This is a genomic window from Prevotella sp. TF12-30, from assembly GCF_003436715.1.
Lineage (GTDB): Bacteria > Bacteroidota > Bacteroidia > Bacteroidales > Bacteroidaceae > Prevotella > Prevotella copri_A.
This window is the reverse complement of record NZ_QSQJ01000007.1, coordinates 61,410-114,142: the sequence shown is the minus strand read 5'-3', so window position 1 is coordinate 114,142 and position 52,733 is coordinate 61,410. Positions and strand designations below refer to the sequence as shown.

At 40.1% G+C, this 52,733-nt stretch carries 43 protein-coding genes and 4 pseudogenes (1 of these 47 only partly in view); 11 read left to right on the top strand and 36 right to left on the bottom strand.

The window, feature by feature from the left end:
• Positions 1–96: 96 nt before the first annotated feature.
• A complete protein-coding gene (locus DXD25_RS04765; RefSeq protein ID WP_117662011.1) occupies positions 97–1,404 on the bottom strand; it encodes a carcinine hydrolase/isopenicillin-N N-acyltransferase family protein in 1,308 nt (435 codons plus the stop codon).
• 254 nt (positions 1,405–1,658) lie between these two features.
• Here DXD25_RS04765 and DXD25_RS04760 point away from each other — a divergent pair, with 254 nt between their 5' ends.
• The 3 genes from DXD25_RS04760 (at position 1,659) to DXD25_RS04750 (ending at position 4,464) form a co-directional block, all read left to right on the top strand.
• Complete coding sequence (locus tag DXD25_RS04760; protein ID WP_147327849.1) at positions 1,659–2,666, top strand: hypothetical protein; 1,008 nt, start codon at positions 1,659–1,661, stop codon at positions 2,664–2,666.
• Positions 2,663–3,157: a 3'-5' exonuclease gene (locus tag DXD25_RS04755; protein WP_117662009.1), complete on the top strand. Its 495-nt coding sequence runs from the start codon at positions 2,663–2,665 to the stop codon at positions 3,155–3,157. The genes DXD25_RS04760 and DXD25_RS04755 overlap by 4 nt, the downstream gene beginning before the upstream one ends.
• A gap of 134 nt (positions 3,158–3,291) precedes the next feature.
• Positions 3,292–4,464: an ATP-binding protein gene (locus DXD25_RS04750; RefSeq protein ID WP_117662008.1), complete on the top strand. Its 1,173-nt coding sequence runs from the start codon at positions 3,292–3,294 to the stop codon at positions 4,462–4,464.
• Positions 4,465–4,690: 226 nt separating this feature from the next.
• Here DXD25_RS04750 and DXD25_RS04745 read toward each other — a convergent pair whose 3' ends face one another.
• The 23 genes from DXD25_RS04745 to DXD25_RS04640 form a co-directional block, all read right to left on the bottom strand.
• Positions 4,691–5,671 (bottom strand): ADP-ribosylglycohydrolase family protein, encoded by a 981-nt coding sequence (locus DXD25_RS04745; RefSeq protein ID WP_187360432.1) that lies wholly within the window; start codon positions 5,669–5,671, stop codon positions 4,691–4,693.
• Between the two features lie 97 nt (positions 5,672–5,768).
• Positions 5,769–6,677, bottom strand: coding sequence for an ADP-ribosylglycohydrolase family protein (locus DXD25_RS04740; RefSeq protein ID WP_233522188.1), 909 nt, complete (start codon positions 6,675–6,677; stop codon positions 5,769–5,771).
• Positions 6,678–6,679: 2 nt separating this feature from the next.
• The gene (locus tag DXD25_RS16930; protein WP_167639501.1) at positions 6,680–6,844 is read right to left on the bottom strand and encodes a hypothetical protein; all 165 of its coding nucleotides are present in this window, start codon (positions 6,842–6,844) and stop codon (positions 6,680–6,682) included.
• 80 nt (positions 6,845–6,924) lie between these two features.
• Positions 6,925–9,774, bottom strand: coding sequence for a cation-translocating P-type ATPase (locus tag DXD25_RS04735; protein ID WP_117662007.1), 2,850 nt, complete (start codon positions 9,772–9,774; stop codon positions 6,925–6,927).
• A 110-nt stretch (positions 9,775–9,884) separates the two neighbouring features.
• Positions 9,885–10,592 (bottom strand): hypothetical protein, encoded by a 708-nt coding sequence (locus tag DXD25_RS04730; RefSeq protein ID WP_117662006.1) that lies wholly within the window; start codon positions 10,590–10,592, stop codon positions 9,885–9,887.
• Between the two features lie 12 nt (positions 10,593–10,604).
• On the bottom strand, positions 10,605–11,396 hold the full coding sequence (locus tag DXD25_RS04725) for a hypothetical protein (RefSeq protein WP_117662005.1): 792 nt from the start codon (positions 11,394–11,396) through the stop codon (positions 10,605–10,607).
• Between the two features lie 53 nt (positions 11,397–11,449).
• Entirely contained in the window at positions 11,450–11,728 is a 279-nt protein-coding gene (locus DXD25_RS16925; RefSeq protein ID WP_182384325.1) for a hypothetical protein, read from the bottom strand.
• A gap of 264 nt (positions 11,729–11,992) precedes the next feature.
• Positions 11,993–12,961 (bottom strand): DUF4407 domain-containing protein, encoded by a 969-nt coding sequence (locus DXD25_RS04715; protein WP_117662004.1) that lies wholly within the window; start codon positions 12,959–12,961, stop codon positions 11,993–11,995.
• Positions 12,962–12,991: 30 nt separating this feature from the next.
• Complete coding sequence (locus DXD25_RS04710) at positions 12,992–13,618, bottom strand: hypothetical protein (protein WP_117662003.1); 627 nt, start codon at positions 13,616–13,618, stop codon at positions 12,992–12,994.
• A 144-nt stretch (positions 13,619–13,762) separates the two neighbouring features.
• A complete protein-coding gene (locus DXD25_RS04705; protein ID WP_117662002.1) occupies positions 13,763–14,794 on the bottom strand; it encodes a PrsW family glutamic-type intramembrane protease in 1,032 nt (343 codons plus the stop codon).
• A 158-nt stretch (positions 14,795–14,952) separates the two neighbouring features.
• On the bottom strand, positions 14,953–16,428 hold the full coding sequence (locus DXD25_RS04700; protein ID WP_117662001.1) for a helix-hairpin-helix domain-containing protein: 1,476 nt from the start codon (positions 16,426–16,428) through the stop codon (positions 14,953–14,955).
• An 11-nt stretch (positions 16,429–16,439) separates the two neighbouring features.
• Complete coding sequence (locus DXD25_RS04695; protein WP_117662000.1) at positions 16,440–17,876, bottom strand: PP2C family serine/threonine-protein phosphatase; 1,437 nt, start codon at positions 17,874–17,876, stop codon at positions 16,440–16,442.
• A 4-nt stretch (positions 17,877–17,880) separates the two neighbouring features.
• Positions 17,881–18,933, bottom strand: coding sequence for a TerY-C metal binding domain-containing protein (locus tag DXD25_RS04690; RefSeq protein WP_117661999.1), 1,053 nt, complete (start codon positions 18,931–18,933; stop codon positions 17,881–17,883).
• A gap of 13 nt (positions 18,934–18,946) precedes the next feature.
• The gene (locus tag DXD25_RS04685; protein ID WP_117661998.1) at positions 18,947–19,612 is read right to left on the bottom strand and encodes an AIM24 family protein; all 666 of its coding nucleotides are present in this window, start codon (positions 19,610–19,612) and stop codon (positions 18,947–18,949) included.
• A 6-nt stretch (positions 19,613–19,618) separates the two neighbouring features.
• Complete coding sequence (locus DXD25_RS04680) at positions 19,619–20,257, bottom strand: VWA domain-containing protein (protein ID WP_117661997.1); 639 nt, start codon at positions 20,255–20,257, stop codon at positions 19,619–19,621.
• Between the two features lie 63 nt (positions 20,258–20,320).
• Positions 20,321–20,959, bottom strand: a complete 639-nt coding sequence (locus DXD25_RS04675; RefSeq protein ID WP_089543818.1) for a VWA domain-containing protein — start codon at positions 20,957–20,959, stop codon at positions 20,321–20,323.
• Between the two features lie 12 nt (positions 20,960–20,971).
• Entirely contained in the window at positions 20,972–21,637 is a 666-nt protein-coding gene (locus DXD25_RS04670; RefSeq protein WP_089543856.1) for a TerD family protein, read from the bottom strand.
• 19 nt (positions 21,638–21,656) lie between these two features.
• Positions 21,657–22,298, bottom strand: coding sequence for a stress protein (locus DXD25_RS04665; RefSeq protein WP_089543819.1), 642 nt, complete (start codon positions 22,296–22,298; stop codon positions 21,657–21,659).
• Positions 22,299–22,300: 2 nt separating this feature from the next.
• Positions 22,301–22,942 carry a TerD family protein gene (locus DXD25_RS04660; protein ID WP_089543820.1) on the bottom strand — a complete coding sequence of 214 codons (642 nt, stop codon included), beginning with the start codon at positions 22,940–22,942 and terminating at the stop codon, positions 22,301–22,303.
• A 6-nt stretch (positions 22,943–22,948) separates the two neighbouring features.
• Positions 22,949–23,521, bottom strand: a complete 573-nt coding sequence (locus DXD25_RS04655; protein WP_089543821.1) for a TerD family protein — start codon at positions 23,519–23,521, stop codon at positions 22,949–22,951.
• A 132-nt stretch (positions 23,522–23,653) separates the two neighbouring features.
• Positions 23,654–25,048: a hypothetical protein gene (locus DXD25_RS04650; protein WP_147327848.1), complete on the bottom strand. Its 1,395-nt coding sequence runs from the start codon at positions 25,046–25,048 to the stop codon at positions 23,654–23,656.
• A gap of 899 nt (positions 25,049–25,947) precedes the next feature.
• Positions 25,948–26,091 (bottom strand): hypothetical protein, encoded by a 144-nt coding sequence (locus DXD25_RS16620; RefSeq protein WP_158556290.1) that lies wholly within the window; start codon positions 26,089–26,091, stop codon positions 25,948–25,950.
• A complete protein-coding gene (locus DXD25_RS04640) occupies positions 26,076–27,638 on the bottom strand; it encodes an ATP-binding protein (RefSeq protein WP_117661994.1) in 1,563 nt (520 codons plus the stop codon). The genes DXD25_RS16620 and DXD25_RS04640 overlap by 16 nt, the downstream gene beginning before the upstream one ends.
• 431 nt (positions 27,639–28,069) lie before the next feature.
• Here DXD25_RS04640 and DXD25_RS04635 point away from each other — a divergent pair, with 431 nt between their 5' ends.
• Both DXD25_RS04635 and DXD25_RS04630 read left to right on the top strand, forming a co-directional pair.
• Positions 28,070–28,525 carry a DUF6078 family protein gene (locus DXD25_RS04635; RefSeq protein ID WP_117661993.1) on the top strand — a complete coding sequence of 152 codons (456 nt, stop codon included), beginning with the start codon at positions 28,070–28,072 and terminating at the stop codon, positions 28,523–28,525.
• Positions 28,526–28,882: 357 nt separating this feature from the next.
• Complete coding sequence (locus DXD25_RS04630; RefSeq protein WP_117661992.1) at positions 28,883–30,775, top strand: VapE domain-containing protein; 1,893 nt, start codon at positions 28,883–28,885, stop codon at positions 30,773–30,775.
• Between the two features lie 170 nt (positions 30,776–30,945).
• Here the strand turns inward: DXD25_RS04630 and nhaD are convergent, their stop codons facing one another.
• From nhaD to DXD25_RS04605, 5 genes and pseudogenes are all read right to left on the bottom strand, one after another.
• A complete protein-coding gene (nhaD, locus tag DXD25_RS04625; RefSeq protein ID WP_117661991.1) occupies positions 30,946–32,316 on the bottom strand; it encodes a sodium:proton antiporter NhaD in 1,371 nt (456 codons plus the stop codon).
• 202 nt (positions 32,317–32,518) lie between these two features.
• Complete coding sequence (locus tag DXD25_RS04620; protein WP_117661990.1) at positions 32,519–33,187, bottom strand: hypothetical protein; 669 nt, start codon at positions 33,185–33,187, stop codon at positions 32,519–32,521.
• 25 nt (positions 33,188–33,212) lie between these two features.
• Complete coding sequence (locus tag DXD25_RS04615) at positions 33,213–33,818, bottom strand: hypothetical protein (protein WP_117661989.1); 606 nt, start codon at positions 33,816–33,818, stop codon at positions 33,213–33,215.
• Between the two features lie 27 nt (positions 33,819–33,845).
• Complete coding sequence (locus DXD25_RS04610) at positions 33,846–34,592, bottom strand: PD-(D/E)XK nuclease family protein (protein ID WP_117661988.1); 747 nt, start codon at positions 34,590–34,592, stop codon at positions 33,846–33,848.
• Between the two features lie 383 nt (positions 34,593–34,975).
• A pseudogene (locus DXD25_RS04605) lies at positions 34,976–35,242 on the bottom strand (IS1380 family transposase); the annotation flags it as partial.
• On the opposite strand from DXD25_RS04605, the pseudogene DXD25_RS04600 reads away from it, so the two are divergent.
• The 3 genes and pseudogenes from DXD25_RS04600 to DXD25_RS04590 all read left to right on the top strand — a co-directional run.
• Positions 35,214–35,618, top strand: a pseudogene (locus DXD25_RS04600) (sigma-70 family RNA polymerase sigma factor); the annotation flags it as partial. The pseudogenes DXD25_RS04605 and DXD25_RS04600 overlap by 29 nt on opposite strands.
• Positions 35,619–35,662: 44 nt before the next feature.
• Complete coding sequence (locus DXD25_RS04595) at positions 35,663–37,600, top strand: DUF262 domain-containing protein (protein ID WP_117661986.1); 1,938 nt, start codon at positions 35,663–35,665, stop codon at positions 37,598–37,600.
• A 5-nt stretch (positions 37,601–37,605) separates the two neighbouring features.
• A complete protein-coding gene (locus DXD25_RS04590) occupies positions 37,606–39,996 on the top strand; it encodes a DUF262 domain-containing protein (RefSeq protein ID WP_117661985.1) in 2,391 nt (796 codons plus the stop codon).
• A 277-nt stretch (positions 39,997–40,273) separates the two neighbouring features.
• Here the strand turns inward: DXD25_RS04590 and DXD25_RS04585 are convergent.
• Positions 40,274–40,953: pseudogene (locus DXD25_RS04585) on the bottom strand (hypothetical protein); the annotation flags it as partial.
• A 211-nt stretch (positions 40,954–41,164) separates the two neighbouring features.
• Between DXD25_RS04585 and DXD25_RS04580 the strand changes: the two are divergent.
• Positions 41,165–42,073 carry a YafY family protein gene (locus DXD25_RS04580; protein ID WP_117661984.1) on the top strand — a complete coding sequence of 303 codons (909 nt, stop codon included), beginning with the start codon at positions 41,165–41,167 and terminating at the stop codon, positions 42,071–42,073.
• A 121-nt stretch (positions 42,074–42,194) separates the two neighbouring features.
• On the opposite strand, the gene DXD25_RS04575 is transcribed toward DXD25_RS04580, so the two are convergent.
• Entirely contained in the window at positions 42,195–43,868 is a 1,674-nt protein-coding gene (locus DXD25_RS04575) for an ATP-binding protein (RefSeq protein ID WP_233522187.1), read from the bottom strand.
• Between the two features lie 245 nt (positions 43,869–44,113).
• Here DXD25_RS04575 and DXD25_RS04570 point away from each other — a divergent pair, with 245 nt between their 5' ends.
• Complete coding sequence (locus DXD25_RS04570) at positions 44,114–45,031, top strand: hypothetical protein (RefSeq protein ID WP_147327847.1); 918 nt, start codon at positions 44,114–44,116, stop codon at positions 45,029–45,031.
• A gap of 75 nt (positions 45,032–45,106) precedes the next feature.
• Here DXD25_RS04570 and DXD25_RS04565 read toward each other — a convergent pair whose 3' ends face one another.
• Complete coding sequence (locus DXD25_RS04565; protein ID WP_117661981.1) at positions 45,107–45,925, bottom strand: carboxypeptidase-like regulatory domain-containing protein; 819 nt, start codon at positions 45,923–45,925, stop codon at positions 45,107–45,109.
• A 557-nt stretch (positions 45,926–46,482) separates the two neighbouring features.
• Here DXD25_RS04565 and DXD25_RS04555 point away from each other — a divergent pair.
• The gene (locus tag DXD25_RS04555; RefSeq protein WP_117661979.1) at positions 46,483–48,462 is read left to right on the top strand and encodes an SUMF1/EgtB/PvdO family nonheme iron enzyme; all 1,980 of its coding nucleotides are present in this window, start codon (positions 46,483–46,485) and stop codon (positions 48,460–48,462) included.
• Positions 48,463–48,499: 37 nt separating this feature from the next.
• Here the strand turns inward: DXD25_RS04555 and DXD25_RS04550 are convergent.
• The 4 genes and pseudogenes from DXD25_RS04550 to DXD25_RS04530 all read right to left on the bottom strand — a co-directional run.
• A pseudogene (locus tag DXD25_RS04550) lies at positions 48,500–48,781 on the bottom strand (PD-(D/E)XK nuclease domain-containing protein); the annotation flags it as partial.
• Between the two features lie 180 nt (positions 48,782–48,961).
• Entirely contained in the window at positions 48,962–49,594 is a 633-nt protein-coding gene (locus DXD25_RS04545) for a nitroreductase family protein (protein WP_117661977.1), read from the bottom strand.
• 396 nt (positions 49,595–49,990) lie between these two features.
• On the bottom strand, positions 49,991–51,676 hold the full coding sequence (locus DXD25_RS04535) for a RagB/SusD family nutrient uptake outer membrane protein (protein ID WP_117661975.1): 1,686 nt from the start codon (positions 51,674–51,676) through the stop codon (positions 49,991–49,993).
• A 24-nt stretch (positions 51,677–51,700) separates the two neighbouring features.
• On the bottom strand, positions 51,701–52,733 hold the final stretch of the coding sequence (locus DXD25_RS04530) for a TonB-dependent receptor (RefSeq protein ID WP_233522186.1). Its footprint extends 1,991 nt past the window's final position; the window shows 1,033 of its 3,024 coding nt (coding positions 1,992–3,024); its start codon lies beyond the right edge, outside the window; the stop codon is at positions 51,701–51,703.

The window sequence follows — 52,733 nt, the reverse complement described above, 5'->3', positions numbered from 1 at the left end:
TCATTTTCAATCGATTACATAAGAATTAACAGAGTATTGATTTTAAAGAATTAAATGATTAAAGAATTCACTGGCAGCCTTATCAAGATTTTCTGCCTATTTTAAGTTGAACGTAAATTTATTCTTATAGTCTCGATTCACACAGACCGTAGCCTTGCGCTGAGAAAGATTATACACCACCGACCACTGGGTATGGCTCGTAGGATTGCCCGGAGTTTCTGCCTGACTCACGCCATTGAGCAGATTCATGGCTCCTTCCTCAGACAACTGATTGTTGTTCTGCTTGATGACGAATTCCATCATATCATAGCGGGTCTTGCCGTGGTTCGAGAGCTTCGGACCTTTATCAGAACATGCCATGGTTTCAGATACATAGAAGTTGCTGGCATAGCGCTTTTCTATCACCTCGCGGGTGTTTGGTAAAATGTCAGGATATTTAAAATAAGTCTTGCCATCCTCACCCGTATATTCATCGTCTATGTAAATCTTGCTCTGATGCTCCTTGTCATACACGAATTCTACGATGGCATAACGGCCCGTGGCATCTGCCATGTAAAAATGATAGTTGCCGTCGTTATCCGGTATCCAGAGGTCATATCCGTCCAGAATCTTGAGAGCTTCATCCACAGTTCTGGCATGATCCAACATCATGCGCAAGGCAACGGTTGTAGTCAATTTCTTTCCCGTACTAGCCTGCTGGGTCGGTTTGCCGTCGAGATGGAGCACGGAAACGGCAAAGCCAGCCTCGTTCATACCGTCCATCAGGAGATATGGGAATGCCATGATATAGGATAGGTCTTGCGTCTTATTCTTCTCAAACTCAGCCTTGTTATATAGAATGTAATGCCAGAGATCCTGTCGGTAACCTATCCAGTAGGCATCCACCATACTGATGGATTTCAGTCCGCCTTCGGGTGCCGTGCGAACCAGGGCAGCTGCTATCGGTTCGTTATCATGGGAGTAATCAAAGTTGCGCCCCATCAGATAATCGCCCGTATCGGGTGTCGTCACGGCAAAGGCACTGCAGCCTGCATCCAGCTTAACCCTTGCCTTGAGCCAGGATGGCGTCTTGTCGCAGAGGGTTTTCAATACGGCACCAATCAGATGGGTGTTGTCGGTGAGATTGAATCCTGATATGGTAGGGAGTTTATAATCCTCCGTATAGTCAAGATAGAAGAATCTTCCGTCTTTCAAGTCCTGGATAGACCTTACCATCTCCAGTTTCTTGGCATCGGTCAGCAGACTGGCCGGTACGTCCTGATAGTGAGCCTGGTTGTATACTTCTTCAGGGTCATCATCGCTGCACGAAGACACCATAACCATGAAGAAGGTAAAGCAGAAAGTTAAGCATGCAAACATTAGCCACTGAATGCGCTTGCTGTTGAAAGTATTGTTTCTTTTCATAATTAGTGATATTTAAAAGATGAATGATTCATTTTATTTTTCGATGCAAAAGTAATGGAAAATAAGGTTCGATATGGGAAAAAATAACCTGAAAAATACTGATTTTTTAGGAAAACGGGAAAAAATAACCTCAAAAACCGTCAAAATCACAGATTTTTATTATCTTTGCACAATAATAAAGCAATGCCAAGCAAAGCAATGCAAGGTTATGCTAAGCAATTCATCTATCAATAATGAATATATCCCTACGGAGTATGAAAGCAAAGAACTCAATAAGAACCAAGTTACGCAGGTTGGAATTCTCCTTGCTGAAGAGGGAATCCAATTACCTCGATCGCCAGCGCCAGTGGCTTCTGGTATGTTTTGCCGTGATGCTTTATCTAGGCATCCTGTCTAATATCCTGGGGTTGTCGGGAGCCTTCGATCCATTTTTTACAGCATCTAACATCGTCTTTCTGGTAGTTGTGGTGTCCTCGTTCGCTGCCTATCTCTTGGGTAAGATAGGGGTGGTGAAAGGGATAACCTTCCTTGCAGTAGCAACCCAGGTTTTCATAGGCATGGATATTCTGTATAGTGCCTTCGTGCCTACATTGAAAGATAATACGATGGTAATTCTCATCAACATGCTCATTCTTGCCGGCAACATGTTTTTCTCGCTGGCAGCTTATCAGGCTCGTCTTACCCGCTGGCTGGTAGGCATAGCCTTGGGAGTTTATCTAGTCTGTGTGATAGTTACGGGCAATGAATCGCTGCGTAATTATTTCTTTATGATGCTGTTGATACTGCTGTTTATCAGTGTGCTGAGTCTGGGCATTGCCCGAAATGGCGAGTATCTGGTAAATGCCAATAAAATATTGCAGCGAGAAGAGAAGGAACTGCTCCAGGTGTTGAGAATCAACAAGAAGCAGATTAAGGCATACGTGGCATTGGCCAAGGAGCGGCATGATGTGAAGCAGACCGAGCATTTGCTGGATTTGCTGGGTGAGGCATCGCAGAAGAATGTGATAGATAATGTATTGCAGTATATTCAGACCCGGGAATTGAGCAAGCAGAATCTGGAGCGTGTTTTTCCGGAATTGAGTTCATCTGAAAGGGAAATCTGTTATCTCATCCTGCAGAATAAGAAGTTGAGTGAAATCGGTATCCTGCTCAATAAGACAGAATCCAATATCACCACCCAGCGTGGCAATATCCGAAAGAAGCTGGGGATGAATCCTTCTGATAATCTGCAGAAGGTATTGGAAAAGAGGATAAGGGAATGAAAGATTTTGCAGCAATAGATTTCGAAACGGCCAACCAGCAGCGTACAAGCGTCTGCTCGGTGGGCATTGTGATAGTGAGGGATGGTGAAATAGCAGACAGTTACTACAGCCTCATCAAGCCCGAACCGGAGTATTACTCTTATTGGAACACCCGGGTTCACGGGTTAACTCTTGAAGACACGATGAATGCGGATGTCTTCCCGAAAGTCTGGGCAGAGATAGCGCCCAAGATAGAGGGGCTGCCCCTGGTAGCCCACAACGCCCCCTTCGACGAAGGATGCCTGAAGGCCGTATTCCAGATGTATCAGATGGAATATCCCGGCTACGAATTCCATTGCACCTGCCGTGCTTCCCGAAGAAAGCTGGGCACTCTCCTCCCCAACCATCAGCTCCAGACCGTAGCCGCCTATTGCGGTTACGATCTTACCATGCACCACAATGCCCTGGCAGATGCCGAAGCCTGTGCCTGGATAGCAAGAGAGCTTCTATAAGCCAAATAGAGAAATTTGTGGTGTTTTTACCACAAATTTCTCGTATATTTGTAGGAAATTTACCACAAATTTCGTATATTTGCACCAAAAATGCTAAAAAGCATTCAAATAAATGAATTAATAACAGAAGAAATATGGAATTATTGAAGCAATTATCCGACAATCTCATCAAACGTACAGACACCCGATACGTAAGATATATGTATCATCAGATTCCATGGAAGAATCGGATGACAGCCCTTGTGGGACCTCGTGGCGTGGGTAAGACCACACTCCTCTTGCAGTACATCAAGCAGAATCTCAAGTTGAAGGACACCCTATATGTGAGTGCCGAATCCATCTATTTCGCCAATCATACACTCTTTGAAACTGCAATGAAGTTCAATCAACTTGGCGGCAAGCATTTCTTTATCGACGAAATACATAAATATAAAGGATGGGCAACGGAGCTGAAGATGATATACGATAATCTGCCCGACCTGCAAGTAGTGTTTACAGGATCATCAGTGCTTGACATCTATCAGGGAACCGCCGACTTAAGCCGTCGTGTCCTCGTCTATAAAATGCAAGGTCTGTCGTTTAGAGAATATATTGGCATGAAACTAGGAATCGACCTACCAGCCTACACATTGGAGCAAATCGTTAATCATGAGGTAGAGTTGCCGATAGAGATAGACCATCCCCTATCCCTCTTCAACGAATATCTGCGCCAGGGGTACTATCCTTTTTATGAAGACGAGGGCTATAAGATGCGCTTAAACCAGGTAGTAAGCATAACATTGGAAACCGACATTCCCCAATATGCCAACTACACAGTAACCATATCGAGGAAATTGAAGGAACTGATGCAGGTGATAGCAGACAGTGTGCCATTCAAGCCTAACATGAGCACCATCGCAACAATCATCAAGGCAGACCGCGGCTTGCTTCCCGACTACTTTGAACTTATGGAAAAGGCAGGTCTCATCGCCCAACTCCACGATTCACCAAAGGGAGTAAGAGGTCTGGGAAAGGTTGAAAAAGTATATCTCGACAATACAAACCTCTCTTTCGCCCTCACATCTGAAACTCCCGATATAGGAAATCAACGTGAGACCTTTTTCTTTAATCAGATGAGAGTGAACCATACCGTTTACAATTCTCCCATCTCTGATTTTCTGATAGACGGCAAGACCTTTGAGATAGGTGGCAAGAAGAAAGGTCAGAAGCAGATAACCGAGGCAGAAGAGGGATATATCGTAAAAGATGATATTGAAACCGGTTTCGGCAATATCATTCCTCTCTGGACATTCGGAATGAATTATTAGTCAACAGCAGGAGGCTACAGAAACTAAACAGCAGACAAATGCTGAACAAGAAATCACAAGAGAGTTCTGTAGAGATCAATTGAGTTCATTTTGCAGACGACATATTTAAGAAATTAATAGGGAAAGCGTAGAATCCTGCTGGCAGTGATGCCAGCAGGATTCTGCGCTTTTTGAAACAAAAACATACATATGGATTTCTAAAGAACAAGCCAAAAGTTTAAATCTATTAAACATTCCCGTTTTTTGTCATTAATGACACTTTTCGGGAATGACGATGATTATAAAAGTAGAGATCCTGCACCTTGTTATGGAGCATAGAAGCATAGAGAAGGCCACTTTTCCATTCTTCAGGAATTTGGTCTATTCCAAATTTAGCACCCAGGATAGCTCCTGCTACTGCTGCATTGGTATCCGCATCTCCGCCTGATAAAACAATCTTCAGGATACCCTCTTTGTACGAGGTTGCATGCCAATAAGCCCATAGGGCTGCCCCTAAAGTTCTTAGCGTATATCCCATACTCTTTTCATCATCCAGACACAAAGAATCCAGACCTTCATGATATGCCAAGTCAACAAATGGAACAATTCGTTCATCATATTGTTTGGCAATGCCAATCACCTCTTCATAATCCAATATCCTGTCTTCAAAGACAAGAGCATGTATGATAGAAGAAACGATAACGCAAGAGCCCACACAGCGTGGATCAAAATGAGTTAGCTTACAGATATTCTCAGCATTACTAGTCACATTTTCCTTCAGAAGCCCTACCACAGAAGTTCTCATAACAGCCCCATTAGCTGCAGCTTTTTTCTTTCCCATTTTCCAGATAATCTCTGCAGCCTTCTGTGGATTCGAAGTATAGTCGCCAAGAGCCATTACATTATAAGTATGCCGACCAATTCCCATGCCTCCGTTCATCATCCATTCTTTAAACCTTCTGGCAATATCAAGAATATCTACCTTTTGACAAGCCACAAAGGAATCTAAGATACACAGCATCATGTCGGTATCATCAGTCCAGTCGCCTCTTTGCCAACGACGACGATGATCATCCTGCACGATTTGAGAATAGTCCTCAATCCCATTAGGATAGAAACGATCCACCTCTTGCTTGGACATAAACTCAGTGCTCAGCCCCAAAGCATCTCCTACAGCTTGTCCAAAGATTGTGCCGAGGAATCTTTCTTTCATAGTTTCATTTTCCATATTTTTTCTATTCATACAACCAACCAATCGTAAAATCATCCATATCTAGCAATAGTGCTGTGCCGATTACACAGCTCCACTTTTTTAACGACAACACTTATTCCCTTTCATGCTCCTTCAGATACAAATTAAACTCATTAAGAATCTGACGAAGATTATCATCAAGCACATTATTATATACACAATAAGCCAGTTCTTTTGGCATTTCCATCCCTCTTGTAGCAACAGCTATTCCTCCAGCCATACACGCCATAGTATCTGCATCACCGCCAAGAGAGATGGCATTACGGATAGCCGAAGTATAACTATCAGCTTCTAGATATGAGATGATAGATTCAGGAACACTCGACTGACAACTAACCTTAAATCCATAATCGGGACGTATTTCTGCAAGAGTACGGTGAAGATTGTACCCTTCAAAATGAGCCTCAACGTAATCGCATATTTGCTTCTTGTCTTTTCCTTGACGAGCCAGGAAGATACAAGCAGCTATAGCCTGCGCCCCCTTTATCCCTTCAGGATGGTTATGAGTCACCTCTGCAGAAATCTTAGCAAGCTGTAAAGCCTCATCCAATGTCTTGGCATAAAAGCCACATGGACTTACTCGCATGGCAGAACCGTTGCCATAGCTGTTGTAAGGTTCCGTTTTCCTACTAATAATCCACCGCAAGAACTTCTTCCCATAGCCAACAAACATATACTTCCGTCCCAATTCTTTCATACACTCCACGAGCTTCTCATAAGTATGTTCAGGATCAATCGTCAGCCATTTTGCAACAGCCAAGGTCATAACCGTATCATCCGTAAAACGAGGCTCTTTGTATATATCGAAGTCCCCATGCTTTACTGGATGAAATTCATACGCAGCCCCGAAGCAATCGCCAGCGATAGCTCCAATGATACCAGTTGTAGGAAAGGGCAATTCTGCCCTCCCCTTTGTCTTGAGTTTCCCCATTTTACGTAAAAATGCACTGCATGAATCCGATAAACTCTTTAGTAACACCATGATTATTTTCCAAACAATGCTTTCAGAACCATCTTACCAATTTTTCTTTCCAATCCTGCCTTTGAGGTTGGAATACCTGTCTCACGAGCAAACTTCTGTTTTGCTTGCGTGATACCTAAAGCCCGATTTAAGGAGAATGACACCCCTGGTATTTTAAACTTAGACATATCTTTATAAATTTTAGAAATTGATAAAAAAGAGTTGCGCCTTCTATCTTAAAGAATAACGCAACTCCTTCTATTTTATTTTAGATTTTCTTTAGCAAACTCCAAATTTCACGAATCCAAAGCACAAGTGAAGAACCAACGATGATGATTACCCAATCCTCAAACTTCAAACCAGTTACATTGAAGAAATTCTGCAAACCAGGAATCTCAACCATAGCAATCTGGCCAACCAGGATGATAATTGCAATAATCAACAAGCCCTTGCATCCCTTGAAATGAAGCGCACTCTTACCTGTCTCAAATGCTCTTGCACAAAAGAGATAGAAGAAGTGAGTCATCACGAAGATGGTGAAGAATAAGGTCAACTCGTAAGGAGTAAGACCATCAGATGCACCTAACTGAACGTTGAGTAAGTCTGTTAACTGCGTAATTTTAGAATGCTCAAAGACATAAAGTAAAACAAGCAGCAACACAAAGAAGAATCCACCTACGCCCAAGATGTTCTGATACATCGCCTTATTCAGGATAAAGGCATTTCTATCTCTTGGCTTATCTTTCATCACGCTCTCTGATGGAGGCAAAGATGCCAATGCCATTGCAGCAAAAGTATCCATAATCAAGTTCACCCAAAGCATCTGAGTTACGGTAAGCGGACTTTCCTCGCCCATAAATGCGCCAAAAAGAACGATAAAGCAAGCAGCCACATTCACAGTCAACTGGAAGAGCAAGAAACGTTGGATATTCTGATAGAGCGAACGTCCCCACATCACCGCCTTGCCAATACTACTAAATGAGTTATCGATAATGGTAATATCAGATGCCTCCTTTGCTACAGAAGTACCATCACCCATAGACAAGCCAACATGAGCAGCCTTCAAAGCAGGGGCATCGTTGGTTCCGTCACCAGTAACAGCAACGACTTGGTTCTTTCTTTGCAAAGCCTCAACTAATCGTTTTTTATCCATAGGACGAGCACGAGAGATTATCTTCAAATCCAAGACTCTCTTATCCAACTCTCCATCAGAAAGAGCAGCAAACTCTGGACCAGTAATAATATTCTTATCACCATCCTTTGCTGTCCACAGACCAATTTGGCGACCGATTTCCTTAGCTGTACCAGGAGTATCACCAGTAACAATCTTCACATTGATACCGGCATTCATACATTCTGCAACGGCTGCAGGAACATCCAGTCGAACAGGGTCGCTGATAGCCACAACACCCATAAAGGTTAAATTATCAGCCACAACCTTACCATCCTTGAATACGTCGGCCTTACCATCAAACATTTGATAAGCGAAGCCGAGGGTACGCATAGCTTGGTTCTGATATTCAACCAACTGATTCTCAATATCGGTTTTAGAAACATTGTTCTCGATGTTCTTGCACAAGCCACTTACAATTTCAGGCGCACCCTTGACATAGAGAATTGTCTTGCCTTCAAACAATGAAGACTTAACAATTGTTGCCATATACTTACGCTCCGTAGAGAAAGGCAACTCCTCCAAAACCTCTGAAGACTCACGCAGATTCAGATAATCAACGCCAGCCTTCTTGAGCCAAAGAAGCAAAGCGCCCTCTGTAGGATTACCCAATACTTTTACAGCCTCAGCATCTGAATGATCCAAAGAAGCAGTTGAATTGACCGCGATACCTTCCTCTATCAACAGACTACCCTTATTATTACCCAACGTCTGAGCAGAAAGACCATAGAAATTGGTATCATGAACTTGCATCTGATTCTGTGTTAAAGTACCAGTCTTATCGGTACAGATAACTGTCGTAGCACCCATTGTCTCACAAGCATGCATTTTACGAACCAAGTTGTTGGTCTTCATCATTCGAGTCATACTATAAGCCAAACTCAGAGTAACAGCCATTGGCAAACCTTCTGGTACCGCTACAACCACAAGTGTTACTGCAATCATCAAGGTATCCAACGTATATGTAATCAACTTAGCTATTTGCTCACCCGGCATCAAAGTATCATGGAAATAAACTACCATACCCATCAATATCACAAAATAGCCAATGATTGATGGAACAACAGCTTTCCAACTCCAGTCATCAAACTTTTTTATAACCATCCAGAAGAAGATGCCTGTAGGAACCGCCAATGTCAAAACAATAGGACTCCAACCGAAGAACACCATCAGTTTGAGAACGATAATAAGCGCAGCGAAAATATAACTCAACTTGGTTATCAAGTCTGCTAAACCATCCAACTGCTCATTTAATGGAGTACGAACACTATCATCTATCTGGGCAGCCTCAAAGACTTTACCATTTTCCGTTTTGTCGCCAACTGCCAAAACTTTGAAAATACCATGACCTTCCATCACCTTTGTACCACGCATCACATGGTTAGAAGGGAATGTTGCATCCTTATCAAACTCCTGTTCATGAATTGTTTTATGGCAAATAGGCTCACCTGTCAAAGAAGACTCATCAACATTCAAGGTAATCGCCTCTAAAAGTTCACCATCAGCAGGAATCTCCTCACCTGTATTTAACACGACAATATCACCAACAACGACATCTTTCTTCTTGATAGAAGTTGTGTTTCCATTTCGGATTACCTCTACCATTTCGTCGTCATTAACTTGGTTGAGAACCGAGAACTGCTTATCAGCCTTTAACTCAAAGATAAAGGCGATACCAGTGGCAAGCAAAATAGCCACAAATATACCAACAGGTTCAAAGAAAGTCTCTGCACCTTCATGCAATCCCCAAAACTCATAGCAAGAAATGCCGATAGACAACACTCCGGCTATCAGCAAAATGATAATCAGAGGGTCGCCAAACTTCTCTAGGAATTGTTTCCATAGAGGTTCTTTCTCAGGTGGTGTCAAGATATTGGCACCATGTTTACTACGGCTTTCGAGCACTTGGGCATCGGTCAAGCCTGTGTAATGATGTTTTTGTTCCATAATATAATTGTATTTAATTGATTTTTTGTTTATGTACAATACGCTACACTTTTTCGTATTGTCTATTTCTCTCTTTCCCAATTTCCTCTAATCGCCAAGGAACACTTAAATCAAACTTTAGCTTTTGCCTTTTCTTCTAATCTCAGTCTATCATACTCCTCTTTAAAGCTACGTTGAACATCAAAAAAGCCAGTAAGCATTGCAACCATATAGTTTTCTATCTGAGGAATTTGAGGAATAAGCAAGCATTGCCGTTTTGTATGAACTGCAAACTTTTGACTCTTCTCGTCTATAGAATACATCAATGTCAAGTTTTGTCTAACATTGATAGTATTTATAGCTTTACGTACACGGCTCACCTCATCGAGGTCATCCAGGTCAACAGTTCCCCACCATGTATCCCAAATTGTTATCATGAGACCATCTTCCCAAGTTTCCACGCTAAAATTTTCTCCTTGATATGAGAAATGCATATTATACTCATTTTCATCATCAAACTGAACATCACAGTTTAACTTACGCAAGACTTCGGCACAAAGGTCTCGTGTACTTAAATTTTGATTTTCTTCCATATTATTATTGTTTAAAGGTAAAACTTCTGCGCTCACAGTTCCACTTGGCGCATTCATAATACGATCCATTTCTTGATCTGCCTTTTGCTGCTTTGCCTTATAATAGGAAAAGCAGAACAACGCTATTACTATTAAAATAAATGCTATCATAAATGCAAAATTATCTAATTTAAAAAGAAAGGCAATGCATATTAATATTACATAGCCCAATCTTTTTAGAAAATCACGACATGATTCATAATCCATATTTATATCACACTAAAACATTTCCGTTTCACTACTCAGTTCTGTATTAAAGTTACCATTACGCTGTGGTATTAGCTCATAGTTAAGACCTTGATAATCCAAAGTAACGGCATTATCTTTCGAGAAGGACTCTTTAGTAATAAAACCTCCTGTATAGCCACCAGCCATTTTCTTGTCTGGATTCCATCCTTTTCCTCCATAGAAGAACACTTGATAAGTTCCGTTTGGTACAGAGAATTGATAAGAGTCACCTCCCTGTATGTAAGCATTTCTTACAATTTTACCATTATGCTTAATGATAACTACAACATCGTTCTCATCACCTGCTGGTGTCTTAACCTTAATAGTCGATTCATTACCAGATAATCTTATATTTTTATAAGGACTATCTCCAGTTTGCAAACGATTATCTATGTAAGGACTATCTTCCTCTATTTGTGAAGAAACTTCGTTCTCATACGTTGGAGTTTGCGAACTAACATCAGAGCCATCGGAAAATGAAGTACTCACAGACGGCATAGACTCTGCATAGTTTTTTTCTATTGTATTGCCTCCCCAAAAGCATAATGCAGCAAATATACCACATATTATAGTTATCAAACACCCAACTCCACTTGCGGAACTTAATCCACAGAAAGCGACAAAAGCAAATATGACTCCTAAAATTCTCAAGAACCATATATAACCAGTTACTCCCCATAACAAGCCAATACCTGCAACTAAAGCGGCAATAATTACCAAAACAACCAAAAATGGTATTAGGCAACTATTCTTCTTTTCTTTCTTATCTAAATTTATAGCCATATCTATATTACTTTGTCCGAGAACTATATTTTACTCAACACTACCGAAACTTTTTAATATCTCTTGGGCACATAAACCTTATTGCCACGGCTATTCACATAATACTGTCCTCCACGGCTACCAGTCTGAACAGTATATCCAGAGCCATAGTTATAAGACTGTGTAGAATAGTCTCTAGCACGACTTCCTATTGTACCTGTATATGGATTGTGATTACCATATGTAGAGTAGTTATCGTGATTGGTACTATTGCGTTGAGTACGAGTATAACCATTTACATAAGTTCCATTACTACGAGTATAGCCACTAACTGTTGTCGTATTAGTGTTCACACCGTAAGAATACGTTACATTTCTACGACTATTGTAGTTATAAGACTGACCAAAAGATACAGTTGATGTTGCAATCATTGCAACCAATGCTACTATAAACTTTTTCATAATTATTACTTTTAATTTGTTGTTACTTTATTTTTCTGATGCAAAGGTATCTACATTTTTGATATTTTGCTCATTTTCTAAAACGTTACACCTTATTATCATCATCAATGAATATATTGATTGCAAGATTACATTTCAAATATATTAATTTGAATATTATTTTGCTTGCACTCTATTAAAAGCCATATTAAACTGAGCCATTTTTACTTTTTCAGCTCCTTTTATTGCCATTTCATAATCACATTCTTGGTCTCCCATTTTACTTGTGACAACGAAAAGCTCCAAACTCATCAACAACATAAAGAAAATGAGATAAAACGCTCCTGCGACCTTACGAGTCGTCACTATAGACACCATTGCCTCCAATTCCTCCAGAAATCCGACATTAGCCTGGCATTCCTTTCTCGTATCTTCCTCCACAGTCAGTCTTTTCTTGTTTAAATCCATCTCTTGCAAAACAATTTGCTTTATCTTTTCATTATTAGTAGAAACTACTGATTGTTTTGGATTTGCGACCTGATTGGTTGTCACAGATGGATTGTTTACCACCTTAATTTTTCCATTGACAACAAGTCTATCTTGACTGTTGGTCACTGATTTTTGAACAATCCAAGGATGAGCATTAATGTCTGCTTGCAATTCCGAATTGACTTTATCCAAGGAATCCTTTTCCTCTTGGAATGCCAGCAACTTACTATCGATGTTACTTACTCTCTTCTGCGTAAGAGTCTGTGTTTGGTGTTCTATCGTGGTAGCCATCTGCTTGTCTATATCTTTTCCAAACATTGTCTGGTCAAAGATTGTAGAGCCAACAATTGCCATAATAATAGCTATTACAAACCTGAAAGCAACTAACTTTTTTGTTGGGTGCAAGGCCAAGAGAATTTGGCGTTCGATCATAATCACGATGGTAATGAATACCAATGAAACTAAAATGCATCCCCAAACAGGAAGTCCAATATACCTTTGAGCGAAGCAAAAGCCTGTAATACTCCATACAATCATCAAGATGAGCAAAGCAGAGGTATATTTGCTTAACTGTGTTTTACTTGCCTCAGAGCACTGAGCCAAAACACTTGAACTCCAACCTGTCAATTTGCAACCAAATTTAATCCACCAGTTCATAAGACATTCGTTTTTAAAGTTCAACTATAACTATGCAATAGCTTGCTTAGATGCTATATTGTTCACATTCTGCATATGTGAAATCGGCGTACCTTTAGCACCACTCATCGCAATTGTTGCAATACCTCTCAAGAATCCACAATCATAGGATTGTAATGGAATAGAAGCCTCATTTGCATTATTACGAAAATCTAACTCAAGTTGACTCAACTCTTCTTTGTGAGCATTTATCAGCGACATGGTCTTTTCGATTTCAGCAACGGTGGTCAACAAACCAGCAGCATTACAATTGTCAATACGAACCTGCAAGTCTTGCTTCATTACATCATAGTTGAGGTTGATTTCTCTAAACACCATGAGTATCTTATTACGAATGAGACTCATATTTAAATCACGGAAAGCCAAGTCACTCTTGACCATAGCATCAGCAAAGCCCTTATCCTCATAATTCTTATGAAGATAACCATAGATAACATCTATAGGCCAACCTGTTGCATAAGAAACAGTCAAAGGCTTATTCTCTCTTGAAGCCTCTTCCTTTACTGGTGCAACACTCTCAACCACCTCCTTTGCTTCAGAAGGTTCTACTACTGGAAGTGAAACTGTAGCTGCGCTCTCGTTATCACTTTTCTTGTTAAAGATATTAAAGATACCCATAATCTTGATTTTTTAATTGTTATTATTTTTATTTTCTGGTGCAAAGGTATTGCTTTTCTTTCAACAAGACCGAGAACCCCTAACGTTACACTCACTATACACTCTTTTACACTAACATTTGCATGCAAGGTTATAAGTCATTCTTTATTGCCTTAATTTCGACTGATAATCAACGCTTTGTTTCAAATACATCATCAAAAGCATCAAACCCAAGAACACCATAACAAGCGAAATAGCCCCTAAATCAGCAAAGGAATCATATAACCCATGAACTATAGCAGGAATACTGATTGCAAGAACATATAATCCTCGTCTATACTTTGGATAGAGATGAGCAAACGACAAGAAATAACCTGCAATACCGCACCAACAAGCATGAAGGAACGGCAAGCTTGTCAATCTTGCAATGTTCAGGAAGAACGAAACATCATACGTCTGCTCAGCATTTACCGTCATCTGATATTGAACTCCTTCAAAAACTCCAAAAGAGATTCCTGCCATCAAGCCATAAAACACCATCGTTTGAGGTATTAACGGTTCCTTTGCCTTCCTTAATATAATAAGGAGCGGTATCATCTTTCCGAATTCTTCCGTAAGTCCAACTCCAAAGACGTACCCAAGAAGATTAAAAGGAAAATGCACACCTGTAAAAGCATAGAAAGGATTGACTTTAGGTAATCCTAACAAATCCCATGCAACAAACACACAAAGTTGAGTCAAAAAGAATACATTCAAAGTTGTCTTCAACTTGACCTGATGAGTTTTGAAACAAGCATAGAAGAACAAAACCCAAATTATTGAGAAGTACAATGAGACCTCATAAAAAATGAAAAATCCTCCTAATGGTATGGTCATGATAATCATTGGCAACAATCCCACTAAAGCCAAGATTAAGAATCGCTGATCTGAAAGGAATTGCTTGGAAAACAACTTGGCTTTCGGGAATATTAACTCCGAACCTATCGCAGACAACTGTGCTAATACATTTCCTTTGTTTTGGACATGACTCTTCAAGTTAGCTCGTTTCAAATAAAAGCCAACTGTCCGTTCAAAGCTATCACTATCAGCAATAGCCTTGTCTTGTTTTAGCACCTGTCCATTGTTCACATACAAGAGCAAAGTTTGCTCATCGTATGGTCCAAAGCGATGATTGTTGCGGATTACATAAATAACCATCTTATCCAAAGAGTTTATCCATTAACTTATTCCAACCCAATTTTATCAAACCAAACAACAAGATTCCACAAATAATTATGAGTGCCAAAAACACTTTAGTTGTCCAATCTTCATCTCCACCAATAAGCCCCCAAAAGATACCGCCCAAAAACATAATATTAATTATTTACAAGTTGTACTACTATTAATCTACCTCCCTGACTCTTATCAAGCAATATCTGCCTACCATCTGTCAAAGGCACATATTCCCCAATACCAATAGGCTTTTTATCCGTCGCATCATACATATCTGGCAAACGGCGATTGATGAGAATCCATTGATTATTAAAGAAATGGAAATCACCTACAGGTTTTTTATCCTCATCTGTCGTTTTCTCATTTGCAGAAACAAGACGATTAGAATGCCACTTATACAAAGTCTGCTTATCATACACCATCAATCTGTAATTCTCAGACATATACTTTCCGTGAGAAGGTGCATAATAGAAATTGAGAATAGGCAATTGACCTTTATATTCTGTTCCACAGAAAGGACATCTTGGCTTGGTAGTATTGTCAAAGACATACCAATGCGCCTCACATTTCGGATTTTGACAAGGTTGAACCAGATCACAAGTTTTAACCAAAGCATCTTCCCATTCGGCAGCACTTGGACGAGCAGAAGGATTATGAAGTCCATCTATAAAAGCTCTATCAAATAACTTTTTCAAATACGGACCACAAATTGTATATGGTAGTTTTGTAGGGTCACCTTGTGGCAACTGACTCTTATCTAGATCTTGAGATTTTACACGATTTGTCTTATCTGTCGGATGCTCTATAAATAAAGCCTTTTCTCCCATCGACAACTCTTCATCTTTTGCAGGATCTATATCCCATACTTTGCCACCTCGCAGAGGATGACGATTTAGCAAATACATATATATGAGCACAGCTAAAGCATGACGGTCTGTTGCGATACTCGGAAGTTTTTTATTAGGATCGCCAATCTTCAAGCCTTTGGTTTCCATAACCTCAGGTGCTATAAAATCAGGTGTACCTAAAACTCCTGCATCATATTTTCCAGGAACAACCAATTCATCAGCATCAATAATACAAGAATTACCAGAAATAGGATCTACAAGCACATTTTTATACGATAAATCAGAATGAGCAAGACCGGCAGCATGCAACCTTCTGACAGCACGAGCTAGTTTTAAACACATGTGTAAATCAGAAAGCCAAGTACCCTTTTGGTCTGCTGGGACAAAACGATTTCTCAATTTTGCAGATGCAAACCATTTACCTTCTTTTTCCTTACCATCAAAGGGCCCACCTTTAAAGAAATACTTACTTGGATAAAAGGGTAAGACCACACCGATCTTTCCATTCCATTCAACAAGTCGATCTGGCATAATTAAATAGTCTTTCCAATATTTACCCTCTACAGTCTCAAATATTCGTTTATGGTAAGGGCCTACAATATTTTCCAAACGATTTTTATCACTTGGTGAAAGAGTCTTTCGATAAAAAGCGACAACGTATGTCTTGTCTATTGAAAAATAAACATCCTTGACACCACCTTGAGCTTTGATTTCATCATAAAACTCAACGGTTGTGCCATCAGATGCCTTTAATATTACTTTGTTTGCCATAATATACTTTTCTAATACAATATTGCAATAGTTCTATCATCATGGTTACCTGGTGACCAGAAGTCTAACCATTTAAGAAGTTGTTCTTTGGCAGCTTCATTATCATCAGACAAATCCACCCCATTTTCCTTTAAATCATTCCAAAGTGCATCCCATTTATCAGGATTATTCAAGTTTGCGTCTGTTTCAAACTTTGGGTCACTCACGCCATCTGTCATCAAGAACAATGCAGTAAAGTCTGGAACTATATAAAAGCGAAGACGCTGGTATAAAGCTGTCGCATCCTTGAATATCTCTGGCATTGTCAAAAATCGAGTTTGACCAGCAAACTCTCCCTCATCAGGTACACCAAGTAATTTTACGGTATGCATCTCTTTGTCATAGAGACATATTGCACCATCGCCAACCCAAAAAGAAGCAACAAACCAGCCATAACTAAACTTCTTGCAAATCGTCAACAATAAAGTCGTAGCATAAATCTTTGTTGGTTGATTATGTGCAGCAGCCTCAGCATAAATTGCTTTTTGAGCACGAAAGGCAGCCGTACCAACAATCTTGTAGATATAATCCCCAACCATTTTACGAGCCTCGCTTTCGCTGTCTTCCTTAAACTGGTCATATGTATCTATCTCTTCTTCAAATTTCTTACTATCCAACAATTGCTCCTTGCAATAATCGACTGCCGTTTCACAAGCTATTCGAGAACCTTCACGAGAGAAGGTAGCAGAACCAGCTCCATCAGCAACAGCCATAATATACCATCCATTTTCAAGATGAGCCATTTTGAAATGGTCATCACGAGGTTTTGCTTCTTGGGCATGCGAACGGCCACGCTTGCTGGCAGCTACAATATCCTTTTGAGGAGCACCGTCATCCAGAGCCTCAACCTTCACATATTCACATTGTACATCTTCATTCTGATAACGTGGTTCAGGCATATTTTCCCAATCCACAGGTAAATTCTTCCACAATTTACGTGGGTCTTGATTGATGACAAAAGGAATCTTACGTTCTAAGACGGGTCTATCTTCTGGCAAAAATATACCTTTATATTTATAGCATAGCGTCAGTTCAAATGTTGATTCTGCCGTTGCTGTACCACCATTACGTAATGGTTCTAAAGTTGGTAAACCACTAATAGTAAAACTATGTCCATCCTCCGCCACAGTTATCGTTAAACCATGCATTTCTTCTGATATGCCGCTTACTTCAACAAGCACCATATTTTCATCAGGAACGTTCACAGTCTGTGAATATTCCTTTCCTTCTTTAGCATTCGGTATCGAAAATGCTAAAGACTTTACTTTATTTTCTGCAACTAAAATATTGTCCATCAGATGTTCTTTATATAGATTCCACAATTTGTCTGAAAGGAACTTCAAGAAGTCTTCCACCTTCTCGTCGTTCTTCCCTTGACAAACTATATCTATTATCTTTTCTACATTCATAGCTTTATCCTCTTCCTCTTGTTATATCAGCTCCACCTGCAGCAATTTCACCCAAAGAGCCTTCCATACCACACCAAGGGCAAGCTGTCGTATTTCCGTCTGAACACATAATATTACCACATTCACAGACCACTACACCTAATTGTGCGCCACAACAAGGACAGGTTGGTACACCACGCAAAGCTGTTGTATTGATACTCTGGTTAGAATTTCCATCAGACAAGCTATTATATGTTTCTTCATCTATAGGATAAGCACCAACCAACTTAAACTCATTCTTCAATAAGCCAAGGTTTCCGTAATCCATGTCCTTGTACTCTGCCATTCGTTTTGCATATTTTACGAGATAAGTTTTCTTGGTATTGGAGCATTTGCCTACCAACACTACAAAATTTTCATCTATGATACAAGGCTTAGAAGTATCTACCTTTTCAAGATTTATACCAGATGTAGGTGCCAACTTTACTTCATCATCACCCATATCCGTCACAGAAACGCTTGTTGCCTTGATGGAAGCAGTAACCCATTTGAAGAATGACTTGAACGAAATTTCATCAGTATTATTCAAACGAAGCACATTATCTGATATTTGTCCCAGCAACTGCGTATTCGCATTATCACCGATAGATATTGCTACAATATTAGCTGAATGACGATACTTCTGATTCCAACGAGTGAAAGCTGGAGTTGGATCATCTGTAGGAGTTCCATCTGTAAAGAGGAAAATGATTGGTTTCCAATCACCTTTTTTCTCCAAGGTTGTCTTCACTAACGACTTGTCCATATCATCCATCAAAAAGTTAAGAGCAGCACCTAAAGACGTACCTCCACCAATAGGAAACGTTGGAGGATAGAATTTATACAATTCCGTCAAAGGCGTTACACTTTTTGCTTTACCAGCAAAAGCTATCACTGATATATATGCTGTTTCAAGAGCATACGGATCGGTACGCAATTCTTGAACTATCATTCTCATACCATCCTGCACTTGCTGGATTGGCTCTCCTACCATTGACTCTGATACGTCAACGAGGAAATATATAGGTAATCTTCTCATTGTTTTGTTATTGTTAGTTATTTTTATAGACTATCATCGGTAGAGGACTCAGATAGACCTTACCAGGTCCTGTCACCTTCATTAAACTCAATCCCTCTCCTCGAAAGACATTACCAACAGACCAACCTGCCTGAATCTGTGAAGGAGAGAAACCTTGAAAGGCTACGATATGATTTTCATCTATTTCAATTGTTTCACCATTACCCAGAATCTTTTCTATTGGGGAACCAAGGGAATCAAGAAAAACAGTAGCATTACCATCTATCTTTTGGAAAAGTCCTACTCCACCCAATAATCCTTGAAGACTTATATTAAGGTTCAAGTTTATCTTATTCGTGGATGCAACATAATGTCCACGACGACAGATTAAGTTTTCTCCTTGCAATCTAATAGGAACGAGAGCACAACAACTACCAGAAAGTACCATTTTTCTCTCCGTATTTGTAGGATTATAGAAACGGATTATCAAAATAGACTCACCTGATAACGCTGATTTCAAGACACCTCCCAAAAGGCTTCCCAATCCACCATTGCCAGAACCACTTCCATTAAACTCCACATCACGCTGCAAAGCCTCATCAACATAAACGATGCTTCCTCGCTCTGCATAAAAAGACTCTCCTGGTGCTAATGTTACCTCAAGAGTTTTATATTCATATCCCACTATCTTGCAATTCATATAACCTTACACCACTAAATTTACTACTGTTGGAGGTGCAGGCAGTTCTACCTGGTCTGTAACTCCCATCGTCTTACCACCTCCAATGATATTGATTGATACCCATTGGAAGAACTTCTTGAATGTATTACTATCCATTGTGTCAAGTGTAAAAACATTGTTAGTAAGCTTCTTCAAAGGTTCTGTTTTTGCCTTAGGTCCTGCAGCACAAGCCACAATATTTGTGAACTGATGTGCTTTGACCTTTGGTATCACATTATCGTATGCCAACAAATCCGAAGGTTTTCCATCTGTCAAGATAAACAATAATGGCATCCAATCGCCTTTTTGCTCTTTAGATCCCATATTCACCTCTGCATCATATCGTTGACACAACAATTCCAAAGCAGCTCCCATGTGAGTCGGTCCAGCTTCAGGACAAGCAATCTCCGGCAATTGAAGGTTCTCCAATTCGGTCAAAGGAAGAATTTGCTTGACATCCTTATCGTATGTTATAATACTGATACAAGCCGTTTCCAAAGCGTATGGATCCAATCGCAAAGATGCTATCATATCCGACAGTCCCACCTTCACAGACTCTATAGGTTCACCTTTCATGGAACCAGAAGTATCTATCAATATATAAACAGGTAATCTTCTACTCATAATTTGTTTAAAGATTAAATTATAGATGATGCTCTTACGAAAGAGCACCATCCTTAATAAAATTTATACTACGATATTAACCTCTGGTGGTGGAGGTGGCAACTCACTCATTGTAGTAGCCTCACAAGCAGTATCCTCAACAGATTTACTACTTGTACTGATTGAAGCTGAGACCCATTTGAAGAAAGCCTTGATAGTCGCACTATCGGCAGTATCTAGCTGAACCACATTTTCTGTGATTTGCTTCAACGTATTGGTATTAGCACCTTGACCAGCAGCACAAGCTACAACCATACCACACTTACGCTTCTTGAATTCCTCAAGTCCCTTTGTAATAGAGTCGGTCGGTTCACCATCTGTCATAATGAAAACCAATGGTCGCCAATCTCCCTTTACCTCAGCTGTGGTCTTTGTAATCTCACTATCTATCTTCTGCGATAGTAGTTCCAACGCACCACCTAATGCTGTGCAACCACTTGCATCAATGTTTGGCTGTTGGAATGCCGCCAACTCTGTAAGAGGTGAAACCTGCTGTGCAGATGTATTAAAAGTGATAATACTGATATACGCTGTTTCCAACGCATACGGATCACTTCTCAACGTGGAGATAAGCGTTTGAACGCCATTTTTCACTGCCTCGATAGGTTCACCATACATAGAACCCGAAGTGTCGAGGAGTAGATATACAGGTAATCTTCTCATTTTATAAACATTTTACTTTGAATAATCTCTTGCCACACGAACAATGGTTTGTCCGATAGTTCTATCTTCAAACGCATCACCGATTGCTGCAAATTTCCATTCACCATTGCGTCGGTACAACTTACCCATTACAAGAGCACGCTTACCTACACATTCTGTCTTAGTCGCTACATTATATTGAGCAAACACTTGCTTAGGTGGTCTTTCAGGTGTACCCTCAAACATACGAATAGAAGCATATGGAATTCCTGAGAAATCACCACTATATTCATTATTATTATATATGTTCAAAAAGAACACGATAGAGTTCACATTATAGCTGACACGATTCAAGTCAACAGTAATAATCTCATTGTCAAGACCATCATCTCCATTTTGATCACCTGTTAGGTCATCACCTGTATGATGAAGAGCACGATCATTTGAATCCAACTTGCCTTGAGGTAGTTTGCCATTGAATTGATATAAAGGAGACCAAATATGGTCAACCACATTACCATTAGCATCAAACATCATACAACTAAGATCCAAATCAACATCTACAACAGATGTAGACAAACCAAAGAAAGTTTTCTTAATGATAGCTCCCCAGTTACAACCAACACAAAAGTTGGTCAATTTCGCACCAGTCTCTTTTTCAAGATTAATGCGTTGTCCTTTTTCAAGTTTTATTGCCATAATTCTCAAGTTTAAATAATTAATCTTTACTGCCAGGACTATAATTGAATCCCCATCCATATTGTTTGTCACAATCACGATGTCCATCATGAAATGTTACCAGTTTCTTCACTGTAATAGAATTATCACCAGCAAAATCTAGCTGGGCTATTGCACAGAACTTTTTGTCACTGTACTGTTGCCCCATTTTCACGATGACATCTTGATTGCCTGGAACTTTGACTTTTACAACAGCATTCGTCTCCGACCATTTAGCTACGCCTTCATAAATAAAGGTATAAACTATAATGCGCTTGATTTCATTGATACCTACAGGATTCACAAGAATGGTTTCTCCTGAAGAGGCACCACCTCCACGATCATCGCCTTGATGCCATATATAAGGAGCCATATCATAGCAACCTTGGCGAGTCACATGATGACGATCACCTCCTCTACCATGAGAAAATTGCAAACCATCTATCAGCATTTTCTTGCCATTACGCAATTCATAATAACAGCCTAAATCCAGATCAATGGCATTACCAAAGAGATTTTTGAAAAATCCCCCTTTACTCCAGTCAAGATTGATAACAATCTCACCTGCAGAAGGTTTGCCCGCTGTAGGCTTTTCCAAATTAATACGATGAGTATCACCGCTCTTTTCTAGAATGATTGCCATAATTACATAAATTTAGAAGCATACTTTCTGCAAATAGGTTCTAGTCCATCTTTATGAGCCTCACCTACTGCCTGGAATTTCCATTCAGAACCACGACGATACAAACGACCAAATTCAACACCTTTATCGGTAGAGAAGTCTTCATCCAAATCATAACGGCAAATAACCTCTCCATTTATTGCATTCTTAATCTGAATATATGCATCACGAACCTGACCAAAATTATACTTCATTCGTGGAGCATTCACAGGGTCATTTGCATCTGATGGACTCCAATAGATACTTGCTGTAAAAAGGATTTCTTGCACCTTAGCCGAAGTTTTTGTCAAATCCACTTCAATTTCCTCATTTCCCTCTCCAGTATCATCGTCATCATCACCTAAATCGTCAACGGAGCCAAGGACACTTTTGTCCACAGAACACGGACGTACTTCCCCATTTACTTCTATAGTATTTGGTGAACCATAGAATACGAAATCATATTCGTTTTCTATCTGCCCATTGCTACCCAACAGGAAAGTAGATGCATCCAAATCATATGCAGGGTCTGCATTTGGATTCACCTTCCATCCCATCTCTACCTTCAAACGAGTCAAACCAGATTCGATTTCAACTCGTTGACCTTTAATCAAATTAATAGCCATAAGCGATTATGCAAATTGTTTAGCATATTTGTTTACGAGAGCCTGCAGACCACCTTTATTACCATTACCAATAGCCTCAAACTTCCATTCTCCATTATGACGATACAGACGACCAAACTCTACAGCTGTCTCTATAGAAAAGTCCTCATCCAAATCATAACGAGCTATCTCTGTATTTGTCTTTGCATCATAGATACGAATATAAGAATTTCGTACTTGACCAAAATTCTGGCGACGTTCATCAGCTTTATAAATAGTTGCAGTAAAGATTATCTCTTTAATGTTTTGACTAACCTTTGTCAAGTCAACATTCAGGGTTTCATCATCACCACCATCACTATTTCCACCAGTCAGATCATCGCCTGTAGATTCCACAGAGCCATCTGGAGCTTTCTGATTTCCATAGAATACAAAGAATTCCTGTTGTGGAATCTGACCATTCTCACCCAACATGAATGCAGAAGCATCCAAGTCGAAATCATAACCAGAACCCTCATTTGGATCCCAACCGAGTCCTACACCTACTAATGACAGCCCCTTATCCATACTAATGCGCTGTCCTTTTTCTAGATTGATCATATTCTCAAATATTTAAATTGTTATTATTATCTGTTTGATGGTGCAAAGCTAATCATTTTTCTCTATACCTTATTAAATATGCAAACGTTGCAAGCTAGCAAGAGTAAAAAGTCTAATAAACAAGTTGCAACCTTACAAGGCTGAGATTCTTTGCCATTCATCAGAATCCGTTAATTGTTTTATTCCCTCATCTATACCATCCTGATAAGTCATCAAATCTGCCGAGATTCTTACTCCATAGTTACCATACATATTACGCTGTATTATATAGTCTTCTGCATGGAACAAAACATCATTCAATTTCAATATCTGTTTTTTCAATAATGCAATCATTGGCGCACGAGTTGCATAATCCAAGATATTCGGAGCTTTATCAGCCTCACCGCCAAACTTCTTATAGATGATTTGATATTTCTTCATAATAGCAGCCATTCTTTTTTGATATCTTTCAAGTTGTTTGGCAGTTACAGGCTTATTAAAGTTGATACCTCCACTCATAGACTCTAACAAAAACAAAGCATATAATGCCTTTTCCCTTCTGTGGATTTTCTCCAACTTGACATCTGCCTCAGGAAAATAAATTTGCTCTTTTAAAGTATCAATGACAACAGAACTCTTCACACCCTTACGAAGCATTAGAATATCAAAGATCTGCTTATAAAAACCACGGAAAATAAAACGGCCAGTTTCTTCTTGCAAATAATTCAGTCTTAGATTATGATAGTTCTCAGCCAACAAATCCAATATCTTACGAATAGTACCAAGAGCATCATCCTCTATTTCTACAAGCAAGAAATTCGACACAATTCTATCATTAACAAAAGATTCCCCAATCTTTATCATGAAAGAAGGATTTACTAGTCCAAACTCTTTCACATTCAATTTCGCAGCCAATAGGTCTTTACAAAAACGTTCTGTTGACAAGCTACGCAACTGCTTAATAATAACTTGCAGTCGTTCATAGCTTACCTTAGGATATAAGAAATCAGCAATCTGATACAAATCCGTTTCAGAAATACTTTGATAATGTTCCGCTATTTTTGGCAAATAGACAAAATCAAAACCCGCTAACCGTATCTCCGAACAGATTTCCCGGTAACTATTTTGGATTTGCTCATTGATTTTCTTATCAAATTCACTTTCAACATAGAGAATTTGAGTATCTTCAAATTTTATTTCAGATGTATCAATGGAAAGTACAGTTACCGAACTTCCCATATTGATAGTCATACAACAACGTAAAGCTAGAATCAGCAAAGCCTCTTCCCTTGCACAATAATTGTCTGACATTGCCGTTTGATTGAAATCACCTATCAAATCATGCTTAAGACTATCATCAGCCAAAAGAAGTTCGTTCAAAGCCGCCGCAAAAGTATAGGAGGCAGCAGCTACTTCATCTTCCTTCTTGATTCCATATTTCTCACGCAAAGAATCAAGAAAGATAATCTCTCTTGCATCAATGATACCATCAGCCTCTATCAAATCAGAAACTATTCTCATTATACTTGCACGTTCAGACTGCCTCATGCCTTTCCTATTTAATGACAGAGGCTCCCAACCTGCCAGATTATTATTAAGGTATATATACAAAGAAGCGCGGAGCCAGTCTGTTGCCCGTTCCACGCTATTAAGGCCTTCGCATTGCCCTGTCTGTCGAAACGAACAACGCTGGAAGCCCCACGCCGATGTAAGTATATAGCACCACCTATCAACTCATTGCCGAAATGCTATGAGCCGACAAGGGCTGTATATATAATACATCCCAAGGGGCGTCCCCGTTGCTTTGTTCTTGACAGACATTTGGAAGTTGCGAAGTTCTAATAGCGTCAAAACCAAAGCGTACAGTTACGCCTTTTATGTATATATGTCCATCCCACCTTCGCCCAGTTGGAGCTTCCAGTAAGGATATGACACCGCAAAAGTAACAAATATTATCGAATCTACAAAATTTTTAGCCATAAAGTTTCGAAAAAAGTTGTGTGAGGGGACACAATTGGGAAGAAGAAGAAGTCTTACTTGGCTAGCAACTTTAGATTTTGAGGAATGCTTCCACCTACCTTCCTTATTTTCCACGCCATCTACTTTTGGTATACAAAACATAATTACCTGATAATCAAACTATAGCATTTTCACGCTTCTTTTTGACACGCAGATTGTGACTATGAATAGCGGGTTCGATAATGAATCCACAAAAAAGAAAGTAAGTAAGTAACATTAAACAGAAGTTGGCACACCTATCAAGCCACAGGCTACTACTGAGGATTCTACACAACAGGAGACTACTCAGCAGCAGGAGGCTACAGAGACTGAACAGCAGACAAATGCTGAATAGGAAATCACAAGAGAGTTCTGTAGGGTTCAATAGAATTCTATTTGCAGACAACATATTAAGAATAATAGGGAAAGCGTAGAATTCCTGCACCTTGTTATGGAGCATAGAAGCATAGAGAAGAACTTCTCATTCCCTTGATACTTGGGTGACCGTTCTTCTTGTCTATGCCATGTGCAAGAAGCTGGTTCCAGCAAGTGAAGTGCTTCACATTGCGGTTATCATTTATCCTATCACCCAATCCTCTATGCTTCGCTGGTCTTCAGAGAAGTTGACACCCACTTTAACAACCTTCCGACGATCATCGGCAAAAGCCTTGGCATAGTCCTTGCCACAGATTTGTGCCATGGCGGTACCAGCAGACTTTTCATATTTCAACTCGAAGATGAAGATACTCTGCTCTGTCTTGAGTACAAGGTCTATCCTTCCATCCGAAGTGGTATACTCCACCTTCACATCTTCGCCAAGCATGGTGAAGATGGTGAACATCACGGCTTGATAGTGACGCTCATTATTGTTGATAATCGTATATGGAAACTTATCATAGAATGCCTTCAAGTGAGGCATAAAGGCTCCCATGTCGTCATTGATAAGCACATTCTTGGAATAAGCATACACGATGGCATCATATCTGTTCATGTCTTGCGCAGAATAATACCTGACGAGACTTTCCGAGAAACCTTGTCTTACTTCTTGATTTGGGAAACCGAGATGATACAACTTGCCTTTCTTCTCATATCCTTTAATGGTAAGGTAGCCACTTTGGAAAAGGACAGGAATAGGATCAGCAAGCCTTTCCGTAGGTGTATCAAAACGTGATGCCTGTATCCACAGATCGTCCAGGTTGAGCATATCCAAATTCTTCTGCTGCATCAGTTCTATCAGGAACGTAGGCGTACCAGATGTAAACCAATAGTTATTAAACTCCTTATCGTCCAAAGCATTGATAATGCTGTAAGGATTGAAGATATCCTCGCTATTGATACTGAAATGGTAGCCATCATAATGCTGCCCGAGTTGCTGCAAGGTCTCCTCATAAGTGAGCCCATTATGCTCAGCCATCTCCTCGATACCCTCACGGAAATAATGCGACAATTCACTCTTGGTAATACCACAACAGCTGCTGTATTCATCTTTCAACGTGAGAATCTTGAGATTGTTCAACTCGCTAAAAATGCTGAGCTGACTAAACTTGGAGATGCCTGTGATGAATACAAAGCGAATGTTTCCCTCTTGCTGCTTCATGGGGCTGAAGAAATCTCGCATGATGTTGCGGATGGTCTTCTGTAAGTCTTCGTCACTTACAGAATCATGCATCGGGGCATCATATTCATCGATGAGAACGACAACTTGTTTACCTGTTTGAGCAGTAGCTGTAAGCAAAATATCCCTAAAGCGAGCCCCAAAGCCTTCACGCTCAGATTCAGGAACTTCTATTCCATATTTCTGCTCTTCAACTTTAAGGATATTGTTTAATATGATTTTAGTATTCTCCAAACTATAATACTTACCACAGCTCAGATCCAAGTGGATGACAGGATATGCCGTCCATTCCTTCTCCATCTGTTCGATGGCAAGGCCCTTGAACAGTTCTTTCTTACCCTCGAAATAAGCCTGGAGGGTAGATACAAACAAGGATTTTCCGAATCGACGTGGGCGACTCAGAAAATGAAACTTGGCATAATGAGCCAGCTGATAGACGATAGCCGTCTTGTCAGCATAGAAGTAATTCCCCTTCACGATTTCGGAGAACGTTTGTATTCCCAAAGGATATCTCTTTGAAGCCATAATCTTACTCTTAATAATTCAGAGTACAAAGATACTGATAATATTTCAGAAAACAAACATTTTTCTTATTATTAACAATATACCAGCAAGGGGTCTTTATACGCGCACGCATATATCTTTTTTCGGACATAAAAGTATCAAAGTCTCATTATTCAAAGAAAAATGAAGGGTATATATTTAACACTCAGAATGTTTTATAGAATGAGACTTCTCGAAAAATGGCGAAAGAAGTATCATAGAAGTATCATCAATTCTTGGAAATGTATCATAAAAATGCTAATAAGAAGCAGAAAAATGCTGTCAAGAAGCTAAAATGTACTACTAAAATACAGAAAAAAGCTACAAAAACATATAAAAAATCCTTGTTTTCAGACAATAAATACCCTCTTTTCTCGTTATGATAGAAATGTTTCATTAAAAACATAATCTATATGGATGAAAAGGAACTTTTGAAAAAGGCTTTCGAATACGGAAACGTTCCTAGCCTCATCACCTATTGCTTCACCGAACCATGTCCGATGAAAGACAAGTGTATCCACTATCTATCCGGCCTCTACAAAAACGAGAAGACTGATAGAGGAGATGCCATCTTCCCAAATGCCCTGAAAAACGGAAAATGCAAGTACTTTGCTCCGCTGCGTGTCGTGAAAATGGCATGGGGATTCGACAAACTATTTGCCGAAATGAAAGTGAAAGATGGACCAGCATTGCGCGCCGAAATGAGAAGCTACCTCGGTAGCAAAGGACAATACTACCGATACAAACTGGGACAACTGAAACTCCTCCCGGAACAGCAGAAATATATCAAACAGCTCTTCGCCAGATACGGATATAAAGACGTTGAGTTCGAACACTTCTCTGAAGAGATTGACTTCACAAACATCTAATCTTTCCAAGAATTTATTGTTACGGTTTGATAAAACTAAAAATGTATTCATTCCCGTTTCACTATACTGAATATGTCTAGTATTCCAGTTTAGGAGAGCAACTATATGTCTACTTTTTCAGTTCATCAGTTGTTCCCTCTATGCCCATTAGCTGATCCTACCATGCCCGTTATACGGGCATCCATAGCCCACCAAGTGGGCATCCACAGAACAAGGGCTGGGCAACAAGTGCCCATAAGGCGGGCAATGAGTGCCCAAACTTCGGGGCTCGTTTCGGGCAACGGAATTAATAATTGATAATGTACAATTGATAATTTACAATTTACAGTTAACACTTAACCATTAACCAGAAATACAATGAAGGTAACTATCGTACATACAAACAACAAGAACCAGCTTCTCGTAAGCACCAAGACGATGGAGAAGCTGATGGAACGATTCGCAAAAGATGACAGCAAACTGACTATCACCTACTTCCGCGAAAGCATTCCGTATCTTAGCAACAACTATGAAGGCTACAAGGATTTGCCGAAATGGATGCACATCTATCCCGCTGCCGAATTCGCCAAAGACGAAAACAACAACCTGAAGATGAAGGCTTTCAACGGCATCCTGCTGCTGAAATTTGGCAACATTACCGATGCGGATGGTGTGGAGGGTATTAAGCGCTCGGTAGCCATTCTGCCTTCTACCCTTGCTGCCATCACAGGTACCGACGGAAAGACTGTTATCGTTCTGATAAAATTCCAGGGCGAAAATGATTCCCTGCCTACATCTGAAGCGGATGCCGAGCATCTCTATCGCATCGCTTACCAGCAGATATTCCCTGTATATCAGGCTATTGTCAAGGCTTCGATTCTTGTAGATGGTCCGAAACCTTCTATCGAGGCTGGCTCTACCCTATCCCAAGAGCCTTCGATTCACAACAGTTTTATGATGACGCTCGATGCGGAGCCTTATTTCAACGGCAAGGCGGTGGCGATGAAGATTGATAGCCATGCACGATCTCAAAGCCCAGCTCCCAACACGGATAATCATCAGCAGACAATTTCTGATTTCAGGGCTCCGGAAGAAGGAAAGAAAGTTGATAAGAACAGCATTCGCGAGAACATCGTGAACATGATGCAGCTGCTGAAAAGCAGATATGATTTCAGATACAACACGGTGATGAAATTCGTGGAATACATGCCGAAGGAGAAAGGTTGGTATGGCTACCAACCTGTGGATCCGAGAGTGCAGAAGCGTATGATGCTGGAGGTGCAGCTGGCTGATATCCGGGTGAGCATCAAGGATGTACGTAATTTCCTGGAGTCAGATTATATCAAGAATTATAATCCGATAGATGAATATCTCTTCCAGTGCTACGACAAATGGGATGGAAAGGATCATATCCGTGCCTTGGCCCGCACGGTGCCTACCGCCAATCCTCACTGGGCAGACTGGTTTTACACCTGGTTCCTGGGCATGGTTGACCAGTGGCGCGGCTATTCACATCGCCAATACGGCAACTCGGTGGCTCCGCTTCTCATTTCCAAACAGGGTTACAACAAGAGTACTTTCTGTCGCCGACTGCTACCGCCGGAACTACAGTGGGGATATAGTGACAATCTGATTCTCTCCGAAAAGCGTCAGGTTTATCAGGCGATGGCGCAGTTTATGGTCATCAATCTCGATGAGTTCAACCAGATTTCGCCACAGGTTCAGCAGGGATTCCTGAAGAATCTCATCCAGTTGCCTACGCTGAAATACAAGCCTCCGTATGGCAGTCATGTCATGGAATTTCCTCGTCTCGCCTCATTCATCGCCACGAGCAACATGAAGGATATTCTCTCCGATCCATCCGGCAATCGAAGATTCATCGGTGTGGAACTGACGGGGCCTATCGACGTGAGCGTTCGCCCGAACTACCAGCAGCTTTTTGCCCAGGCACTTTCTGCCTTGAACAATGGCGAAAAGAGTTATTTCGATGCGCAGCAGGTGAAGCTGATTATGAAGAGCAACAGCCAGTTTGAGATAATCCAGCCAATAGATCAGTATTTCCTGCTCTATTTTGAATTGGTTGAGGATGAGAAAGAGGGTGAGTATCTTACTGCCGCCGAGATTTTCGACTATCTGAAGAAGCAGATTGGTTCATCGCTCAAGGTAAACAGCCTGATGGGATTCGGCAGAAAACTGGCGAATATGAGTGAGTTGAAACACAAGAGATTTGCAGATGGAATGAAGTATCTTGTAAAGAAAAAAATGAAATAATGATACTTCTATGAGACTTTAATGAGACTTCCCGGCACCAAAACCGAGAAGTCTCATTCTTTTTATCTTATTATCTATCAAGTCTTTAAGCCAATATTTCCAACAGAAAATGAGACTATGAGACTTTTTCTTCAAAAAAACTTTTTCACGTAAGCGAAAACATTTATACTTTAGATAGCATAAAGGAAGGTGCGGATGAACCAGTAGCAAACGATACCTGCGATGTAACCTACGAAAGCAATCCAGGAGATGTGCTTCATATACCAGCCGAAGGTAATCTTCTCCAAGCCCATTACTACCACACCAGCGGCACTACCGATAATCAGCATTGAACCACCAACACCGGCACAGTAGGCCAGCAACTGCCAGAAGACACCATCCACAGCCATATCACCAGCGGCTGCCACAGGATACATTCCCATACATCCGGCTACCAGAGGCACATTGTCAACGATACTTGAAAGCACACCGATGATACCAGTAACCAGGTAGTGGTTGCCATCGAATACGACGTTCAAACCCTGACCCAAAGCAGTCAACACGCCAATCTCAGCCAGGCAGGATACTGCCATCAGGATACCGAGGAAGAAGAGGATGGTACTCATATCCACACGAGAAAGCAACTTGGTTACTCGCTTCTGAGTGCCCTCAGCATCAGCTCCACGATGCAAACCGCGATAGAAAACTTCGGTAGCAGTCCAGAGAACGCCCAATACCAGGAGGATTCCTACGAATGGAGGCAAGTGGGTGATACTCTTGAAGATAGGAACGAAGATCAAACCGCCTACTCCCAACCAGAACACAGCCTTGCGCTGACCTTCGGTGAAATCGCTGACCGATGCATTCTGCTGGTCAGAAACCTCAGGCATCACGAGTTCGCCCTTCAACATGGTCTGAAGGATGAGGGCAGGTATCACCATTGAAACCACAGACGGGATGAAGATTTCGGCGATAACGCCGGCAGCAGTAATCAATCCCTTGTTCCAGAGCATGATGGTGGTAACGTCGCCGATTGGTGAGAAGGCACCACCCGAATTGGCTGCGATGATGACGAGGGATGCATAAACCATGCGATCCTTGTGGTCGGTGACGAGCTTTCGGAGAATCATGATCATCACGATACTGGTGGTCAGATTGTCGAGGATTGCAGAGAGGAAGAAGGTAAGGATAGCGATACGCCAGAGGAGCGCACGCTTCGACTTGGTCTTCATCACCTTGCGAACCCAGTTGAATCCGCCGTTCTGGTCAACGATTTCCACGATGGTCATTGCACCCATCAGGAAGAAGAGTGTTGTAGCGGTATCGCCCAGATGTTCCTGGATGATTCCGGTCACTTTCTCCACCATTCCAGCAGCACCGCCTGTATAATCAGGGTGCATCAACTGGAGATACTGCATTGGATCCATCATGTAGAGGGTCCAACAACCTACCAACATCAACAGGGCTATCGCAGCCTTGTTTACCTTAGTCAAGCTTTCGGTGGCAATGAGTGCATAGCCGAGCACGAAAACGACAATAATAGAAATTGTAAGTGTAGTCATTACTTCTTATTTATTATTAGATATTCTTTTTTCCTTTATGTATGATTTGGTACTCACAATTGCCAAACGGTTGCAAAGATACAAAAAGAAAAGCAATAACCACCCTTTTCTATATTATATTTATATGAAATCGTTTACTTACTTACGGTTTTAACCTGATAATAACCGATTTCGACCAGTATGGTTGAGGCATTTCATATTTTTATTGCTCCGAAGATATAGAAGCAAACAAAGTTACTTTTTGCGAAGCTGCTACTCTGTATGTCCAGTAGAGGCTGCTCTCTTCGGGGAAAGCATCTATGTATTCATTGAGAGAAGCCAAATGCTTGGATAGAGTCTTCTCATCATACTTGCCTACTGTAAACGACAGAAGATATTTGCCATTGTCTTTTAGATTGACTGACTTTAGATGGCTGATAGCCTCAGCTATGTCGTCTTGATATTCATACGAATAGACAGATACCACATTCTTTCCTCTGATGATATCGGAGAAACTTCTGAAATCAAAGCCTACCATACCATGAATCTCCACATTCTCATGGTACACTTGCAAGAAGTGCTTCAATTCCATGTACGGATTACAGCCTGGATTTTGCTGAAAAGACAAGATAGAGTCGATATCAGATTCATCCTTGATACAGAGTTCCGGAATCATCTTTACGACTACATTCTTTCTGGCACGTTCGTGGTTCTCCAATACCTGATGAACATGTTCTGCTCCTTCGGCAGTAGATACCAGTATCATATTGATAAGTGTGCAAGAATGGTTCTCGATGGAATATATTCCATCTGAGCGAAGCTGATTGATAGCTTGCTGACTGACATCGTCAGCAGCTATCAGCAGCAATGAATCAAATGCGATTTCTTTCATGAGATTGATGCTTGGTATTTATAAACTACAGATAGCATATAATGTTATACTTTTTCAGTATTTCAAAACGTTCTCTAAAAAACTTAAGCATTGCGCCATTGCGCATGTCTACCAATGTCTGAAGGTCATCCCAATCAAACCAGTTCTTATTCCACTCTCTTTTTTCATCAGACAAAAAAGAATATCCCCAAGGAAAATCTTTCCCTATATCTTTGCCATCAGGAAGTTGATGGCAATTTTTCCCGGGACCAAACAAAGGTTGATCATTAGAATCACTTGACCCTATCTTAAAGACCTTTGGCAACTTATCTAAATTTGAATAGTCTCCATTAATAATAGACAACCCATACAACATACCACCATACTCTGGTTTTAAGTTAGAATCTACTCTTGAGTAATATCCAACCTTAAATCCAACTTGTGGTTTTACAGGCTTTTGATGTTTTCTCTTTCCTACGAAAATCATCCAACCGCCATTATCATTATCCCATGTAATGATGTTGCCATACCCATTATCATTATTAAGAAGTTCAAGTCCATATTCACCAGCCAAACTCACCAGCTGTTTACAGAACTCTTTTCTAATAGCCTCTTTAATTTTTTGACAATTACGTATAATTTCAAATGCCACATCTAAATTTTTAGGCTCAAGAACAAGTTAAAAAAAATCCTTTTGATAATTTTCTTCCATAATATGTCTTGTATTTTTCATAAAAGTTATATATTGCTTAATCACTTCATAAATACGAGGGCATCCTTTTGATATAACCAAACACTCATCAAGCCAAGATAAGATATTTGGCTTATTTTCAGAGATATCATAACTCATCGAATAATAGGTTATTTTATTGGAACCCGTAGAATACTCCGAAGCATCTTGACCTGAAGGAGTGAGATATATCAAGATAAAATCCTTATATTTCTTTTCATTCTTTCCATAATTATAATATCGTTCAAGTTGCTTTTCTTGATCCTGAGCAGCATTGCCATATCTATCAAACTTGTTTTCAATGATAATAGCATGCTTTTTGTCATCATGCAAGAGAATATCTATTTTTCCTCCTGTAGAAGTACCATCCGCAGTTATCTCTTTATTGCCCAAATAAACATCCTGATATTCAATATGACTAGAATTAATATCATATTGAAAATCAGACTTAAACTTTTTCACAACCTTCTCCAGAAAAGCCTCCAAGAAGCCTTTCCCCACTCCATGATTGGCATCCTTATCAAGCAGCATACGAAGAAAAGGGGTATGCAGATGTTCCTCAGGGCGTGTAAAATGCAAATTTTCAAAAACATTGAAATATTCGCCTTTTGCCTCACGCTCTTTCTTCTCAGCCTTACTGTTCTGTAAGATAGGCTGAGCCTTTTGCAGCAATTGCTGTATAGCATTCAATTCCATATTACTAAAATTTTAATCTCATTTTCCTTATACTTATTCCACATTCTTATAATGTCTATATCTGAAAACGGAAAAGTCAGGAAGATATTATATGATTTTCCTGATTCATATTTTTTTATTTCCAGTGCAAAAGTACAGGAGATATGTGAAAATTGACTGCACAGGTTCGTTTTATTTTCACAAAATGATGAAATAATTGAAATTTGCATGAACCTCAAATCCGCAACTAAGCCCTTCAACGTCCTTCTTGCGTGTACACGTTCTCTCATTACTGAATTATCAGATAAACTGAGGCAGAAACACCCACTTCAGCTCACAACATCCCCTTACCCCACAATGCGACTTGAGGCAATACGCTGTATCATACCCATAAGTTGTAGGCGTTATCCAAAATCTGTCTGAAAAATATCTGCATAAGCATTGTTACAGGTATAGATATTCAGCACATACCGCCTTGATGTCCTGATCCACTTGGCTGGTACAGAGATGACCCTCAAGACAAACGCTTTTATGCGACTTGTAGCCTTGAGTCCGAACTTCTTTACGTCAAATCTTTGGATAATGGCCTTGTAGAAGTTACGGATAAGTGCTGTAAGAAGAAGGAACACAGTATTCTCTGCCATGAAGGATTTGGGCAATCTGTCCCACCCGAGTGCAAAGGTAAAAGAGCGATATCTAATGAAAATAGGACGTGAGCCTTTACTTTCTCATGATGAAGAGCATGAACTCGCTAGGAAAATCCGTAAAGGTGGAAGTGAGGGAGAGCGTGCCAAAGAGAAATTGATTAGAGCCAACTTACGTTTCGTAGTGTCCGTTGCGAAGCGATATCAGCATCGAGGTCTTGCTCTCACAGACCTCATTGATGAGGGGAATATTGGTTTGATAAAAGCTGTTGAGAGGTTTGACGAAACTCGCGGCTTTAAGTTTATCCAATATGCGATATGGTGGATTCGCCAGAGCATTCTTCAGGCTATAGCCGAGCAAAAACATATTACTCGCATCAGTTTGGATAAAATCGGTTCATTAAAATAAGCATTTAATGAAAGAGACAAGAAGTTGCCTTGCTCGTGATGGGTGGTACGATTTTTTATTCTTATTATTTGTTAATGGGCAGTTATTTTTCACAGCTTTTTATTAAATTTGTAGATGGTAAGGCATTACTATATTATGTCTATGCTATAAGTGTAAACAATTTTCAATACAGCAAACAGCCTATGAGTGCTAATAAAATAACTTTAGGACAGTATATCGATGGTAAGACGATCCAAATACCATGTTATCAGCGTGGATATATTTGGGGAAAGGAGCATGTTGGCTCTAAAAATTCTGTGAGTTATATGCTTGATACTTTATGTGAGGGTTATAAAAACTCTACGGACATCTTTATCCAAGGCATTACCGTTGCTATAGAAGGTGACAAATATTCTGTTATAGATGGTCAACAGAGAAGTACATTTTTTTATCTATTACTCAAAACTTTGGGTGTAGAGCATCCTTTTACCATCGAGTATAATAGCAGTAGAGGTAGTACAGTCGGTGGTGGTAAAGTAAATCCTGGAGAATGGTTAAAGAATTGCAATGAAGATGAAGAAATAACTACTCAGGACGGTTATTTTTTCAAGAAGACTATCTGTTTGATAAAGAAGCATGAACTTTATACTAAGAATAAGAATGAAATAATCAAGTATATACGTCAACATGTTTACTTCTTGCTCATTAATATATCTCTGGAACTTGCCGTCTCAACATTTACCATGATGAATGGCAATAAGGCCATTATGCAAGATTATGAACTAATTAAGGCAGACTTGCTTCGCATGGCTTCTTTAGGGACTGGTGGATATACTAATAATCAGGCTAGTGAGTGGGACAATATCTCATTGCGTAGTAGATATGCCCATGAATGGGATAGATGGCTTCATTGGTGGAACCAGGAAGAGGTAAAACTTATGTTTAATTGCCAAAATCCGATGGGCTGGCTTTTGAAGACCGAATTTGAAGACAATAAAAGCGGATTGTTTGAAGCCTATAAATTAAAATTAAAAGAGAATAATAAGGCAAAGAATCCTGCATTTTCAGCAAAGTACCTTTTTTCTCAGTTAAGAGATTGCCAGCACAAGTTTGAAGATGTTTTTTCACTTCCAAAGGAGGCGAACTGCTTTGGAGTGATAATGAGGTTGCTATCTAATGACCAAGACAAAATAGGCTTTATCAAAGCATACTTTGGTTATACAGGTGAGAATGACAAATGTAATGTGCAAGATTTAAAGCTTGTTGTAGATTTACTTTTGATTGGTTTCACCTACAAGAATATAGTTCATCATGATTTTGAAAAGAAAGATAAAATAGAAGAATTTCGTCAGACATTGGCTCAGAATCCAATTTATGGTGTGAATAATGAGCTTGCATATAATTATCTCTTGGTTAGAAATGTTGAGAGAGACACTGAATTGAATAGAAAGTTTGACTTTACTATTGTGGCAGGTAATCGCTCCTTGGAGCATGTCTATCCAAAGTCAATGGTTTTACATTTACAAAATAATGACATCTATAGAGGAGATAGTGAACCATTAAAGTATGAAAAGGATTTCAAAGATGAAGATTTTAATAAGCAAAATGGTTCTTTGAAACTTGGCGAAATAATTATGAAAAAAGGCTATATTTCAAGAGATGACATCCAAAATCATTGGAAAGATTTAGTCAAAGATAATTCATCGGAGCTATCTTTGGATTTGGCATCTGTTATATTGTCAGAACACAGCATTGGCAATTTGTTGCTATTATACGGAAATAACAATTCTGAATTTGGTAATATGTTGCCTGAGAAAAAACGACAAAGCTATTTTGATTTGAGTAAAGGTTTTTTCAGCAGCCGTCATCTTTTGCATACAGTGTTTAGTTTCGCTCAATACCAAAAGTTTGACGAATCAGCCATTTGCCAAAATCAGTTGGATGTAATCAATGATGTTGAGCAGCGCATCAAATATGTGGAATTAATAATTAAGTAAAACGTATGATATATGAAAATATAAAGTCAGATGATAATCGTTTGAAATCAAGTCAGTTGTATGATTTAAAGGGATTATTTGTAAGTTCAGATAATTCCAAGATTGTCATACCTGATTTACAGAGAGATTATTGCTGGGGAACTACAGGTAATCTGGTAGTGGACTTTGTAGACAACCTCATAAAACACTTTGAGGAGAATAGATCAAAGGATTTAATCATAGGACTTATCTATGGTTATTATGAGAAGGAGCGTCCTTATTTGCAGCTTTGTGATGGTCAGCAGCGTTTGACAACATTGTATTTGTTACTTGGCTTACTGAATATTATGTCAGAAGAAGAGAATCCCTTCCAGGATTTCTTGATTTCAGATTTTGAGTATAATTTGGATGATAAAGAGCCAACGTTATTATATGCGATAAGAGATTCTTCACTATATTTCTTATCTGATTTAGTATGCAAGTTCTTTATCAAGTCTGATAAGAATAAATATGCTTGGCAAGATAACATCCCTAGCGATTTTATCAAGAAGCAGAGTTGGTGGTTCCATGAATATGAGTCAGATCCTACTATCCAGAGTATGTTGGTTGCTTTGGATAAGATGGCAGAATTGCTGAAAGATAAGAAATTTGATGTTATTGCCCTTGGTAAGTATATCACAGAACACCTATTCTTTGTCTATTATAATATGGGCAACAGGAAAGATGGTGAAGAAACATTTGTCATTATTAATACTACAGGTGAGCCATTGACTTCTACAGAGAACTTAAAACCTCTTGTAGTAACTCATGATGATAAGAGCAAGTGGAAGAGAAATAGTGAGATTTGGGAAACAATCGATAATTATTTTTGGAATCATAGACGTAAAGATGAGGAGACTTCCGATTTAGGCATGAAGGAGTTTCTGCGCATGGTTGCTGCTATTTTTAATCCTGAGAGAGCAATCGCAGATTATCTATCACGTGAGAAAAATGACTTCAAATTCCCTTATGAAAACATTTCTATAGAACAGATTGACACTGTGTTTCAAAATTTCAAGAAATTGGATACAAATCCTACATTGATGGAAATATGTCAAAAAATGTCTCTTACAGCTAGTGGCGAATTTAGTAAGCAGAAAGATTTGAAAGAGTACTTTGTCATTTTGCCACTGATTAAGTATCTTATGGAACATCCTTCTGCAGAGGATATTGATATAAAGCGAGTGTATGAATTCCTTTACAACATCACTCGTTATACTGTTATCAGAAGTCAAGAAAATCAGATTGCTGATGCAATCCATGTATTAAGTAAGTTGGAAGGCAATGACATTTGTGGACTGCTTGATATGGATGCAAAAGAGCACAAGATTTTGACAGATGAAGAATTGCTTAGATTGAGAATCTATAAAGAAAATGAAAGTAAACGTGAAAGTATAGAGCAATTGTTTGACGACATGTCAAAAAGATCGGTATGTCCTGTTTTGCACGGAAGAATTTCTACCATTATAAAATGGGCAGGATTTGACGAGAATGGTTGTTTTAATAAGGATAAGTTTGCTCTTATAAAGCAGAAGTTCGAGCAACTATTTTTTAAGTACAACCAGACTGTATCAGACTTAACTGCCATATCATTTGCTTGTTCTGTGGATATGGATAAATATCCTGTTCATACAGGAAGTGATAACTATTCTTTTTTGTATAATTTAGATGATTGGTATGACCGTTTCTTTAAAGGTGATACTAGTGTGCATACTGATAAAATTGATACTGATAAGTCTGCTAGTGAAGAGGATAGACTTTCCGTCAAATTGGGTAAGTATATTGATACTTTAAAGCTTGACGATATGGTATCAAGCCAAATTAGCATTATTGATAGTTGGTTGTTGGATGCTTCTCATTCGAAGAATATTTTCTTTCAGTTTGTCGAATATTTTAAACAAGTTGGCTTTTGGAAAAGTAACGGCTATAACATAAAGTTTAATGAGGGTGGTTCTTGGGGCAGAATGTTGAGAATAAAAGATACTCAATTCACACAGATAATCTATAGCTCGAATAATAACTATCGCGACATTTATCTCTATGGGAATACTTTTGTCAATAGTGGGGAGAAAAATTCTAAATGGAAACGAATAGAATGTTGGAAAGGTGATTATGTATGCCTTTTTTCTGATTTGATAAATTATGATGTAGCCATAGAATTATATTTTGATGATGATTCTTTAGGTTATCTATCAGTATTCCAAAGAGATAACGGTAAGAAAAAATTACCGTTCTTTAATAAGGTTGTTCAAGAATTCGAGTTGAAGGAAGATGATAAGGAAAAAGCTGGTATATATTATTCCAGCCATGAATCTCCAAAGGATATTATGGATAAAATGAATAGTATCAGGGAGTTTATTGCCAGTAGTCTTTCTTAAAAACTGGTTAATGTTGGATATATAAGTGTCTCTCTTACCATCGCATAGGAGAGGTGTTTTGAAATAACTCATTTTTCAGTCAGTAAAATTAACGAAATTCAGATAATATGTGGATAGCTATTGCTTATCGATATATTATCTGAATTTAGTTCTACCTCAAATCCGCAACTAAGCCCTTCAACGTCCTTCTTGCGTGTACACGTTCTCTCATTACTGAATTATCAGATAAATTGAGGCTAAAACACCCACTTCAGCTCACTACATCCCCTTACCCCACTATGCGACTTGTAGCCTTGAGTCCGAACTTCTTTACGTCAAGTCTTTGGATAATGGCCTTGTAGAAGTTACGGATAAGTGCTGTAAGAAGAAGAAACACAGTATTCTCTGCCATGAAGGACTTGGGCAATCTGTCCCACCCGAAACCATTGTTCATATCATCGAAGATACGTTCCTTTCCTCCACGATTTCCTCGGAACATGATCCGCAATCAGCTCTGAAACGATTGATAGTAAGTCCGTTCTGTTCACTCTTCAGCGTATCCTTCTGATGAAAACGAACATTTGTGTTACCATCGCTATTCTCAATGCCAACAATCAAGTCGCCAATAACCGCCACGCCAGGGCGATAACCAAAGAACTTCTTGTATGCAGGCTTTGCATCATACTTCTCAGTCTCTATGAACTGATGGTCGAAATCAACATCATACATCTCACCCTCTTTAAGTTGACCAGATGCAAACATAAATTGAGCAGTGACATCCTCAATGCATGAGCCACCACAGAAGTAGATACTCAAGAGAGAACAGATGATTTCGCAGTACTGATAACCGAACAATCTACACCTTAGACCGATGGGTGAGTCGATTGCAGATGACAATGTAGAGTCAAATTGCTCCATGATTGAAAATTTTCCTCCCAAAAGAGTGAGTTTCTCAGATTTTATTTGTATTTTTGCCATGCCTATCGCTGGATTTTCTTGTTTTCTTTTGCAACACTAAGATAAGTGAATTCTTCGACATGGCAAAATTCGGGGCAACTTTTTGTTGCTCAGGATATTATAAAAGTTTAAATTTATAGTGTTGCGGAATTAAGGATGAAATAAATCTATCTTGTGCAACATATTTTCCTACTTTTCCGTTATTTTTGTACCAAAATAAAAGAAACAGAATATGGCTATCAATCAATTGAACAAATATGTCTGGCTGGTGGAAACCATCCATCGGGCAAGAAAAAGGGGCGGCATCACCTTAAAGGAAATCCAAAGCAGATGGAAGGATTCTGATCTCAGCGAAGGAACGGAACTCTCTCGCCGTACCTTCATCAACAACCTCCATTCCATCGAGGAACTGTTTGAAATCAGCATCAGCTGTGGCAGCGGATACCGCTATTACATTGAGTATGGCGACTGCTTTGAGGAAGGAAGTGCCAGAAGTTGGATGCTCAATGCCTTCTCCCTCAATGCCATGGTTGGCAACAGTCGCAAGCTCAAGAATCGTGTACTCCTGGAAGATATGCCTTCTGGCAGAAACTATCTGGAAGACATCATCAAGGCGATGCGTGACAACCGCGTCATCTCCATATCCTACTATAGCTTCAATACAGAGGAGTATCATGAATTTGATATTCATCCTTATTTCATAAAGGCTTTCAAGAAGCGTTGGTATGTGGTGGCTTACAGTCCTGGCACAGATGACATCCGATGCTATGCGCTCGACCGTATGGAGAATGTCACCATCTCTGAAGAAACATTCAAATTGCCAGAGGATCTGGATCCTGCTGAATATTTCAAGGATTGCTTCGGCATCATCAACAACGAGAATTCTGAGGTGCAAAAGGTGGTACTCAAAGTGGATGCATTCCAAAGCAACTATATCCGCAACCTTCCTCTCCATACCTCACAAAAGGAAACGGAGCGCACAGATGAGTATTCTATCTTTGAATACCATCTGAAGCCTGAATTCGATTTTGAACAGGAGATATTCTCCAACATGGATACCATGGAAGTATTGGAACCTCAATGGCTAAGGGAGGATATTGCCGAAAAATTGAGAAATCTCACAAAGAAATACCAGATTTAATCAATTAAGGAATATCAGATTTAATCTATCAAGAAATATCAGATACAATCATCTGAAACTAGGAGAAAAAGGCGGCAAATACATTTTTCGTATTTACCGTCTTTTCTTTATGGGTGATGCATCAGAACCCAACCTTTCTCTTGGGGGGTCTTCCTTCCAGCCTTTCACTATCGCAATACCCGACAAGAGATTTGAGCATATTCGCCGGTTTGCCATGCAAAATGGATTGGATGGTATAATGGCGGGCAATGTTCTCTATCTCACCACCACAGAAATCATATCTAGCGGCAAGGAAAGAAGCATCAGCATCATTCAAAGATGGTATCATCGTTTGCCAAATCTGTAAACGACCATGCAAATCAGGCTTTTCGAACTTCACTTTATAGAGGAAACGACGCTCGAAAGCCTTGTCCATATTCTCGGCAAGATTGGTTGTGGCAATAAGAATGCCATCAAGCTGCTCTATCTCCTGAAGAATGATGTCCTGGATATTGTTCTCCAGTTTATCCACAGCCTTCTCTGCACCCACCATACGCTTACCGATGATGGCATCTGCCTCATTGAAGAGCAGAATAGGAGTCTTTGCCGATTGTTTCACCATCTTTCTGTAATCATCAAAGATACCCTTGATGTTCTTTTCGCTCTCCCCTACCCACATACTCTTGATATCCGAGATGTTAACCAGGATAAGGTCACGACCCGTTTTCCTGGCTATCTGAAGAACCGTCTCCGTCTTTCCGGTACCTGGTGCACCATAGAATAGGCAGGCAAAGCCACTTCTGAAATTGGTTTCCTTCAAGCGGTCTCGGATACCCTGGAAATTCTTTTCATCCAAAAGAGCTGCGAGTTCTTCTACCAGTTTACGTTCCTTGTCGTTGTAAAACAGCTGTTTAGGCTTGATACTCTCAAAGGATAACATGCTACCTTTAGGACGGGAGCCCTGCATAGCAGAAAGGTTCATCTCCGAAAAGAGCAGCTTCTTCGCACAGTCTGTAATCTTAAAGGATTCCCTGTCGGCAAAGCCGTCATCGTTGGTATATTCTATGAACTTTTTCTGCAAGAAACGATGATTGCCTTGGCTAAGGTCTCGCTTAGCCCATCGCCAGACCGACTCACCTTCCTCATAGATGAAATCCAAGTCATGGCAACGGATGTCATCATCGCCATCAATAACAAAGAGTGTACACAGCAAGATGAAAAGCGGAAAATCTTTATCCTCCACATTTATATCATACAATGCCATTGCCTTGACAAAAGCCAGGTTGCTATTCTTGACAACCAGCGCTCTGAGTTTCTTTCTCAAAACCTGCTTGTTCAGTTTTTCGCAGCGGCATTTCGAGAAAAGTTCATCAAACTTATCAAACAGTTCTCTGGCTGTGAATTCATCCACATCCGAAGGAATATATCGCTGATTATGCTGGAATGCCTCCATCACCTCCATCGGGATGCTATAGCTGAGTCCTTCAATCCGATTCTGACAAACATATTCCTTATCGATAAGTTCCTGAGTTTCGTTGGAATATCTGAGCAATGTCAGGATTCTGCAATCCAGGAATTCCGTCAAATCAGAAAACCGGATATGGGTATCATAACACCGGTCGGCAAAGAGGGCCATAATAACACTTGCTCGCTTAGAGATACACAATTTACCAGAAACAAAAACAAGATACGGTTCTGCTTCCTGATAAAACTCTTCTCCGAGAGAAGACCCTTTTGCCTTTTCTACGATTATCTCGAAGGCCTGGAGCAAATCTATCGGCTCCACATCTTTCTTATCTGATATTTGCTTAACCATCATCATACAACATTAATACATTCTTTTTTGGATGCAAAATTAAGATGTACCTATGAAAGTTGATTTCACAGATTGAGAAATTTTTCTTCTGCGTAGTTTTTTTGATGGATAAGCACAGGCAAATTATATGAAACAGTTTACTTATTTACAGTTTTAACCTAATAATAACTGATTTTCTTTGCGCATCTAACTGATTATTCTTACTTTTGCACATCATTAAGCATTCTTTTTAAAGCATCATCAATATGAAACAACATCATTATATGAAATATCTGTTTGTGCTTCTCCTCTTCCTTCCTACCAGCCTCATGGCACAGAACAAGGAAGAGAAGATGCCTGGACATATCACAAAAATACAGAAACTGGAGGATGTGAACGTAACAGGGAATCGTCCTCACTTCATCAGACTTAAGGGATATTATCGCAGTTATCAGACCAACGACTCTGTAATGAAATACTTCAACGACGGCATCGTGGAGTATTACATCAACCTGAAGAATGGAAAGACGGATCTCAATGCCTATTCCAAAAGAAATCTTCACAACAGCCAACTCGTTTCCGAAGACAAAAAGCGAGCATTCATGGTCAGCGACAAAGGAACCTTCCGACCTTGGCCGGAAGAGAAGACACTTATTGAGCAATATCGAAAGAAATATCAGCTGAAAGATTCACTGGGCTCTCAACTCGTCCTGCTCAATCAGCAGACAATAGGCAGTATTCAAACGGACAGCAGTCGGAATATCTGTCAGATAGGAATCAACCAGCTTCCTACCTACAAGAATCTGACGCACCAGCTTTTCGGTTATACCCAGAAAGATATCTACGACCATGTGGTGGAAACCTATCAGATAAGTCCTGAAGATTACTATTCCTTCAAGGACCTGCTCTTCCAGAAATCTGACAACAGCTATTTTTTCTCTCATAAAAAAGATAAGCAGCAGCAACTCATCCATGTGATTACCGAGCTATATATCACGGAAAAGGAGTATGTAGAAAAGAAGCAATCCATCAAACCTGATTCTTCTACTCCCAAAGAATCAGCTGCCGCCATTACCGATTTCTGCATCAGAAACAAGATACCTTCCTTGCCTGAAGCAACAGAGCAGGAGATGCAGCAGTTGACTCCCTATAATCCTGCAAACATGAAAGAAATAAAGGAGTAAAAACAAGCAAAATGCATAAAGTTCCAAACACATCGTTCCCCCATACGAACAGAAAAGTAAACGTGTGGGGGAGACTTACTGAAGATGCTTTGCAGATATACCATAAAGAGAAACGCCCAAGGTTACTGGCAAATTCTTTTTTCTATCTGTACACAGATTTCTTACGCAGCCCTTCTTGAAATAAGCAGGAAAATGAATTTCACCATTACCGCTACTTGCCATAACAGCTACACCTATATAATATTTATGATTGCGCACCAGCTTCAACGGCTCTTCTATCCAAACAGATAAATCCTTCTTATCTGAAATTTCAGATAATCGGACGTACAAAGGTCGATGCTGTACAGGCACAAACTTTGTTCCCTTTACTTCATAAATGATTAAACGAATTGTGCATGAAGCAAAAGTACATTTTTGTACTCGCAACTTGGCTGTTTTCACATAATAGTCTTTATTTACAACAAATAAGGGACCCGTTTCATATTTCGTGCTTCTAACGTTATGAAATGCAACATCACCTGGTGCCCGAGCTCCCTTTCCAAGAATGCCTTCCTGCTTTTTACCGGAAACAACAGTTACATCAGACAAATCACAGGTCTTTTCCTTCAACGTAAGTTGCAGCGAAGTCTTTTTGCTATATACATCATAAGGTATTTTACTGGTCTGATAACTGATATGACTAATCACAAGTTCCTGTTTCATGCCATCGGGCACCACCAGAGAGAAATTTCCTTCCTTGTCAGATACCGCATAAATACTATCTACATATACGCTAGCGAATTCAACGTTCTTACCAAATTCATCCACAACATGTCCTTTTATAGTCTTATTTGCAGCAATACATGCCAAAGACATGAACTCACAGACAATCAGAATAAATATAAATCTCCTCATATTCTTTGCTTTAAAATTTTATGTTTATATGTATAGCATCGTCCTCCCAATTCTGATATAATCTCAGAATTAGACTTTGCCTCTATACCATATTCTATAATCATGATGCAAATATAGTAATTTCTCTATTTATCTCAAAACATAAGGTTAAATGTTTAAACTTTTTTAGTTGTTGCAACCGTAATCAAACGATATAGGTTATGAATGCTAAAAGGGGAATTATTGTATTAGGATTGCTCTCGGCGGTAAGCATACCAACGTGAAGGCTATCACCAACATCGACGGAAACTTCCAGATTGATGGATTGGATAAAGAAAAGACATATACACGATATATTAACTATATAGGATATAAGACTCAAAAAATTGACGGGGTTCAGGCGAAGGACGCAGATCAGGTAATTGCGCTGCAACCTGATGACCACCAAAGTTACACCTTATGCTAAAAAAATCCTAAATACAGAAACAAGTTTCACTATAAATAACTATCTTTGCAACCAATATGGCATAAAACAACAAAACAATACTCATCTCACTATAATTAGAATATAAATATTTATGGTAAGTTTAAAAACAAAAATACTGATTACCCTGGCTGGAGGATTCATCTTTTGTGATAAAACTCAGGGACAGAATACCGATATCATTCCTCTTGTGGAGATACCGGCAGGAAGCTTCTATATGGGAAGTAATGGAGACGGTGAAAACTTTGACGAATCTCCCGTGCATAAGGTCCATATCACCCACCCTTTCAAGATGGGACGTACTGAGATTACTAATGCCCAATATGAGTTGTTTCGACCTGAACATCATAAGTTACGTGGCAAGAATAACGTATCAAGGAATGACGATGATGCAGTGGTTAATATAAGCTATCAGGATGCTGTTGACTTCTGCAAATGGCTTTCAAAAAAAGAAGGTAAAGCATACCGCCTACCAACAGAGGCTGAATGGGAATATGCCTGTAGAGCTGGTACATACACCTTATATTATACAGGAGATGGATTACCTGCCTCTATGTGTCGCAACCAGGTAGTGGCACGCGATTACAAGCCTGTATCCCTCCTTGTGGGCCAGACTGCTCCAAATGCATTCGGATTGTACGACATGCACGGAAATGTAGAAGAATGGTGCAGCGACTGGTATGGACCTTATGATGCTGCAGAACAGACAGACCCCGTAGGTCCTTCAGATGGATTGTACAGGGTAACCCGTGGAGGAAGTCATCATACTCCAGTAGAATATCTGCGCAGTGCCAACCGTATGGGCATGATACCAGAAGACCGTCAGAGCCTGACAGGTTTTAGAGTGGTTCAGTCCGACTATCCCCTACAGAAGGCTACCCAGGATATGAACACCCCCATATTTCTTGAACCGATTCCTTTTGTCGTGAAGCCAACATTGAACACAGTACCGTTTTATCGTCACAATCATCAACCATCTATTACCTGGTGCGACAATGGTGACCTACTTGCTGCATGGTTTTCTGCCAATGTAGAAAATGGACGTGGAATGGTGGTATTATCATCAAGACTGAAAAAGGGTGCGGAAAGATGGACACCAGCAGAGCTATTTTTCTCAGTACCCGACCGGAATGTGACAGGCACATCACTATTCAATGACGGTAAAGGACATCTGTTTCATTTCAATGGCGTAGAAGCAGCAGGCGATTGGCAGAATCTGGCATTGATTCTGCGTGAGAGTAATGATGGAGGAATGTCATGGAGCCGCCCGCACATCATAGAACCGGAACACACCAGGCGCCACCAGGTTATTTCGGGCACAATCAGCAATAGTCGCGGATGGATTTACCAGTTGTGCGATGCAGGTCCTGGCGGTAATGACGGAGCCTCGATACATATATCAAAAGATGGTGGAAAGACTTGGTACGACCCGTGGGATGGCAAGCCATTGCCTGATTTTACAGAAGGAGGAAAAGGCTCTACTATTGCCGGCATCCATGCCGGACTGGTCATACGTCGCGATGGTTCTCTTATGGCACTTGGACGCGGCAACAGCATTATAGGCAAAGATGGCAAGAAACACATGCCGATGTCGGTATCCTACGATAACGGCAAAACATGGAACTATTCAGCCTCAGAATTTCCACCCATAGATGGAGGTCAGAGACTGGTGCTGATGCGATTACGTGAAGGACCATTGCTGCTGATTTCATTTACCGACCACCCTCAGCGTACACCAGCAGCTGAACGTGGAATGCTATTTGAGGATAGCAGCGGTAAGACATACAAAGGATACGGAATGTATGCCGCCATATCTTATGACGATGGTAAGACATGGCCCGTGAAACGCCTGGTAAATGACGGCAAGGAACGCCATCTTGATGGTGGCGCATGGACAGGCTTCTTTGATATGGATGCTACACATGCAGAACCTCGTGGCTATCTGGCTGGAACACAATCACCAGACGGCATGATACACATATTAAGCAGTAGAATGCACTATCGATTCAACCTAAAATGGATTGAACAAAATACAGAGTTTGTGTATGACACAGTTCACTTGACATACCCATAGTAATTAGCCTCTTGTAAAAAGAGGCTAACTAGCCTGGTCATTCCTCTTCAATTATCCAATCCTCAATATTTCCCTGGGTAGAATCAAAGTTGACACCTACTTTCACTATAGGTTTCCCGCAAAGCGCAAAGCGCTGGGCATAGTTCTTGAGGTTGATTTGCAGCAAAGCCGTCTGGGCATCCCTGTTCAGCTTCAGCTCTATGATATAGAGACGGATGTCGGTCAACAGCACGATATCTACCCTTCCATTGGGAGTGTGCACTTCTACATCTACCACATAGCCAGTCAAAAGCGAGAAGATGATAAACAGCATCATTTTCTATACCAAACTTCTTTTCATTCAAGCCGATGATATAGAGCAAGTATCTTTCCAGTTGCTCCTTCTCCATGTGTTTGCCCATAGCCATACTGAAATGGAGTACAGGATAATGTTTCAAAAAGATGCATATCTATCTTCAAACGTTGATGTCCTGAAACAGGACATCAACCTTCATCTGTCTTAATCCATGAACTTGATCATATCCTGGCGTCTTGGCTTTGCCTCCGGCGATTCATCAGGATAACCCAGGGCGATGCAGTAGAGCAGTTTGTAACCCTTGGAGAATGCCATGCGATCGAGGTAAGGCTTGGCAGATGGCGAATCCAATATCCAACGGGCAGAACTGCCCAGGCAGCAGGAACCGATGCCCTTTGCCCATGCTGCAAGAATGATGTTCTCGCCAAGCAAACCGCAATCAATCTGTGCCATATCATAAGTAGTATCGTAGGCGATGCAAACCACGCATGGAGCATTCACGAAGATGTTCTTGAAGCCCTTGCGCTCTGCTATCTTAGGATTATCCTTTACCACGGCTTGGGTTATCGAATCGATGAGTGCAGGAGAATCTATCACTCTGATTTCGTACGACTGCAGGTTCTGACCGTTTGGCGCATGGATGCCGCATTTCAGAATCTCGTTCAGGGTATCACGGCTGATAGCGGAATCCTTGTAAGCACGGATGCTTCTGCGACTCATCATCAAATCGGTTACCACACTTGCAGAGTCAACGCTGGTCATTGCCTCCGGCTGTCTGTTCTCGTTGCAGGCAGTCAACATCAGTGCAGCTGCCAATCCTAAGAAAATCTTCTTCATATTATATAAATATTTACCATGCAAAGATAGCCATAAATTCTTATATTCAGAAAGATATATTATAACTTTTAAGAGTTTTTATCGTTCTTTTATGCGGAAGGAAACTACTCTGCACACATCTAAATAACGAATTTTAGAAATTCAAGATAAAGCAGAATCGTGAAAATACTCACAGCCACCTCTTTCTGAGTGAGATTGCTGAACAGACGATATTGCTTGAATCGTCCTCCCGATTCTGATATAATTTCAGAATTAGACTTTGCCTCTATACCATATTCCGTAATCATGTTGCTAATATAGTTACATCTAGTATGTAAGATAAGGGGATGCCACTGACAAATGACATCCCCCTCTAATGTAAGCATAAAACCTAACAATTTGACCTAAGTGTGTCTATTAATTGTATCCTTCGTTTTGTTTCAGATTCTTGTTGATATTCAAATCATTCTGAGGAATTGGGAAATATCGGTTGTGAGCATCCCAAGTTCTTTTTTCAAACTGATAGTACATATCTTTATCTACAGGTGAAGCAGAAGATCCGCTTCCACGATAGTTTCTGGCACTTGGATCATCAGACAACTTGACTCCTGTAAATGTATGGTTTAATACCTCAGCAGCTATCCCCCAGCGCAGTACATCAAAATAACGTAAGCCTTCAAAGGCCAATTCCACACGTCTTTCCTTTCTGATAGCTTCACGAAGCTGTGCTTGTGACAAATCTGCTTTAAGAAGACCTGGCAGCTCTACACGTTGGCGTATTTTATTTATGGTTTTGTCCAATACGTCTTGAGTTACAGCCTCAGGCTTTGCTTCATTCATCGCTTCTACATAACTCAACAACACCTCTGCATAACGCATAATAGGCGTATATGTATAGGTCGATCCCAGATTGTTTGTGACAGAAGGGTCACAACCCTTTTTAGGACAATAACCGTTGAATAAGGCAAACTTATTATATGCATCAGCAGAATTTGCACCCTTGTAACAATCATAAGTGATGTCGTTGTATTTTGTACCAGGATATGTTCCCAGTGGTGGCAGGAAGATAGATGCATATAAACGCAAATCTCTATTTGCATAAGGATCATTGTCATCATAGAGACTTGATTCTTCTATGCTTTTGCCGTCACTGCAGAAGTAATCCTTGACGAGTTCATTGTATGGCGCAAACTGATGCCATCCGCCATATGCACATTCGGGATAGAGATATTGATAACGAGAATTCGTATATTTGTCTTTTATGCCCATAATACAGAAAATTGTTTCCGGACTATACTCTCCTCCAATTTGGAACAACTTCTCGTAGCTATCCTTGCCATTTCTGGTGTCTATCTCATAGTTTCCGGAACTGATAACCTGTCCAAGAACATCAATTGCATCATTCCATCGGTCTTGGGCCAGATAGAGGCGACTAAGCAATGTCTGGGCAGCTCCTTTTGTAAAGCGACCATACTCTTCGGAACTATAGTTTTCAGGAAGCAAGCCTACTGCCTCTTTCAAGTCATTTTCCACCTGCTTATAAACTTCAGACTGTGGAGTTTGTGCTATGCTATTAGCCTCCTGCAAAGTCAATGATTTCAAAGGCATAGGAACATCTTTGTAGTAGAAAGCAAGATTAAAGAAGAAATAAGCTCGCAGGCATTTCACCTCAGCTACCATTTGCTTCTTCTTGACATCATCCATTGGACAATTCTCGATATTGTCCAAAAATGTATTGCAGTTGGCAATTTGCACATAAGCATTACCCCAATACCATCGCAAGTTACCATTGGTAGCTACGGTATTCGAACTTGCCATCAATGTCGTGAAGCTTTCCTTTTCCGTACCATTACCACCGGCAAAGTCAAGATATAACAATCCCTGTGGAGTGTCAAATGCATCATGTGACCATCCTGTCTGGAAACGATAGCATCCTGTAAGAGCAAGTTTGGCATCTCCTTCACTAGTCCAGAAATTGCCATTAGAGATAGCAGAAGGAGGTTCTTTTTCCAATAGATCAGAACAACCTGCCACTACGCATAATAATGAAGACGCAACAATGCAAGCTTGAGCAGTCTTGAATATAGTTTTTAGATGTTTCATTTTTCTAAGAATTGAAAGTTCTACTTAAAACTTAATGTTTAATCCAAAAGAGTATATCTTGTTGATAGGGTAATAAGATGGAGCATCTCCAGTTCCTATTTCATTCTCAGGATCCCATCCTTTGTAGAATTTGTTGATGTTCAGCAGATTCTGTCCACTTACGTAGATATGAATATTCTGCAATCCCACCTTGCTGACTAATTCCTTAGGCAATGTGTATCCTATCTGAACATTCTTTAGACGTAGATAACTTGCGTCGCGTACCCAATAGTCTGAAGTTTGAAGATTGGTATTGTTCATATTCAGAGTTTCCAAGCGTGGATATTCTGCCCATTTGTTTGGATTTTCTTCTGTCCAGCACTTTTCGGCTTGCCATCTTTGAATCTGTCCTCCATTATAGAATGCATATGCCATGTAAGAACCGATGAGTCTCTTATGACCGCCAAGTCCCTGGAACAAGGCAGAGAAATCGAATCCCTTATAAGCTGCTGTCAAGTTCAGACCATAGTAGAACTTAGGAGTAGTACTACCTAAGACTGTGCGATCATATTGCGCATCTACCTGACCATCTGGCACTCCATTTGGACCGCTGATATCCTGGTATTTAACGTAGCCAGGCTTGATGCCTGACTTACCAACCAACTGTTCCGGAGCATTGTCAATTTCTGCCTGATCAACAAAAAGGCCATTCGTCTTGTAGCCGTATATGATTCCAATTGGCTGGCCTACGATTCTACCATTGTTGATTTCTTCCTTTGCTCCATTGGCAAGCTTTTCTACTGCATTCTTGATCCATGTGAAGTTAGGTGACACACTGAAAATAAAGTCTTTGCCAATTTTCCCATTATAGGTAAGATTAACTTCAATACCCTTGTTGGAAACCGCTCCTACATTGGACTGACCAACTGAGCGTCCCATGATACTGGTAACTTCAACTGGAGCTAAAATGTCAGAAGTGTACTTGTAGAAATAGTCAACGGAACCACTGAAACGACCTTTCCAAAGACTGAAGTCAATGCCAACATCTGTTATTGCGGTTTTTTCCCAAGTGATGTCT

Excerpts from the sequence above, each read along its gene's own strand:
- DXD25_RS04765 (WP_117662011.1), bottom strand. The coding sequence starts at position 1,404 with ATGAAAAGAAACAATACTTTCAACAGCAAGCGCATTCAGTGGCTAATG.
- DXD25_RS04760 (WP_147327849.1), top strand. The coding sequence starts at position 1,659 with ATGAAAGCAAAGAACTCAATAAGAACCAAGTTACGCAGGTTGGAATTC.
- DXD25_RS04755 (WP_117662009.1), top strand. The coding sequence starts at position 2,663 with ATGAAAGATTTTGCAGCAATAGATTTCGAAACGGCCAACCAGCAGCGT.
- DXD25_RS04750 (WP_117662008.1), top strand. The coding sequence starts at position 3,292 with ATGGAATTATTGAAGCAATTATCCGACAATCTCATCAAACGTACAGAC.
- DXD25_RS04745 (WP_187360432.1), bottom strand. The coding sequence starts at position 5,671 with ATGGAAAATGAAACTATGAAAGAAAGATTCCTCGGCACAATCTTTGGA.
- DXD25_RS04740 (WP_233522188.1), bottom strand. The coding sequence starts at position 6,677 with ATGGTGTTACTAAAGAGTTTATCGGATTCATGCAGTGCATTTTTACGT.
- DXD25_RS16930 (WP_167639501.1), bottom strand. The coding sequence starts at position 6,844 with ATGTCTAAGTTTAAAATACCAGGGGTGTCATTCTCCTTAAATCGGGCT.
- DXD25_RS04735 (WP_117662007.1), bottom strand. The coding sequence starts at position 9,774 with ATGGAACAAAAACATCATTACACAGGCTTGACCGATGCCCAAGTGCTC.
- DXD25_RS04730 (WP_117662006.1), bottom strand. The coding sequence starts at position 10,592 with ATGGATTATGAATCATGTCGTGATTTTCTAAAAAGATTGGGCTATGTA.
- DXD25_RS04725 (WP_117662005.1), bottom strand. The coding sequence starts at position 11,396 with ATGGCTATAAATTTAGATAAGAAAGAAAAGAAGAATAGTTGCCTAATA.
- DXD25_RS04715 (WP_117662004.1), bottom strand. The coding sequence starts at position 12,961 with ATGAACTGGTGGATTAAATTTGGTTGCAAATTGACAGGTTGGAGTTCA.
- DXD25_RS04710 (WP_117662003.1), bottom strand. The coding sequence starts at position 13,618 with ATGGGTATCTTTAATATCTTTAACAAGAAAAGTGATAACGAGAGCGCA.
- DXD25_RS04705 (WP_117662002.1), bottom strand. The coding sequence starts at position 14,794 with ATGGTTATTTATGTAATCCGCAACAATCATCGCTTTGGACCATACGAT.
- DXD25_RS04700 (WP_117662001.1), bottom strand. The coding sequence starts at position 16,428 with ATGGCAAACAAAGTAATATTAAAGGCATCTGATGGCACAACCGTTGAG.
- DXD25_RS04695 (WP_117662000.1), bottom strand. The coding sequence starts at position 17,876 with ATGAATGTAGAAAAGATAATAGATATAGTTTGTCAAGGGAAGAACGAC.
- DXD25_RS04690 (WP_117661999.1), bottom strand. The coding sequence starts at position 18,933 with ATGAGAAGATTACCTATATATTTCCTCGTTGACGTATCAGAGTCAATG.
- DXD25_RS04685 (WP_117661998.1), bottom strand. The coding sequence starts at position 19,612 with ATGAATTGCAAGATAGTGGGATATGAATATAAAACTCTTGAGGTAACA.
- DXD25_RS04680 (WP_117661997.1), bottom strand. The coding sequence starts at position 20,257 with ATGAGTAGAAGATTACCTGTTTATATATTGATAGATACTTCTGGTTCC.
- DXD25_RS04675 (WP_089543818.1), bottom strand. The coding sequence starts at position 20,959 with ATGAGAAGATTACCTGTATATCTACTCCTCGACACTTCGGGTTCTATG.
- DXD25_RS04670 (WP_089543856.1), bottom strand. The coding sequence starts at position 21,637 with ATGGCAATAAAACTTGAAAAAGGACAACGCATTAATCTTGAAAAAGAG.
- DXD25_RS04665 (WP_089543819.1), bottom strand. The coding sequence starts at position 22,298 with ATGGCAATCATTCTAGAAAAGAGCGGTGATACTCATCGTATTAATTTG.
- DXD25_RS04660 (WP_089543820.1), bottom strand. The coding sequence starts at position 22,942 with ATGGCTATTAATTTGATTAAAGGTCAACGAGTTGAAATCGAATCTGGT.
- DXD25_RS04655 (WP_089543821.1), bottom strand. The coding sequence starts at position 23,521 with ATGATCAATCTAGAAAAAGGACAGCGCATTAGTATGGATAAGGGGCTG.
- DXD25_RS04650 (WP_147327848.1), bottom strand. The coding sequence starts at position 25,048 with ATGAGGCAGTCTGAACGTGCAAGTATAATGAGAATAGTTTCTGATTTG.
- DXD25_RS04640 (WP_117661994.1), bottom strand. The coding sequence starts at position 27,638 with ATGGCTTCAAAGAGATATCCTTTGGGAATACAAACGTTCTCCGAAATC.
- DXD25_RS04635 (WP_117661993.1), top strand. The coding sequence starts at position 28,070 with ATGGATGAAAAGGAACTTTTGAAAAAGGCTTTCGAATACGGAAACGTT.
- DXD25_RS04630 (WP_117661992.1), top strand. The coding sequence starts at position 28,883 with ATGAAGGTAACTATCGTACATACAAACAACAAGAACCAGCTTCTCGTA.
- nhaD (WP_117661991.1), bottom strand. The coding sequence starts at position 32,316 with ATGACTACACTTACAATTTCTATTATTGTCGTTTTCGTGCTCGGCTAT.
- DXD25_RS04620 (WP_117661990.1), bottom strand. The coding sequence starts at position 33,187 with ATGAAAGAAATCGCATTTGATTCATTGCTGCTGATAGCTGCTGACGAT.
- DXD25_RS04610 (WP_117661988.1), bottom strand. The coding sequence starts at position 34,592 with ATGGAATTGAATGCTATACAGCAATTGCTGCAAAAGGCTCAGCCTATC.
- DXD25_RS04595 (WP_117661986.1), top strand. The coding sequence starts at position 35,663 with ATGGGTGGTACGATTTTTTATTCTTATTATTTGTTAATGGGCAGTTAT.
- DXD25_RS04590 (WP_117661985.1), top strand. The coding sequence starts at position 37,606 with ATGATATATGAAAATATAAAGTCAGATGATAATCGTTTGAAATCAAGT.
- DXD25_RS04580 (WP_117661984.1), top strand. The coding sequence starts at position 41,165 with ATGGCTATCAATCAATTGAACAAATATGTCTGGCTGGTGGAAACCATC.
- DXD25_RS04575 (WP_233522187.1), bottom strand. The coding sequence starts at position 43,868 with ATGGTTAAGCAAATATCAGATAAGAAAGATGTGGAGCCGATAGATTTG.
- DXD25_RS04570 (WP_147327847.1), top strand. The coding sequence starts at position 44,114 with ATGAAACAACATCATTATATGAAATATCTGTTTGTGCTTCTCCTCTTC.
- DXD25_RS04565 (WP_117661981.1), bottom strand. The coding sequence starts at position 45,925 with ATGAGGAGATTTATATTTATTCTGATTGTCTGTGAGTTCATGTCTTTG.
- DXD25_RS04555 (WP_117661979.1), top strand. The coding sequence starts at position 46,483 with ATGGTAAGTTTAAAAACAAAAATACTGATTACCCTGGCTGGAGGATTC.
- DXD25_RS04545 (WP_117661977.1), bottom strand. The coding sequence starts at position 49,594 with ATGAAGAAGATTTTCTTAGGATTGGCAGCTGCACTGATGTTGACTGCC.
- DXD25_RS04535 (WP_117661975.1), bottom strand. The coding sequence starts at position 51,676 with ATGAAACATCTAAAAACTATATTCAAGACTGCTCAAGCTTGCATTGTT.